This window comes from Shewanella sp. KT0246 (assembly GCF_019654955.1).
Classification (GTDB): Bacteria; Pseudomonadota; Gammaproteobacteria; order Enterobacterales; family Shewanellaceae; genus Shewanella; species Shewanella goraebulensis.
Genome location: NZ_BPEV01000002.1, coordinates 173,015 through 224,468, shown reverse-complemented (window position 1 = coordinate 224,468; position 51,454 = coordinate 173,015). Strand labels below are relative to the sequence as shown.

Annotated in this window: 46 protein-coding genes and 2 riboswitches (1 of these 48 only partly in view); of the genes, 28 read left to right on the top strand and 18 right to left on the bottom strand. The window is 41.6% G+C overall.

All coding sequences use genetic code 11. The annotated features are described in order from the left end of the window. Positions 1-741: 741 nt before the first annotated feature. Both K5Q58_RS02030 and K5Q58_RS02025 read left to right on the top strand, forming a co-directional pair. Positions 742-1,449: a hypothetical protein gene (locus K5Q58_RS02030; RefSeq protein ID WP_220752046.1), complete on the top strand. Its 708-nt coding sequence runs from the start codon at positions 742-744 to the stop codon at positions 1,447-1,449. Next, positions 1,433-2,131, top strand: coding sequence for a hypothetical protein (locus K5Q58_RS02025; RefSeq protein ID WP_220752043.1), 699 nt, complete (start codon positions 1,433-1,435; stop codon positions 2,129-2,131). The genes K5Q58_RS02030 and K5Q58_RS02025 overlap by 17 nt, the downstream gene beginning before the upstream one ends. Positions 2,132-2,228: 97 nt before the next feature. On the opposite strand, the gene K5Q58_RS02020 is transcribed toward K5Q58_RS02025, so the two are convergent. After that, positions 2,229-3,125, bottom strand: coding sequence for an ABC transporter substrate-binding protein (locus K5Q58_RS02020; protein WP_220752041.1), 897 nt, complete (start codon positions 3,123-3,125; stop codon positions 2,229-2,231). A 233-nt stretch (positions 3,126-3,358) separates the two neighbouring features. Between K5Q58_RS02020 and K5Q58_RS02015 the strand changes: the two genes are divergently transcribed. From K5Q58_RS02015 to K5Q58_RS02000, 4 genes are all read left to right on the top strand, one after another. Further along, positions 3,359-4,252, top strand: coding sequence for an ABC transporter ATP-binding protein (locus tag K5Q58_RS02015; protein WP_220752040.1), 894 nt, complete (start codon positions 3,359-3,361; stop codon positions 4,250-4,252). Further along, positions 4,249-5,232 (top strand): ABC transporter permease, encoded by a 984-nt coding sequence (locus tag K5Q58_RS02010; protein WP_220752038.1) that lies wholly within the window; start codon positions 4,249-4,251, stop codon positions 5,230-5,232. Before K5Q58_RS02015 ends, K5Q58_RS02010 begins: the two co-directional genes overlap by 4 nt. Before the next feature lie 216 nt (positions 5,233-5,448). Further along, on the top strand, positions 5,449-6,327 hold the full coding sequence (locus K5Q58_RS02005; RefSeq protein WP_259651204.1) for a DmsE family decaheme c-type cytochrome: 879 nt from the start codon (positions 5,449-5,451) through the stop codon (positions 6,325-6,327). A 12-nt stretch (positions 6,328-6,339) separates the two neighbouring features. Further along, positions 6,340-8,349 (top strand): MtrB/PioB family decaheme-associated outer membrane protein, encoded by a 2,010-nt coding sequence (locus K5Q58_RS02000; protein ID WP_220752034.1) that lies wholly within the window; start codon positions 6,340-6,342, stop codon positions 8,347-8,349. Between the two features lie 348 nt (positions 8,350-8,697). Here K5Q58_RS02000 and K5Q58_RS01995 read toward each other — a convergent pair whose 3' ends face one another. The 11 genes from K5Q58_RS01995 to K5Q58_RS01945 all read right to left on the bottom strand — a co-directional run bounded on the left by K5Q58_RS01995 (position 8,698) and on the right by K5Q58_RS01945 (position 19,384). Beyond that, positions 8,698-9,690, bottom strand: a complete 993-nt coding sequence (locus tag K5Q58_RS01995) for a TIM barrel protein (RefSeq protein ID WP_220752032.1) — start codon at positions 9,688-9,690, stop codon at positions 8,698-8,700. Between the two features lie 7 nt (positions 9,691-9,697). Beyond that, entirely contained in the window at positions 9,698-10,282 is a 585-nt protein-coding gene (cobO, locus tag K5Q58_RS01990; RefSeq protein ID WP_220752030.1) for a cob(I)yrinic acid a,c-diamide adenosyltransferase, read from the bottom strand. 69 nt (positions 10,283-10,351) lie between these two features. Beyond that, a complete protein-coding gene (locus K5Q58_RS01985; protein WP_220752028.1) occupies positions 10,352-11,428 on the bottom strand; it encodes a hypothetical protein in 1,077 nt (358 codons plus the stop codon). 39 nt (positions 11,429-11,467) lie between these two features. After that, positions 11,468-12,115 carry a histidine phosphatase family protein gene (locus K5Q58_RS01980; RefSeq protein WP_220752026.1) on the bottom strand — a complete coding sequence of 216 codons (648 nt, stop codon included), beginning with the start codon at positions 12,113-12,115 and terminating at the stop codon, positions 11,468-11,470. Next, entirely contained in the window at positions 12,112-12,633 is a 522-nt protein-coding gene (locus tag K5Q58_RS01975; RefSeq protein ID WP_220752024.1) for a bifunctional adenosylcobinamide kinase/adenosylcobinamide-phosphate guanylyltransferase, read from the bottom strand. Before K5Q58_RS01975 ends, K5Q58_RS01980 begins: the two co-directional genes overlap by 4 nt. Next, positions 12,626-13,507 (bottom strand): cobalamin-binding protein, encoded by an 882-nt coding sequence (locus tag K5Q58_RS01970; RefSeq protein WP_259651199.1) that lies wholly within the window; start codon positions 13,505-13,507, stop codon positions 12,626-12,628. The genes K5Q58_RS01975 and K5Q58_RS01970 overlap by 8 nt, the downstream gene beginning before the upstream one ends. Positions 13,508-13,509: 2 nt before the next feature. Continuing rightward, complete coding sequence (cobU, locus tag K5Q58_RS01965) at positions 13,510-14,049, bottom strand: bifunctional adenosylcobinamide kinase/adenosylcobinamide-phosphate guanylyltransferase (RefSeq protein ID WP_220752022.1); 540 nt, start codon at positions 14,047-14,049, stop codon at positions 13,510-13,512. Further along, positions 14,046-15,059 carry an iron ABC transporter permease gene (locus tag K5Q58_RS01960; RefSeq protein WP_220752020.1) on the bottom strand — a complete coding sequence of 338 codons (1,014 nt, stop codon included), beginning with the start codon at positions 15,057-15,059 and terminating at the stop codon, positions 14,046-14,048. The genes cobU and K5Q58_RS01960 overlap by 4 nt, the downstream gene beginning before the upstream one ends. Then, the gene (locus K5Q58_RS01955) at positions 15,046-15,864 is read right to left on the bottom strand and encodes an ABC transporter ATP-binding protein (protein ID WP_220752018.1); all 819 of its coding nucleotides are present in this window, start codon (positions 15,862-15,864) and stop codon (positions 15,046-15,048) included. Before K5Q58_RS01955 ends, K5Q58_RS01960 begins: the two co-directional genes overlap by 14 nt. A gap of 51 nt (positions 15,865-15,915) precedes the next feature. Then, positions 15,916-17,733 carry a TonB-dependent receptor domain-containing protein gene (locus K5Q58_RS01950; protein WP_220752016.1) on the bottom strand — a complete coding sequence of 606 codons (1,818 nt, stop codon included), beginning with the start codon at positions 17,731-17,733 and terminating at the stop codon, positions 15,916-15,918. Positions 17,734-17,850: 117 nt separating this feature from the next. After that, a riboswitch (cobalamin riboswitch) is annotated at positions 17,851-18,026 on the bottom strand. 629 nt (positions 18,027-18,655) lie between these two features. Continuing rightward, positions 18,656-19,384: a helix-turn-helix transcriptional regulator gene (locus K5Q58_RS01945; RefSeq protein ID WP_220752014.1), complete on the bottom strand. Its 729-nt coding sequence runs from the start codon at positions 19,382-19,384 to the stop codon at positions 18,656-18,658. A 220-nt stretch (positions 19,385-19,604) separates the two neighbouring features. Here K5Q58_RS01945 and K5Q58_RS01940 point away from each other — a divergent pair, with 220 nt between their 5' ends. After that, positions 19,605-21,698, top strand: coding sequence for a hypothetical protein (locus K5Q58_RS01940; protein ID WP_220752012.1), 2,094 nt, complete (start codon positions 19,605-19,607; stop codon positions 21,696-21,698). 238 nt (positions 21,699-21,936) lie between these two features. Here the strand turns inward: K5Q58_RS01940 and cobS are convergent, their stop codons facing one another. The 3 genes from cobS to K5Q58_RS01925 are packed head-to-tail and all read right to left on the bottom strand — an operon-like array spanning position 21,937 to position 25,534. After that, on the bottom strand, positions 21,937-22,713 hold the full coding sequence (gene cobS / locus K5Q58_RS01935) for an adenosylcobinamide-GDP ribazoletransferase (protein ID WP_220752010.1): 777 nt from the start codon (positions 22,711-22,713) through the stop codon (positions 21,937-21,939). 2 nt (positions 22,714-22,715) lie between these two features. Continuing rightward, positions 22,716-24,071 carry a cobyrinate a,c-diamide synthase gene (locus K5Q58_RS01930; RefSeq protein WP_220752008.1) on the bottom strand — a complete coding sequence of 452 codons (1,356 nt, stop codon included), beginning with the start codon at positions 24,069-24,071 and terminating at the stop codon, positions 22,716-22,718. Between the two features lie 2 nt (positions 24,072-24,073). Further along, positions 24,074-25,534: a cobyric acid synthase gene (locus K5Q58_RS01925; RefSeq protein WP_220752006.1), complete on the bottom strand. Its 1,461-nt coding sequence runs from the start codon at positions 25,532-25,534 to the stop codon at positions 24,074-24,076. Between the two features lie 504 nt (positions 25,535-26,038). After that, positions 26,039-26,214, top strand: a riboswitch (cobalamin riboswitch). A 154-nt stretch (positions 26,215-26,368) separates the two neighbouring features. Between K5Q58_RS01925 and K5Q58_RS01920 the strand changes: the two genes are divergently transcribed. From K5Q58_RS01920 to K5Q58_RS01840, 17 genes are all read left to right on the top strand, one after another. Beyond that, a complete protein-coding gene (locus tag K5Q58_RS01920) occupies positions 26,369-27,466 on the top strand; it encodes a cobalt-precorrin-5B (C(1))-methyltransferase (RefSeq protein ID WP_220752005.1) in 1,098 nt (365 codons plus the stop codon). Positions 27,467-27,478: 12 nt separating this feature from the next. Beyond that, positions 27,479-28,123, top strand: a complete 645-nt coding sequence (locus K5Q58_RS01915) for a precorrin-8X methylmutase (protein WP_259651203.1) — start codon at positions 27,479-27,481, stop codon at positions 28,121-28,123. Beyond that, the gene (gene cbiE, locus K5Q58_RS01910) at positions 28,120-29,370 is read left to right on the top strand and encodes a precorrin-6y C5,15-methyltransferase (decarboxylating) subunit CbiE (RefSeq protein WP_220752001.1); all 1,251 of its coding nucleotides are present in this window, start codon (positions 28,120-28,122) and stop codon (positions 29,368-29,370) included. Before K5Q58_RS01915 ends, cbiE begins: the two co-directional genes overlap by 4 nt. Continuing rightward, positions 29,370-30,125 (top strand): precorrin-2 C(20)-methyltransferase, encoded by a 756-nt coding sequence (gene cobI / locus K5Q58_RS01905; protein WP_220751999.1) that lies wholly within the window; start codon positions 29,370-29,372, stop codon positions 30,123-30,125. Before cbiE ends, cobI begins: the two co-directional genes overlap by 1 nt. Then, a complete protein-coding gene (locus K5Q58_RS01900) occupies positions 30,126-31,586 on the top strand; it encodes a cobalt-precorrin 5A hydrolase (RefSeq protein ID WP_220751997.1) in 1,461 nt (486 codons plus the stop codon). It begins immediately after the preceding gene. Further along, positions 31,583-32,062 (top strand): NAD(P)-dependent oxidoreductase, encoded by a 480-nt coding sequence (locus K5Q58_RS01895; protein ID WP_220751994.1) that lies wholly within the window; start codon positions 31,583-31,585, stop codon positions 32,060-32,062. The genes K5Q58_RS01900 and K5Q58_RS01895 overlap by 4 nt, the downstream gene beginning before the upstream one ends. Then, a complete protein-coding gene (locus K5Q58_RS01890; RefSeq protein ID WP_220751993.1) occupies positions 32,059-32,871 on the top strand; it encodes a sirohydrochlorin cobaltochelatase in 813 nt (270 codons plus the stop codon). Before K5Q58_RS01895 ends, K5Q58_RS01890 begins: the two co-directional genes overlap by 4 nt. After that, positions 32,868-33,695: a precorrin-3B C(17)-methyltransferase gene (gene cobJ / locus K5Q58_RS01885; RefSeq protein ID WP_220751991.1), complete on the top strand. Its 828-nt coding sequence runs from the start codon at positions 32,868-32,870 to the stop codon at positions 33,693-33,695. The genes K5Q58_RS01890 and cobJ overlap by 4 nt, the downstream gene beginning before the upstream one ends. Then, positions 33,692-34,468 carry a precorrin-4 C(11)-methyltransferase gene (gene cobM / locus K5Q58_RS01880; protein ID WP_220751989.1) on the top strand — a complete coding sequence of 259 codons (777 nt, stop codon included), beginning with the start codon at positions 33,692-33,694 and terminating at the stop codon, positions 34,466-34,468. The genes cobJ and cobM overlap by 4 nt, the downstream gene beginning before the upstream one ends. Continuing rightward, positions 34,461-35,816: a uroporphyrinogen-III C-methyltransferase gene (gene cobA, locus K5Q58_RS01875; RefSeq protein WP_220751987.1), complete on the top strand. Its 1,356-nt coding sequence runs from the start codon at positions 34,461-34,463 to the stop codon at positions 35,814-35,816. Before cobM ends, cobA begins: the two co-directional genes overlap by 8 nt. Before the next feature lie 70 nt (positions 35,817-35,886). Further along, complete coding sequence (locus K5Q58_RS01870; protein ID WP_220751985.1) at positions 35,887-36,519, top strand: hypothetical protein; 633 nt, start codon at positions 35,887-35,889, stop codon at positions 36,517-36,519. Position 36,520: 1 nt separating this feature from the next. Further along, a complete protein-coding gene (locus tag K5Q58_RS01865; RefSeq protein WP_220751984.1) occupies positions 36,521-37,465 on the top strand; it encodes an ABC transporter substrate-binding protein in 945 nt (314 codons plus the stop codon). A 2-nt stretch (positions 37,466-37,467) separates the two neighbouring features. Next, entirely contained in the window at positions 37,468-39,399 is a 1,932-nt protein-coding gene (locus K5Q58_RS01860) for a TonB-dependent siderophore receptor (protein WP_220751982.1), read from the top strand. Positions 39,400-39,659: 260 nt separating this feature from the next. Beyond that, positions 39,660-40,577 (top strand): adenosylcobinamide-phosphate synthase CbiB, encoded by a 918-nt coding sequence (cbiB, locus tag K5Q58_RS01855; protein ID WP_220751980.1) that lies wholly within the window; start codon positions 39,660-39,662, stop codon positions 40,575-40,577. Beyond that, positions 40,574-41,665: a threonine-phosphate decarboxylase CobD gene (gene cobD / locus K5Q58_RS01850; RefSeq protein WP_220751978.1), complete on the top strand. Its 1,092-nt coding sequence runs from the start codon at positions 40,574-40,576 to the stop codon at positions 41,663-41,665. Before cbiB ends, cobD begins: the two co-directional genes overlap by 4 nt. 27 nt (positions 41,666-41,692) lie before the next feature. Then, positions 41,693-42,235: a histidine phosphatase family protein gene (locus K5Q58_RS01845; RefSeq protein ID WP_220751976.1), complete on the top strand. Its 543-nt coding sequence runs from the start codon at positions 41,693-41,695 to the stop codon at positions 42,233-42,235. A gap of 347 nt (positions 42,236-42,582) precedes the next feature. Continuing rightward, positions 42,583-43,110 carry a DUF3087 family protein gene (locus tag K5Q58_RS01840; protein WP_220751974.1) on the top strand — a complete coding sequence of 176 codons (528 nt, stop codon included), beginning with the start codon at positions 42,583-42,585 and terminating at the stop codon, positions 43,108-43,110. Positions 43,111-43,195: 85 nt separating this feature from the next. Here the strand turns inward: K5Q58_RS01840 and K5Q58_RS01835 are convergent, their stop codons facing one another. Continuing rightward, the gene (locus K5Q58_RS01835; protein ID WP_220751972.1) at positions 43,196-43,618 is read right to left on the bottom strand and encodes an organic hydroperoxide resistance protein; all 423 of its coding nucleotides are present in this window, start codon (positions 43,616-43,618) and stop codon (positions 43,196-43,198) included. Positions 43,619-44,075: 457 nt separating this feature from the next. On the opposite strand from K5Q58_RS01835, the gene K5Q58_RS01830 reads away from it, so the two are divergent. Further along, complete coding sequence (locus K5Q58_RS01830; RefSeq protein WP_220751970.1) at positions 44,076-44,729, top strand: hypothetical protein; 654 nt, start codon at positions 44,076-44,078, stop codon at positions 44,727-44,729. Positions 44,730-44,736: 7 nt separating this feature from the next. Here the strand turns inward: K5Q58_RS01830 and K5Q58_RS01825 are convergent, their stop codons facing one another. Together K5Q58_RS01825 and K5Q58_RS01820 are read right to left on the bottom strand one after the other, a co-directional pair. Further along, positions 44,737-45,570 (bottom strand): TIGR03899 family protein, encoded by an 834-nt coding sequence (locus tag K5Q58_RS01825; RefSeq protein WP_220751968.1) that lies wholly within the window; start codon positions 45,568-45,570, stop codon positions 44,737-44,739. Positions 45,571-45,603: 33 nt separating this feature from the next. Next, positions 45,604-46,800, bottom strand: coding sequence for an MFS transporter (locus tag K5Q58_RS01820; protein ID WP_220751967.1), 1,197 nt, complete (start codon positions 46,798-46,800; stop codon positions 45,604-45,606). 182 nt (positions 46,801-46,982) lie between these two features. Between K5Q58_RS01820 and K5Q58_RS01815 the strand changes: the two genes are divergently transcribed. The 3 genes from K5Q58_RS01815 to K5Q58_RS01805 all read left to right on the top strand — a co-directional run. Then, entirely contained in the window at positions 46,983-48,407 is a 1,425-nt protein-coding gene (locus K5Q58_RS01815; RefSeq protein ID WP_220751965.1) for an OprO/OprP family phosphate-selective porin, read from the top strand. An 81-nt stretch (positions 48,408-48,488) separates the two neighbouring features. Continuing rightward, positions 48,489-49,658: an imelysin family protein gene (locus K5Q58_RS01810; RefSeq protein WP_220751963.1), complete on the top strand. Its 1,170-nt coding sequence runs from the start codon at positions 48,489-48,491 to the stop codon at positions 49,656-49,658. 255 nt (positions 49,659-49,913) lie between these two features. Then, positions 49,914-51,454, top strand: the 5' portion of a protein-coding gene (locus K5Q58_RS01805; protein WP_220751961.1) for a di-heme oxidoredictase family protein. Its footprint extends 121 nt past the window's final position; only the first 1,541 of its 1,662 coding nucleotides appear in the window; its start codon is at positions 49,914-49,916; its stop codon lies off the right edge, out of view.

Here is a 51,454-nt window from a genome sequence, read left to right as displayed (position 1 = left end):
ATGCTGGTATTTTTATATTCGTAATTGCTTATTGATAAAGGCCATGTTTACAGGTAACAACTTATTATTTGTTAAAAGATGTAGCGTGTTTCTAATGTTATATCGTTTTCTTTTATGGCATTCTGATAAAAATATTTGAAAGTAAAATATTAAATAAAACAAAAGTATACCGATATTGAATAGTGAGGGTAGTTTTGTATGACTTTACGCTTTTAAGGTTGGTTTAATTCTATCATTGTACTTTTATTAGTTTTGATTTTTTAGTCTAGCTGTATATAGCTTTAGTTTTGAGTGTTTTAAATTATTGTTTTAATGGTTTATTTTTCAAAAGCTCTACCTTTTTTAGATTTGTATTCCTCCTTCTTATAGGCTTTTTTGTTCATGCTTGTGTCACGAATAATGACTTCTCTTTGCAGATTCTAAACCTAGCAAGAATAAAATGAACTTAGTCACAATAAGTAGTATGTAAATTGACATCAACATAATAAACCTACAAATTCTGTGTCTTAAAGGAATAGGTTTGTTTCATGTGTTAATTGTAGGTTTTGTTTTGCAGTTGAATATGGATAAAGCTGTTTTATTGCACTGATACCGTGACAAAAATCACAAGTGTAGATGTTAATGGAATAACTCACTACTCTCTTAAAGTGATACTGAGTAACAAAGCCTATAAGGCCTTTTTATTATGTAATATTACTTTAAGGAAGAAATATTACTTTACTGTTAACAAAGACGAAGGCGATGAACTCAATAGTAGAACCAAAATTAATTGATTTATGCGAACAATTCAATGCAAGTGAATGTTTTACTTTTTTTATTTTCAATACACCATTGATAAGTTCTAAAAGTGCCAATAAATCGGTGTGTTTACCAATTTCTAGTATTGTTAGTAGCCATGCTTTAGTTGAAGAAAAAATATCCTCACAATATATTCATGATTCAAAGTTATTGAGTGTTAAGAGTAAAGACCCACTTGATGTCGATGACATGGTAATTTCTATCAATAAAGCCTATTCATCGATGTCTGAAAGTGTTTTATCAATAGAGTTTCGACTATTAATTGCTAAAAAAATATCTATTAAATTCTTATTTTTTTCAAATGAAGGATTTAATGAAAGTTTAATTAGTAATAAAGCTTTGTTGAATGCCAAGTTATTGAATATAGCTCTTAGCTTAAATGCTGAACATAAGTTAATTACTCTTATGCTGCTTGATTCAGGTGTCATTAGCCGTAAAGTTTTTAATATTGTAAATTTGGTCGCACAAGGCACTTCAAGAGAAGATATTGCAGAGAAAATGAAGCTATCTGTAAGAGGCGTTGATTATTATATCGAAGTCAGTAAGCAGGTATTTGAGGCGAAGAGTATGCCTGAAATCGTCTATGCAGCGAGTCAGTATGGTTTGTTAACGGGTGAGTTTGCTTTGGAGTTAGATGATGAAGATCAGTAGTGTATTAAATGATTTTTCTATGCATTATGCTATTAAAGATATCATGTTTGCGTTAGATATTAAGAATCAAAATTTTTATAATAGTTTCTCGAAAGTTAAGCGTACGCCTAGCAGAGATAACATGTTATCAAGCTCGGTAAATGCGAGTAAGTATAGTATTGAAAGCCGAAAAAAATGGTCTAAATTTGATCCTAATTTACCCATTTCATTATCTTGTTCTAACCATCATTGGGATTACAGTAAATGGCCAAAACATCAGTTAAGCCCTCAAGATTCCCTGAAAAAATATGGATATACAACTAAGGTTTCAATAGAAACCAACTGCATGTTAAACCCCAATTGGGTTGGCCGCTTTTATCTGGTGACGAGTGATAATGATGAAGTATTATCGCCTGCATTTTTACAAAAAGCGCATGACGATTTAATGGACATTCACTACATGATTCTTGCGAGTAATGTCAGTTATTTAAACCCATTCATTGACTATAAAGTGATTAAACAAAGTGACATTAAAATATTGTCTATGATAGCAGAAGGGTATAACCGAGAGTCTATAGCATCAGAATGCTACCTCACTCCAAGAGGAGTCGATTATCGTATATTGCAATTAAAAAAGAAGCTGTGTGCCAACAATAGTTCCAGTTTAATTAAGTCCGCGTACCAGAACTTTTTATTAAGTTAATACCTAGTCCCAACTTAGTGATTATTAAAAGCTAGTCTTGTTGATTTTTAAAAGACTAGCTTTTATTGTTCCGTTATTTCCCCAACATTGCTACGAGTTAATTGTATGCTCGATAAATGGTTTCAGCCAGTAATCTAGCTGCTGCGGGGATGCTCGGTCCTGCTTGTTTAGTTATCGCGGAATCAATATAAAAAATCGCATCGTTTACAACCGCATTAACCTTACTTGCCTCGTGTCGACTTATAACTTCATCGAAAGTAGTGGTGCCATTACCTGCTGTTGGTCCACTGAAACTCGGTGCTTCAGCGCCAGGCCACATGGGTAGTAAGATAACATCAGGGTTTACTGTTACAACTTCCTCCCAAGTAACAGCTGGAGCGATACCTTGTCGGTCAGATAAAATAGCCTGTGCGCCCGTTAATTCAATGAGTTCTTTCATGTATGAATCACTGCCTGGAACGCATTTGTAATAGTAATTGATCTCATAATAAACATTGGGTTTCACGTCATACTTACCTTGATATTCCTGTTTAATATCAATTAATTCACTTTTTATTGAACTGATAAGTTTGTTGGCTTGGTTTTGATGGCCTATTGCATCGCCCAGTTGATTAATTTTATCGAACACTTCTTTAAGGCTGCTTTCTTCCATATGAATAACCTTAAAACCATTCTGCTCTAATTGGGCTTTCAGTTTTAATTGCAGGCCTGTTGCACTCAAGACTAAATCTGGTTCCAGCGCGGCTATTTTTTTAAGCGTTATATCTGTAAAACCACCCACTACGGCAATTTCATCACGCTCTACACGCTTTGGGATTTCATCAGGGAAACGAGCATAGCGTGTTACACCCACCAGTGAATCAATAGCACCTAGTTCGGCAACAGTATGACTCCAGTTTGGTGCTAGAGAGACTATTTTAAAATCCGCAGCAAGCGCGAATGAAGGAGTAATTAAAACGGTGCAAAGTGTAAAAATTGCAATCAATAAACGCATAGAACACCCAAACAGGTTAGTCACAGTTAGAGTTAATATCATTGGCATGATGAAGCCAAATTGCTCGCTTGCAACGTTTTTCAAACCGATATGAGCTTGAGTACACAGTTTTAACAAAGAAAGAGATTAACTGTGAAAAACCCCAGTGTTCCTAAATTGATAACTGTTGATAATGCCTATTTATTTGAATTAATAATGCGAGTAGGCCTATAGCAGGTCTTTTAGGTTTTAAGATGCCAGTGATTTTAAGTGTGCAAAAACTCAGTCATCAATATGCTGATTTGAAAGCGGTCGATAAAATAGATTTAGATATTATCGAAGGAGAGTGCTTAGGTATTTTAGGGCCAAATGGCGCTGGTAAGTCAACAACCTTAGAGATTTTGGAAGGGATAATCATACCCACAGCGGGTAAAGTGCTCTATAAAAATCACGCAATAAATAAACACTATAAACAGCAAATAGGTATTCAATTTCAATCCACCAGTTTACCAGACTACCTTACGGTAAAAGACACGCTTGAGCTATTCGCAAACTTTTATAAAAAAACGCTGCCAATCGCTCAGCTAATTGAGTTGTGTCAGCTGAGTGATATTTTACATCAAACGCATTTCACTCTGTCTGGTGGGCAAAGGCAACGGCTATTGTTAGCGCTAAGCTTAGTTAATGATCCTAGTATTTTATTTTTAGATGAGCCCACTACTGGGTTAGATCCTCAAGCTAGGGTTCACTTTTGGCAGTTAGTAGAGCAAATCAAACAGCAGGGTAAAACCATCATCTTAACCACTCACTATATGGAAGAAGCCCAACGTCTGTGTGATCGAGTTGCCATTATGGACCAAGGTAAATTCATTTGTGAGGGAACTCCTCAAGCCCTCATTCACCAACACTTTTACCAGCATATTTTGGAGCTGCCCGATACCATTGTTTCTGGGCATGTAGTGGGCTTATTACAGGCTAACGATAAAGTGAAATTCAAGAAGGTGTCTGGTAATTACCTGATTGAATACAACGATATCGAAGCAATTTTACCGCTATTGAGTGATGTAGAGAGCAAAGGCATCACCATGCGACAACCTCATTTAGAAGATTTATTTATGAAATTAACCGGAAGCGAGTTAAGAGCATGAAGGCGCTATTAGCTTTAATAACGGCAAGAAACATTGAATTTTCCCGAGACAAGTCAGCCATTGGTTGGTCATTATTTTTCCCGCTCATTATCGTTATCGCATTAGCCTTAGTGTTCGATGACGAAAACCCTGCACTATATCAACTTGGCGTTTATGGTGACGTTAGTGAATTAACCGAAGTGACCAGTATTAAGCACATTGAAATTATTAAGTATGATGACTTTGACGAAGCTGAATATAAAGTGGCAAGGCATCATATTGATGGCTTAATAAATGCTGAGGCCTATTGGATTAATGCCTCGAGCCCAAGAGGTTACATCCTTGAACAGCTTATTAATGCCAAGGCGCCTCTGTTAAAAAGAAAAGAAGTCACCGGCGAGGCTGTGCGCCATGTTGAGTGGATTCTTCCTGGGATTATAGGGATGAATATGATGTTCTCTGCGCTATATGGCGTGGGTTATGTCATTGTTCGATATAGAAGAACCGGCGTATTAAAACGTTTTCAAGTTACCCCTTTAAGTGCATGGCAATTTCTTGCGTCGCAATTAGTTTCGCGTTTGATTGCCATTGTAGGCACTGCAGTGGTGGTGTTTTTAGTTATATCCGTGCTATTTGATGTTGAAGTTAGAGGTAGTGCTTGGTTACTTTTACTCAATATGACATTAGGCAGTGCGGCGATGATCAGTATTGGATTAATGGTAGCGAGTCGCACTCGATCTGATGAGTTTTGTAATGGGGTATTGAACCTGCTGTCTTGGCCAATGATGTTTCTTTCTGGAGTCTGGTTTTCGTTAGAAGGCAGTAAGTCATGGGTAAGAAATATTGCTGATGCTTTACCACTAACGCACTTAAATGATGCCAATCGTGCCGTTATTATTGATGGCGCTGGTGTTACTGATATTGCTAACCATCTTATATTTTTATTCTTGGTCACTCTGGCCGGGCTTGCCATAGCAAGTTATCGATTCAAATGGAATTAACTCAAAGGTTTTAGTGTTTTATTTGCCTAAAAAAATGAGGTTCAAGTTAACAGTTTCCTATTTACTGTTAAAACCTACAGAGTAATTCAGGTTTTTTGTCGTTAGCCTTAATGTCAATTCGATATGCCTGATAAGCATATTGATTAAAACAAGAATTGATACTAAATAATGGCTGATGATATGAAACAATTAAAAACTATGAGCATGTTGCTCATAATGATGTCGGGATTGATGACGTGCAATCTAAGTGCTGAGCCCGTCGATGTATTAATGGAAAAATTTGAACAAGGAACTTATTCGAAAAAAGGTGCTGATGGCTGTTTAATGTGCCATAAACGTACAGAAAAAGTGATGGCTATTTTTGATGGTGTACATGGCCAAGCTAATTCAGCAGCAAGCCCAATGGCAGGTTTACAATGTGAATCTTGTCATGGACCTCAAGGTAAGCACAAAGGCAAAAATGAACCAATGATTGGTTTTGGTGATGACTCTGCCCTTACCGCCGAAATGCAAAATACCGTATGTACAGCTTGTCATAACGATACAGCTCGTAGCGCTTGGCATACTTCAACTCATGCTGACCAAGATGTTGCTTGTGTGAGCTGTCACCAAGTACATATCGCCAAAGATCCTATTACTGTTAAAAGCAAAGAAGCTGAAGTGTGCGCAGGTTGTCATACTAAAGTGAATGCAGATACCCACAAACGCAGCAGTCACCCAATCGAGAATGGTTCAATGGTCTGTTCAGACTGTCATAACCCTCATGGTTCAATGAGTGACAGTGACCTAAAAGCCTTTAACGTCAATCAAACATGTTTTGAATGTCACGCTGAAAAACGTGGTCCTTTCTTGTGGGAGCATGCACCAGTAATGGAAAATTGTGCTAATTGTCATGATGCACACGGTAGCGTGAATAAAAACCTTCTTAACTCCCGAGTTCCTATGCTGTGTAAGCAATGCCATGCCGGTGATATCCATGCATCAACACTTCCAGGTGACAACCAAAGTATTCAAACCGCAGGACAAGGTTGTTTGAACTGTCACAGTCAAATCCATGGTTCTAATAATACATCTGGCAAAGCACTGCAGTTTTAAGAGGGATATCTAATGAAATATAAATTAAGTTTAGTGACACTCGCTTTAGCTAGTATTAGTACTGGTGCAATGGCGTTTGATTTTGGTATTACCGCAGCCAAAGATGTTGAAAACCGTGCTGGCGGTTGGAAGTGCAGTAAATGTGTTTCAGACAAAACAGCAGTTGGCCAAATTGGTGTTGAACTAGGTTCAATGGATGCTGAAGATGATCATGCTGCCAATAAACTCAAGTATAAAGACGGTTCTGCTGCAGGCGTAAATGCAGATCTTGCCATCAATAATGACGGTTACAGAACCGAAGTGTTTGCTGATTCATTAGGCAGTGAGCAGGGCAGTGCCAGCGTAAAAACGGGTCGACTTGGAACTTGGGGTGTTAAAGCCAGTTTCGATGAGAAAAACCGCTACACAGCTGACAATGCTCAAAGCGTGTGGACCAGTAATAACGGTCAGTTTGTTGAAAATGATGATTTCGTCACTCAATCGCTGGCAGTAGAGCGTTCAAAGTATCAGCTTGAAGCTGAATATAAACTTGATGTTTTTTCTACCTACTTTAGATATGCCTCTGAAGACAAAAAGGGTAAGCAGCAAACCAGTATGAGTAATGGTGGGATTACTGCCATCAATCTTGCAGTACCTGTTGATACTCGAACTCAAAACATGACAGCAGGTATCAACTTTAAAGGAGATAACTGGTTCTCTGAAATTAACTACCAAGGCAGTTTGTTTGAGAATAACATCCATGAACTTTCAATGGCTGGAACGGATTTTCAAACAGCCTCTCAGGCTGCAGATAACCAAGCTCATTTTATCAGTTTGCTCGGTAATTATCGCTTAGACAGAACTTACGTTACTGGCCGCTTAATTAGCGGTAACATGAAACAAGACAGCGACTTTGTGACGTTAACTGGCGTACCTAATGAAAGTAATCAAGGTAATGTTGAGGTTGATACTCTAGATGCAAACGTTAAAGTTTCAAGTCGAGTTGCAAAAGGTGTTCGAATTAACGCATCAGTAGATTATTCTGACCGTGATAACACCTCTCAAATAGATGAATATGAACAATTCAGCTATAACAGTGTAACTGGCGAGATGGTTGAGAATAGAGTTTATGATACAACCCGAACTGCTTATAAAGTGAGTGCGAGTTATAACTTTGCTAAAGGCCAGCGTATTGAAGCAGGCTTCGATCGCATTGATACTGAGCGTTCTGATCAAGATCGCGAAAAGACTGATGACAATATCTTTTGGGCTCAGTGGCTTGCAACGGGATTCGATAAGTGGGATCTTCGAGTAAAAGCAAGTTACTCAGATAAAGGAGGTTCGTCTTTCTTATACGATGATGCAGTATCAAATGACGAAGATCAGTTGATGCGCAAGTATTATCTTGCCGATAAAGAAAGTACATCTGCTGAAATGTTTATTACTCATACACCAGTAGACAGCCTCTCTGTGAGTTTGCATGGTTACTACTCATTAGATGATTATACCAATACAGGTGTTGGACTGGTTGAGTCTAATAGTTATGGTTACGACTTAAGCTTAAGCTGGGAAGCCACAGATACACTCAGTTTTACTGCTGATGGTGGTTACCAGTGGGTTGATAATGCCCAAGCAAGTGCACGAAATGATTACTCTAATTATTGGCAAGCTGATACCAATGAAGAGTTCGGTTTTGCTGGTGTTGGTTTTGATTACTCAGGCTTGAATGATTACGGTATCAGCATTGGCGGTGATTACACTTATGCGCTTTCATTTAGTGATAGTTATACCAGTGGTAGTGATATCTTCGGACTTTATGAATCAACTAGTCATAATGCCTCTTTGTATGTCGATTACAGTATTTCAACTGAAATGACAGTAGGCCTTCGCTATGAACTTGAACGTTATGAAGATAACGATGACACAGATTTACCTGTGTACTATTACCCAGGAACAGGCCCAACAGGCCTGCAAACATTAGGTGAACTAGATCATGATTATACCGCGCATTTAGTCATGGCAACATTTAGATATCAGTTCTGATAAAGCAAATTAGTTATCTATAGGGCTATCATTCGAGTTCGGGTGATAGCCTTTTTTTGGGGGTAAGCATTTTCTATAAATAGTTACTTATCTGAAGGGGTAATTTTTGAAAATATATCTGTATGGCAGTTAACAATGTTACTAGTTTTCTCTCATTAACGATAAGTGTGGCGTTAAACTCTTTTGAGTATTTGCCATGAATAATTTCAAGAAGACCAAGGGGGAGTTTATTAATGGTATTAAAGGACTCGGCTCTAAGGCTTTAGTATTGCAACAATAAGAATATTTATAGGGTATTCAAATTTTTATTATTTTAATCGTTATTGGGGGGCGAATAATGCGTCATTTTTATGCTGCCTGACCGCTTTGTTCTGGCTCAGATATGTTCATCAACAATATTTGATGTTTGATATTATTTTGCCAATTGACTAACTCGCATTGAGATAACTCATGGACAACAAAGTCAGGGCTAATTGAGTCGATTAAATGAGATAGATTAGTTTGGACAAATGGTTGGTGCGGATCGAGTTGGTTAATATGCTTCAGTGCATGATCAAATTGCTGCCAAAATGGTGCTTTATCTGACTCATCAGGCTCCCAAGGTTCATAATTTTGACTAAGCAAACTGCTGTTCAAATGTACTGTGATGATTTCTGAGTATAAGTCTAGTTTGTGTAGCCTGTTTTCAATAAACTTTATCGCTTCTGGTTCATTACTCAGTTGTGGCTGTGTTGCCATCAAATGTCCGGTATCAAAGCATATTCCGCATTTATCATAATTAATCGCAAGTCGAAGTTCATCGTATTGATTGCGGTTATCGAGTCTAAAGCTTTTATTCCACCACATATTTTCGAGTAATAGCCAGCCATTAAAGTGGCTTTTAGCTAAAGCTTGGTTAAGTAACGTTGCACATGCTTTGATTGTGTCTTGATATTGCCATGGAAAATCCTGCGTGATGATATTATCCATATCGCAATCCATAGGGTGAAAAACCGCGTAGGGCGCCCCAAGATCTTGAGCCATATTGAGCTGGTGGACCATAGTATCTACAAGAAAATCAGCATCAGTACCGCCATAGAATTGTTCGACAGTGTTCCAATCACCAAAGATATGCATCAACCTTTTTTGATCGTTATATAATAAAGGTGTGAGAATAGGGAATGACTGTAAGTGAAACCCGCCAGTCAACGTTTTCGGTACTTGCTCATAATTAAATGAGCCATTAGGGTAGATCTCAAACCCATCTAAACTCATTCTTGTTAACCAGTTCTCAGCTTGTTGCCAGTTTTCAAATAGATGACCAGGTTTAGGAGTGACGGTTAGATTGGTTAGTTGCTTCATATTGTCTCTACCAGTCTAGTCCAATACGTGCTTTAAGCCCTTGCTGAAAAGCATGCTTTTCAGGTCTAACTTCACTGACAGTATCGGCGTAAGCTTTAAGCTCTCGATGCGCCGCACGGCCGGTGATAATAACCGACATCTCAGTGGGTCTTGCTTGTAAATATTTGAGAATATCTTCCAATTCAATAAAGCCCCAAGTCACCATATAAGTTAGCTCGTCAAGTAGCACCAGATCGAACGAGTCGTCAGATAAAAAAGCTTTAGCTTGCTGCCAAGCCATTTGCGCGGCTTGCTTATCACTTTCTTTATCTTCGCTGTTCCAACTAAAGCCTGTATTCATGGTGTGAATTGGTACGTTGAGCTGCTCAAGTAAGTTACGCTCACCACACTCAAGATTGCCCTTAACAAATTGCACCACTGCGACTTTTTGATCATGGCCTAATGCCCTAAAGGCAGTGCCAAAGCCCGCAGTGGTTTTGCCTTTGCCATTACCGGTAACAATAAGCACTTGGCCTCTTTCTTCTTGAGCTTGCTCAATCGCGCTATCGACTCTTTCTTTATGTTCGGCTTGTTTTTTCGGGTTATAGCTCATTGTTTATCTCGTTTAATGTATTTTTGCGTATCTGGGCTACTGCAACAGACTTGGTGGTAGTCATCTTGGTTAGGCCACATGATGATTTTCAAGAAATGGACGCTGATAGTCATGTACCGCTTTTTCTAAAGCCGTGATGATGCTTTGCTCGTCAATATTGAGCGCTTCACTGAGTACCAACAAACCGCCTAAGCCACAGCCTTCTACAACCAAACCATGCTCATAACACTGCAGACAGCTTAAACTTGATAGATTGAAATTGGTGTTATGGGTGATAACGGTATCTTTGCTATCAAGTTGAGCAAGTACCCGTTCACCGTCACCATTTAGAACCCAGCGAGTGGTATGAATGACCGTGGGTTGTAATTCTTTAGTCGTGTCTCGTGCTGCCATTAATGGCGCTACAAACATCATTCCGCCCGCAAAAATGGGGAGTGGTAATGCCGTTGGCCATTGCTGGCATAACTTAATGATGGCCAGTTGAATAGGGTCATGAAATAGTGGGTTAGCAAGCAAACGTTGTTCACTGAATTGCTCACCATTTTGCCGATACAGATTTTCAAGTTCACTTAATAACTGCTGTTTTATTGCTAGCTTTTTGGGATCTTTAGTACTGCCTGCCGGTGATAGGTCTAACCCAGTGAGTAAACGTAGCCATAAGGTTGAGAAGGTAGTGCCACCCACGCCGCATTCAGACAAAACACTGATACAGCCTCGTTGGGCTTGATCGATTAACGTTGGAATAAACTGTGTTTCTATTAATTCAGTAGCATCAATGTCACGGCCACCATGATGAGACTGCGTAAGCCATGTTTCAGCTTGTACTTGTGGCTGACTTACATTGAAGTTAAAACTGTGAAACTCGATGTTATACCCATGATTATCTAACAGTGTTAATAAGCCATGGCTAAGTACTGCTGGGCTGATGCCGCCGTTACTGAGCAATCCGTCATACTTGTCAGCCCCTTTGGTTGCCAAGCTATTTGTGGGTAATACCGTGGTGGCGTAACCATTAGCAATAATTTCACTGTCTCGTGTAGGGGTGAAGTGCATTAAGTTGTAGCCTGCACCCGCATCGGAGAGTTCATGCAAACCAGGCAATTGCGTTGCGGCACAATTTAAAATATTGAAGCAAATTGTTTTCATTGTTATATCTCTCCAGCGTTTACGAGCTTTTAAACGGGCTTACTTAGGGTTATGTAGGCCAGTTAATTGTGGCCATAACTTGTTGTCTTCATCGATATAAGTTTGTATTTCTAGGCGAGCAGCGTGGGCAACAACAAGGTGACTGAGGTGCGCGTTCCCAGTGGTTTGATGGCCTAATACCTTTATGTCATCAGCCAAGTCGGCTGGTGAAAAAAGCCAATGCATTAAGATGCGAATAACACCTGAATGCGTGACAATCAAAATGTGCTCACCTTGATGGTTTTGACTTATTAATTTGATTTGCGCCGTAGCACGTGTGAGCAACTCTAGGCTCGACTCCCCTTGCGGGGGCGTGATGACAAAAGGCTGCTGCCAAAACTGAGGGTAGCCACAGTGAGTGTCTTGCCATAGTTGGGATAATGGCAAACCGTCCCATAAACCAAAATCCAGCTCTTGCCAGTCAGGACAAACCTGTAATGGTTTACTTGTTTTATCAGCTAAATGATGGGCAAATTGGCTGCAACGCCGCAGCGGAGAACTGATAATGCGGTCGAACTTTATGTCTTGGCTACTAAGGTGCATTTGTTGCCAACCGCGCTCAGTGAGGCAAGGGTTGGTGCGACCTAATAAGCAGTCGTGTTGTTCTGGTTGGCCATGGCGTAAAAAGGTGAATCGAGTGTTGTTCATGAATGCGATTCCTTTGATGTTTTAACTGGAATCGCAATACGGCTTTGGCAGAAAAATACCTTGTTAGCAACATGAGAAATGGCTTGATGCATCTCACCGCTGGCGGCAACAAATTTAAGGCTCAAAGCGTCTTTCGGAATAAGGCTTTGGCCACATTCAGTGCTAACAACTACACAATGGGATTGCATTTGGGCAAGTCTTGTCGACAATTGTTTGATTTCGTCTTCAAGTGAAGATTGCGCCATAAGGTGATTGGTTAACCATAACGTTAAGCAATCAATGATGATGGTTTGGTTGGGTTTATCGATATCAGCTAAGGTTCGACTGAGGTCTAGCGGTATTTCAAGCGTTTTCCACGACGTTGGTCTTTGTGCTTTATGTAAGCGAATTCGTGGCTGCATCGATGCACTGGGTCTAGACGTAGCGATATAAATAGCGGGTTGTTGGCTAAGTGCAACTTCTTGCTCTGCAAGCCCAGATTTACCGCTACGAGCACCGCCCAAATAAAAGCTAATCATGGGCGCTCGCTTGATATTGACGAGCATTATCAATATTACGGCAAACGTTAATCATTCCCTGTAACACTCTTGGGCCTGTGCGGTGGATTAAATCGCCTTCGAGTGACTTAACTTGTTGGTTAATCACTGCAGGTAATTCTTTCCATGTCTCCCAACTAACCACTTCTTGATTACTATTACCGTGATAGATAGGTTTTAGAATGATGTCTGGCATGGTCGTGACGACCTGCTCAATACTGACTTGCGGGTAATCAGAGTGCGAACCGTAAAAGACGTTTACTCCGCCACAGCCAGCAAAAATCTCGTTCATCCATTGACTTGAGGTGGTAGTGAGTGGATTTGGCCACACTTGATAAAATACGTTTACGGGTGTTTGATGTTGAAACTCGTTACGTATTTCAGCTAATAAATGACTAAACTCTTGCGCTTGCTGATTAGCCTTATATTGATTTCCAGTGAGTTCGCCAAGTTCATTGAGCCTTTTAGGAATGTCAGTTAGCTTTTCGACGCTGGTGTCGATAACCGGAAAACCAAGATCGCTTAGACGCTCTAAAATACCCGATGACGTACTTTGGCTGTTTACAATAATGGCATCAGGATTGAGTGATAATAGCGCTTCATAGTTAACGTAATCGTAGCGGCCAATACGGCGTATTTTATTTGCAGCTTCAGGGTAGTCTGCGTATTCAACTGTGCCGATGATAGTATCGCCAGCGCCAATATCAAATAGCATTTCAACCGCATGTGGCGACAGCACCACGTAACGTTGCTCGGTTTTACTCGGAGCCATTTCGGCTGCATTTACCATGTTGCTGGTAAATAGTGTCAGTACCGCGAACACGATATGGTTAAGAAGTTTACTGAATAAAGTCATGATTATTTAGCCTCCTTTAGCACCAAAGGCAGTCCTGCAATACAAATCGCTACTTGGTCTACATATTGGCTTAACGACTGATGTAGCCAACCTGATTGATCGACAAATTCTCTTGAAAGCTCGCCTAAGGGCACAACGCCTTGGCCGACTTCATTACTAATAAGGACTAACTCAGCTGTACTTGCGTTAATGGCATCAAGCAACTGCTGTTTCATTTGGTCAAAGCTGCTGTCTTTTTGATTAGCTGCAAACATCAGAGTATTGGATAACCAGAGCGTTAAGCAGTCCACCAGAATTAGGTTCCCCTTGGTGCTGTATTGGGTTATTGCCTCAGCAAGCTGCAGGTGTGTTTCAACGGTTTGCCAATGCTTAGGTCTATTTTGTTGATGATGGGCAATCCTTTGCTTCATTGAGCTGTCATCATGTTGCGCAGTTGCGATAACGATAACGTCACCTTGGGTTTGCTGTTGCCATTGCTTAGCGTATTGCTGAGCCATTTTGCTTTTGCCTGAGCGAGCGCCGCCAATAATCAGTTGTTTCATCGAGTGGCCTTTTGCTGACGTTTAATAAGCAATGAAATGAAGAATGCGCTACCCATCATGGCTGTCATCACGCCAACGGGTAGCTCTTGGCTAGGTAGAATGACTCTTGACAAGATATCTACTGACACCATCAAAATGGCGCCCATCATGGCGGTGACGATTAAGCCTGCAGGATGCGCTGCGCCAAGAAGTATTCTGGATATGTGCGGCACCATTAAGCCGACAAAACCAATGCCGCCACAGGTAGCAACTAATGATGAAGTGATAAGCGCAGTTAGCATTAACATCCCAAGCCTGAGGGGGAGGACCGCAACACCTTGAGTGTGGGCGCTTTCATTACCGACCATCAGTGCATGAAGAGGGCGCTGGAATCTAAAAATGATGATGCTACCCAAAAATACGATAAGACTTGGGTAAAATAGCGATGACCAAGTGGCATTGGCAAAGCTGCCTAAAGACCAAAATAGCACAGCTTGAATAGCCTGCTGATCGCTGAAATACAATATGAGATTGGCAATCGAAGACAATAAAAATGAAATCGCTACCCCTGATAACACTAAGGTTTCGACTTGCCCATCACGGGACATGATCATGACCATCCCGACGGCTATAAGTGATCCTAAAAATGCACAAATCGGTAAAGGTAAAAATGCGATACCACCAGTAATAGCAAGGATTGCGCCTAATGCAGCGCCTGAGCTAATACCGAATAAGTATGGGTCTGCCAACGGGTTACGGGTAACACATTGCAGTACCGAACCTGAAATGGCCAATCCCGCGCCGCACACCATGGCCATAATGGCTCTTGGCATTCTAAGTTCAATAATAATGCGATCGGAAATAGCGAGTGAACCCGTTGCTGGTGTGTCGAAATTTATCGCACGTAAAATGGCGCCAATGACATTTTCAAATTCAATATTGGCACTGCCGATAATGATGGCCAAAATAGGGCTGAAAAATACCAGTGGCGTTAATACCAATAGTAAGGTGTTAGCATTAAACAGCCGCATATAATGCCTCTGAGTAATGGTACGTTACACGTGGTTTTTCATTAGTCGGGTGTTGGTCAATATGAGCATTTACACCATAAATATGGCGTATATTATCTTCAGACATAACAGCGTTAGGAGGTCCATTTTTAACTAAGCAGCCGTCTTTTAGAAACAACAACTGGTCGCAAAAAGCGCTCGCAAGATTGAGATCATGAATGGTGGCTATTACAGTAATATTCAGAGATTTGATCAGTGTCAGCACTTCAAGTTGATATCGAATATCGAGATGGTTTGTGGGTTCATCTAAGAGTAAAATTTCAGGTTTTTGCAGCAATGCTCTACCGATGAGTAGGCGTTGTTTTTCCCCACCAGAAAGGTGTTCGAAAAAGAGTTCACCTTTATCCGCTAAATTAACTTGTTCAAGCACATCATCAATGAGTTGTTGCTCACTTTTATGATCAATGCTTTGCCACCAATGGTGTTGGCTTACTAACCCTGTTGCTAGTAATTGGCGGGCGGTCATAGAAAATCCCGCTGGTGGATGTTGCAGCACGACAGCAACTTTAGATGAGAACTGCCTACGGGAAATCTGGGTAATATCGGTGCCGTCTAAACACACACGACCTTGAGTCGGTTTTAGGTACTTGTAAATACAGCGTAGTAATGTGGACTTACCCACGCCATTGGGGCCTAAAATACCCACAACCTCACCTTTTTTGACGGTAAAGCTAAGCTGCTTTAATACCGTTTTATCTGCACAACTCCAGCTTAAGTCGCTGACTGATAAGTGAGGTATAGAATCTTTTTTTAGCATTTTCAACATCTCACTTAGACACCCTGTTACGGGTGCCTAAGATTCTTCAGTAAGGGAAGGTTAGAAAGCTTGGTAGCTTAGACTAAGGAAGTATTCAGCCCCTGAATTGTTGTAGTTGTTGACCGATGAAAACTCCTCGTCGAAGACGTTGTTCGCTTTCAGACGAACTTGCCATTTTTCAGCAAATAAGTAGCCGAGGCTGACATCAAGAGTATCGTAGGCGTCAAGGTAAGCACCGTAGCCTGAGTAGCGCTCACTTTGATGATGGTAATTCACCATCACATCAAAGTTTTGCCACTGGTAACCGATACTGTAGTCAAACTCATGTTCACTGCGGCCAACCAATTCTTCACCTGTTGTTTCATCAGATGTGTCTAAATAGGTGTACGACATTTTATGATCGAGTTGAGCAATGCGGGCATTGAGCGATAGTTCAGCGCCTTTAATTTTGGCTTCATTAATGTTCGCTGGCATCCACATCCCAGTTTCGTTAGGTGCCCATGCGATTAAATTATCAATTTCATTCTGGAAAACACTGATATAAGCCTGAACTGCTTTGCTGTTGTAGTTTAGGGTAAGCTCATTATTAGTTGATGTTTCAGATACTAAATCTGGATTACCAGAACCTGGCCAATATAGGTCATTAAAAGTGGGGGCTCTGAAACCTGTGCCAGTACTTGCAGTTAGGCGCCAGCTCTCTGAAAATTGATAGGCTGCACTTAAGTTGTAAGAGGTTTCATTATCAATATTTTCGACATCATCGTAACGAATAGCCCCCTCGAACAAGAAGTTACTCCAGTTATATTGTGCTAATGCATAAACGCCAATTACATTGCGTTCATCGTTTTCATAGTCGCCAGTGACTGACTCGTTATACCAATCGGCTCCGCCGATTAAGGTTAATGATTCAGTGGCTAGGTATTGGTTTGTCCAGCTGATTTGATCTCGAGTGGTTTCGTAATCTGATTTAGGCACATCAGGGTTATCACCGCGGAAGTTGGTATTTGAATCCTGTGATTGCCCTAAATTGAATTTACTGGTGTAGCGTTCGCCAGTGTATTGTGTTCCAAGGTTCCACAAGTAGTTATCAAAGTCACTTTCATCAGAGCTGCCCATGCCATATGTGTCATCGTACTGGTTATTACCAGTGTCATATTGCATGTTCCAATTTACTTGCCATTGCTCTGATACGTTTTGCGAACCAATTACATTAATACCGATGCGGTCATAACCATCATCATCGGCCTCTTCAGGGGTGCCATTATAGACATCATAGCCATCAGAGCTTTCGCTACTAACAGAAATAGTACTACTACCGTCACCGTGCTTAATGCCGCCACCTAAGCTACCACGCACGTAGTTATTACTACCTGCTTCAGCACTGGCATACCATTCCCCACCGTCAAGTTTGCGGGTGAAAATTTGAATTACGCCACCGATAGCATCGCTTCCCCAAACGGAGGCGCGTGGACCTTTTACAACTTCGATGCGTTCAATATTTTGCGGTGAAATAGCGCCAAAATTGATAGAACCTAATGTGGCTGAACCAATTCTTAATCCATCAACTAAAACCAGAGTATGACCAGAACTTGTACCGCGAATACTCACGGTTGCATTTTGGCCTGCGCCACCATTTCGAGTCACACTTAAGCCGGGTAATTGCTCTAATACGTCGACAACCGATTTAGGGCTAAGTGAATCAATTTCTTCTCGTTCAATGGTGTTAATAACAGTGAGTTGCTTTTCTGCTGAACTATCAAAACGGGTGCCAGTTACGACGATCGTTTCATTCATTGGTACTGCAGGAGCGGCAGCTTGCACAGAATATGCTTGAAGTAATGCTAATGTAATAACGGATAAACGCAGTTTAAAACTCATGGTCTTACCTTAGTTTTTTGAGTTTGAAATTTGCGGGAATAGAATGGACACTTTTGTAGCCCATGAATAGAAAAGATTAATTTGCGCATCTAATTCTATGTCTCAAGAAACCCGCTTGAGTACATCTCACAATTAGGTCGGTCTCCTGGCTAACAGCGTCTAGAAATACACCTTCCCAACATCAAAATGTCAGTGGCTTTATTTGTATTTCGCTCTGATTACAGTTGCAGGTACAGCCGTGGAATCTCACCACGTTCCCAATAAGTATTTACACCTAATTGCATTGATAGGGTTACTACAGAATTTTATTTAGTTTCTATAATGGCCATCGATGATGGGGGAAATATAGTCGTTTGCAGTTTTATGGTCTGTGCAAATGATCACATAGTATTTTTTAGTGGTGAAAGTGTGTGATTTTTCACAGTAGTTTTTAAAGGGAAATTTAAAAGGTAAAAAAGTAGTATAAAATTGATACTAATGGAACTGTATAAAATGAGTGTTATTTGAAACTAAATTAAAATACTGTAATTTTTAACATATTAATCTGATTTATATGCCGCTATTATTTAATCGAAAGTGAATAGTTAAGTTGACTGTGTTAGTTAACTAATCTTCATGACTTAAGATAATGGAATATCATGCTACATGTTTTTTGTTGGGTTCTTTTTACGTTAATAATAAAGTGAGTATTAACGTAATTTTATGCTCCGTTTTAAATTTGGTTGTTACTCGACCGGTTTAAAATACCAGTAAATGCTTCATCAACATTTACTATCCCCCTGCATTATGGGGCTAGAGATATCTAGCCCCATTTTTTTATCCTTTTATTTATTGTGGCGTAAGTTTTTGCGTGGGTTTATATATGTTTCGATTGGTATATAAAGCTGCTGAATGAGTTAGGTGACTTTTGATTAAGAGTGAGTTATTCAATCAACATTGTTCTGTGGGCTATATGAATTAAGTGCGATGTGTTCTTAGCTTCAAGTAAGAGCTTGGCTTTTTCTATATGGTAATCAACCCCTCTTGCAGACATATAATGGATATCAGACAGCTTACTGCGGGAGCACCCTTGCGATAAATGTTGAATGATTGAAATGGTTGATGGTTTTAGAATTTGATAATCTTCAAAGGGACTTATCAATAATCTTGAATACGCTATTTGGGCTCCTAATGATTCTATTTCAGTAATGAAATCATTGATTAATTCTAATCGCTGTATATCTGTTAGATGGCAGTCACCCTCATAAAAAAAGCTGATACCACCTGTTAAATAATCAAAGTTATGCAGGTTAAATGACACCGATATTTGTTTACTGTAACTAAACTCTTTTAATAAATTTTGTTTGATCTGTTGTTGTTTTAGTTTTTTTTCTAACAACCAAATATGGTGGTCTTTATTAAGTGATTTCACTAAGTCGGGGTCGAGTTTAGTCATGCTACTTCGACTTCTACAAAAAAGAAGTTCTAGTTTTGCTGAGCTAAATATTAATGACTTTCTTGATTTGAATGAGTTTAACCAATTATTCCCAAGCCAGTTTTCGGGTTCTTTGAAATCAAAGAAAAATGCATAGTCAACGGCACCAATATGTGCTGCTAGTTGATTTATTTTATATTTGAAATAATTAAGTTTATTGCACTGTTCAGAGTTCAAAGGCTATTCTCTTATTTATTGCCTGCCAATTATTATGACTATAAAGTAGCAATTTACTTTTATTAATAAAAAATTGAAAACTCTATTAAGGAAGTGTAAAAGTTGCGATATATACCACAAAATGGTTAGTTGTATAATTTTTTGTGTGGTTTTGTGAAGTAATGTTTTTCAAGTCAACTTTTATCATGATGCTGTTAATAATAATAGCAAGGATAATGATATGAGAATGAAACATTCACTTTTGGCATTAGCGCTTTCGGCGTTACTCATTACCGGTTGCGGTAGTGACAGTGACAGTGACTCGACACCGACAGAAACGGAACCGACTCCTACCCCTACCAAACCAGCAACGGGAACAGGCGCATTTGATTATGCAAGTGTGTGGGGGCCAGACATTGACTGGCAGCTAGAAAATCCTTTTTACGCCTACATTGATGAAGTGGTTCGTGAGGATATGCTGCGTCAGTTTCAAGGTTCTGGGATCCCAGAAAATGGCTTTAAGGTTGATCCAAGCGATTTACGTGAGCGCAAAATGGCATCCTTAGCTGCTGGAGATGGTAAATACATCGAAAATGCTGCCTACAATGATAATCAAATTACTTTTGCCGATGTATTGCTGTACTTAAGCGATACAATTAGTGGCTTTACCGTCGAATACAATTTTGATGAACAACTAAATGCTTATCAGTGGAAAGTCACTTGGGACGCGAATGGTGATGGTGAAAACGAGTATGAAAGCGATCCTGACTGGTACGCGACCTACATGATTGACTTTGCCGAGTTCCGTCGAGAGAAGTTCTATGATGCTCAAGGTGAAGCGCTTTACCTTCGTCTAGAAGACGTACTTGTTGAAAATAACTCAGGGGTTTTATTTAAGTCATTTAGCCCAGGTATGACAGAGCGACGTGAGCAAGTTCAGTTAGATCAAGCCGAGCGCCGCCGTAATTCTTCGCCGTCTTATTATTCTGAAGACACTGACGTCATTATTGTTCCTTCAGTTATGCTGATCCCTATCGAAGAATTTGGCGTTGCCGGTGGTACACCTGTGTTCCTCAAAAATGTCGAAGCTCGCTCTCATAATCTGCGACCTGATATTTACAAGGAAGACCAAGCTATCACTATGGCAGACGTAATGCTCAGTATTAATGAGCAGGAACTTGCACAGGTAGGTTATTCATTCTGGGGGACTCTAGAGTCAGGCGTAGAGCTGAATCACTTTGTGATTAATGAAATAAACGGTAAACGCAAAGGTGGCGCCCATGGTTATGTTATTAACACGGGTGTGTCTTATGCAATGAATGACTTCGCAGCTAAATATTTAGTTCCGGGTGTTGTTGGTCATGTTGAAATTTCTGAATCTTATTGCGACCACAATGGCACCAGTAACTACTTAGACCCAAGCGATACCTCAACTGACTACCCAGATGGCTTAATTGATGCTGAGCCTTTAGCAGCAAATAATGAGCTGCACTGTAACCCTGAGACAACTGACGTTGATGATTGGTTTGTCGATCAAGAGTTCCATCTGTTCAGTGATGTTTGGTTGATGAACAACCCTGGTGACACAGTTACCGTGGTTAACTTCCATATGTACGACTACTACCCACCTGCTGAATCTAAACGTGTGGCTGGAGATGGTAAATGGCCTGAATATGATGCCCGCAATGCCAAGTTTGCATTGAATGACAGCCATTTCGGTTGGGGTATTGCTAACTGTGGCAACTGTCACTCACTGAGTGGTATTCACTCTGAAGGCGATATTGGAGCAGATTTAGGTGTGAATCCTAAGCTGGTCGATATTTACGATACAGGCAAAATCACCTCTCATCCTGTGAATGATGCGTCTGAGTTGGTGATTGCACCTTACCAATGTGCTGAATGTCATGGTTCTAACGGTGCACCAAGTGGCCACGGTGAATTTGCGCGTTGTTATTGGTGTCATGCTGAAGACTTTGTGCCTGAAAACCATGGTTCTGTCTCAACTTACGTAACTCGTGCAGATGTGTATGGCAGTGATGCAGACAAACTGGGCGGTAATAACCCTGCATTATATAATCGCGCATACGATTCAATTGCAGTAAACAGTGCAGATGTAGAAGGAATGGAAGAGTTAACTCAAGAAGTCCAAGGTTGGGATAACCAAGAGAGCACTACCTTTGACATGCTTCCTCCAAATGAAAACGTCAATTGGGAAGGCTACTGGGGAATGTATCCAGATGATATGAAAATCCGTACCAACAATGATTGGATGACAGATCCAACATACCCAGATCCTTATGCGTGTGTGACGTGTCACTATGAAAAAGAAGGTTAATCAACCTAAGTTGAAAGACTGGTAAAACAACGAAAAAGCCACCTATTTTATAGGTGGCTTTTTTTATCATTGATATTACTGATTGAGTCAATGGCGTAGAAAAGATATGGGGCCGATAAAGTGAGTAAGAAGTGATAAACCAACAGATGTTGTATTGGGGGATTCTCATTTAACATGTTGTTCCTTTAACACGTTAAATGAGTATTTATGTCACAAAAAGCTGAAAGGTAGGGGGAAGTTAAATTAATACCAAGTGAAACAAACTTGAGAAAGCCATATAAGTCATAACTTCAATTACTTGTTGAGTTGCTCCTAATGTGTCACCAGTATATCCGCCGATATTATTTTTCATAATACGGACCATATAAGCAAAAGATAGCGCCCAAATGACTGCCAGTGCAACTGTCAGCTCAACTGGCAAGAAAATTAATGGCGCTAAACCAAAGAGTGTTAGTAATAAAACGGTTGTTTTATTCATCGAAGCGGATTTCTGTGGCGTCTTATTTTCTCCAATACGTACATAGAATAAAAAAACTGGGATTAATCCACTCAGGCCGCGACTAGCAGCATGAGCTGTGATGATGGCGAGAATGGCTAACTCCATAGAAAGTGATTTCAGCGCCATGAGTTTTATCGTAAAACTGGCAATCAACGCGAGTACCCCATAAGCGCCAATTTGGCTGTCTTTCATAATCGCGAGTTTGCGTTCTTTATCCCAACCGCCACCAAAACCATCTGCAAGATCGGCAAGTCCGTCCTCGTGAAAAGCACCTGTAAAGCGGATGAGAAGGACTAAAGTCACTACAGCCGTCAGCTCAGTAGGTAAAAATTGTGATAGAGCAGAGTATATTCCTGCGCCTACCAAACCGATTAATAGTCCAACCAATCCGAACCATCGACTAGCAGCAGCAACTATTTTTTCATTGTAATCAATACTTTTAGGCACTGGGCATCGAGTTAAAAAGCTAACCGCAGCCAATATTTCATTAATGGTTTGTTTGAGCGGATTATTCACGTTTACGTATTCTCATTAAGTGTTGTTGAATAGTCGCTTGGTTTGATCTCACCTTTAAATACTGCGGCAATAAAGCTTGGGTTACTTGGCCAGTACCAATGAGTATAGGACGCTAAGGTTTTACTGATTAAATAAACAGGCTCAATGGCCCTTACCTTGCCTTGTTGGCTGGCGATAAAAATGCTGGTTTCATTTGTATCTAGGGTAGAGTAATGAAAGGTATGACCGGTTAGTGGTGTAGGGGCGATATTCGCACTCACCATGCCAATTCCTTTGAGTTTTTTATGCAATGTGCCTTTACCTTGCATGGCGCCGACAAATTGCGCTTTGTTGCCGTGGGCGTCTTGAAACTGTTCTAGCAAGTACAGCATGCCGCCACATTCCGCTAATGTCGGTTTAGCTGATGTTATGTGCTGACGTATCGCGCTTAGCATAGGTTGGTTATTACTGAGCTCTGATTGATAGCTTTCAGGATAACCACCGGGTAAATACAAGGCGTCTACCTCTGGCAGTTTGCTGTCAGTGATGGGTGAGAAGTCACTAATTGTCGCGCCCATTTTTGTTAATAGTTCAACATTATCATGGTAGATAAATGAAAATGCAGCGTCTTTGGCAATACCTACACGCACACCTTTAAGCAAGGGCGCGACGCTCGGGTTGGTCTGATAGCTAAACTCTATAGGCTCAGGTAAAGGCAGTTCACAGGTTTTACTTAGCAGCTTTGCCGCCGTGTTTAACATAGAGTCCAAACTGGTTAATTCATGGGCTTGAGTTAAGCCAAGGTGTTGCTCTGGTAAGGCAATTTCAGCGTTTTTAGGCAGTGAACCGCAAAAAGCAATTCCTTTAGGTAAGCTGTCTTGTAATAACTTGGCATGACCAAGACTGCCAACTTCATTAGCAACCACTCCGAATAATTGAGTGTCAGCTTGATAATTTGCCAACCCATAAGCGATAGCGCCAAAGGTTTGTGCCATTCCCGAAGCTGGAATAACAGCCATTAACGGCACATTAAGTTGACGGGCTAATTCAGCGCTGTGGTGCTTGCCATCATACATGCCCATCACGCCTTCAATTAAAATTAGGTCGGCTTGTTTAGCGGCTTGATAAAGATGACGTTGGCAAGCTTCAAGCCCCATCATGCCGATATCTAGCTGGTAGGCTTTATTACCAGAGGCGACCTCATGAAACATAGGGTCGATGTAATCAGGCCCAGTTTTGAATACCCTGACATTAAGGCCTTTATTGCGCCAATACCTTGCCATTGCAGCTACAACGGTGGTTTTCCCGCTGCCACTGCTTGGAGCTGTGATGAAAAGTGCAGGGCAATAGGCTGATTTTGCTTGAGAAGATATTGCCATCGTTATGCTTTCCATCCCGGAACGTCTGCAAATAAGCTATCGAGATCTAATGACTGTTCTAATGAATCAGCCAAGCGATTGATGTTGTCTTCTTTAAGCTGGGTCATGTCTTGGGCGGTATCTTTTTCATATCCAGCCCATTTTAAGAGTGCATTACAGGCTTCTGGTGAATCAAATAAGCCGTGCAAATAAGTCCCAATGACTTGATTACAACTGCCAAGCGCGCCTTCAGCTTGTTGATTGAGCATGACTGGTTGGACACTTTTTACCTCACTAACCCCCGCATGAATTTCGTAACCAGTAATTGGAACTGTCATACCATCTAAATTCAATAGACCAGAAACATGTTCAAGCGTTTTATGCGCTGTGAGTTTGGTGGTGATATCTAAGTAGCCTAATCCATCACTTTCCCCCGGAGCGCCCTCAATGCCTAAAGGGTCTGCGATGGTGTTACCTAGCATTTGATAGCCGCCACAAATACCAATAACTTTGCCGCCAAAACGTAAGTGCTTTGCAATTTGCTTATCCCAACCTTGTGCTTTTAGCGCCGCAAGATCGCTTCTAACACTTTTAGAGCCTGGTAAGATAATTAAGTCTGCAGCAGGCAGAGGTTCACCGGGCCTTACAAAGCAAAGGTCGACACCACGATTAAGCCTAAGCGCATCAAAATCGGTATGGTTGCTGATCCTTGGTAGTCCTGGAACGACAATTTTAAAGCTGGTTTCATCATCAACTTGTTGTTGATTGATGGCATCTTCAGCTTCAAGGTATAAACCGTGTAAGTAAGGAACCACCCCAATGACAGGGACGCCGGTTTTTTCTGTTAACCAAGTTAAGCCACTTTCAAGCAGAGTGATGTCGCCACGAAAGCGATTAATGATGAATCCTTTAACGAGTTTCTTTTCATCGGCTGATAATAAATCAAAGGTGCCATACAAGTGGGCAAACACACCACCACGGTCGATATCAGCCACGATAACAACAGGTGTTTGAGCTGCAAGTGCAAAGCCCATATTGGCAATATCATGCTCTCTTAAGTTAATTTCAGCTGGGCTGCCAGCCCCTTCGATAATACGTACATCTGCTTTTTCACCTAAACGCTCAAAGCTTTCTAGGACCATGTTTAATAATTGGGGCTTAAACGCGTGATAAGAAACGGCATCCATATCTTCAATTGCTTTACCACGAATAATGACTTGTGCGCCTGTATCGGTATTAGGTTTAAGCAGAACTGGGTTCATGTCGTTGCTAGGCTCTAAAAAACAAGCTTGGGCTTGCACCGCTTGTGCGCGACCTATTTCACCGCCTTCTTTAGTGACAGCACTATTTAACGCCATATTCTGAGGTTTGAATGGCGCTACTCGAATATTTTTCCTCGCGAGTACTCTACAAAGCCCAGCGGCTAAGACGCTTTTTCCTGCATCGCTCGTTGTGCCTTGCACCATTAAACTTGATTTAGTCATTTTTGGCGTCCTGAAATTCAATATTGATGATTTGTTGCCTATTCGGATGTGATTTTATTGGTAGATATCATTTAAAAACTGTCAATATTACTTGTTTCATAAAGGCAATTTTTAATGGTTTTTACACGTTCAAAAAGGCAAAGGTGATGGGAATATAGTGATTTGCTTAAGGTTCAACTGAGTATCAGATCACAAGATAGTTGTTAGGCGTGAAAGTCTGTGATTTTTCACAGTCTTTATTTGCAAGAAAAGTAATTTTGCACAAAAGGATTGATTTTAATTAAGTGAAGATTCTTTTGAGAAATTATCTCTATGAAAAAAATGAGCTTTATTGATAAATTTTTCCGAATGTAGGGCCTAATATTGAGTCATGGCAGTGTGAATTTACATAAAACATTAAACAGGGGATATTATTTAACCTTAGTGAGGCATTTGTCACACAATCGTTTCATATCGAAAAAAACTGTAATTTTTCACATATTCTGCCATCAACTTAATCGTTTAATCTAATTCCAGTTTCATGGAGCACTAAATGCTTAAAGGGGAACCAGATGCAATTTCTGGACTGTACCCGCAACTGTAACTGGTAAGTAAACTCGTTAACCACTGGCTTTTAAGCTGGGAAGGTGAGTGGATCACAGCCAGAAGTCAGGATACCCGCCATGACAATGCTAATTACAGATTGAGCGGGAACTCTCAATGTCTGATGCTCCTTTGTAGGCGTCATTCCCATTTCCATTCCCGTTCAATATCTTTACAGCGATTTAGGCAAAAGATTATGACGGTTCAAACATTATCCCCTGCCATGACAAAGCAACTATTGGTTGGCTTGTAGTGACGGTAACGGCAATAAAAAAAAGCAAAAGCAAACGCGACTTAAGAACCGGATTTACTACTGGGGCATGCGCGACAGCAGCTGCTTTATCTGCAATAAAAACGCTGATGGGTGAACATCTCTCACAGAGCGTTGAGGTTACGTTACCTAGCGGAAAACAAGCTAAATTTGTGCTTAAACAATGCGAATTGGGTATGGCATCGGTTATTAAAGATGCTGGTGATGATCCTGATTGTACTCATGGCGCTGAAATTGGTGCGACTGTCGAAATTACTCAGTCTTGTGGCATTGAGTTTGTTGCTGGTGAAGGGGTAGCAACTGTGACCAAAGCAGGTTTAGAGCTTGGTATTGGTGAACCTGCGATTAACCCTGTCCCCAGAAAGATGATCCGCGAACATCTATTACCACTTTTACATCAGCATCATTATAAAGGCGCTAAGGTAACTATTTGGGTCACCGACGGCGAAACTATTGCTCAAAAGACCATTGGTCGCCGTTTAGGCTTGGTGGGTGGTATTTCAATATTGGGTACCCGAGGTACGGTTTATCCCTACTCAACGTCAGCTTATGCCGCATCTGTTCGTCAAAGTGTAGAAGTGGCTGTTGCTGCAGGTTATTGCGAAATGGTGCTTACAACCGGCAGCAGAACAGAACGGTCTGCGATGGTGGCTAGGCCCAATTGGAGCGAAACACAATTTGCGCAAGCTGGCGACTTCTTTGGTGTAGGTATTCGTGCAGCAGCCCGCTATGGCATTAAAAAAATCACCTTAGTCACCATGATTGGCAAGCTTTGCAAGTTAGCTGGTGGCACCACGATGACCCATGTTACTGGTCGCGCTATTCAATTTAAGTTATTAGCTCAGGAAGTTGCAGCTTTAGGCGGGAGTGCGGCGCTGTGTCAAGCCGTTCTCGAAGCGAATACGGGGCGTCACTTATTCACGCTGTTACCTGAAGCCTTACATGGGCAATTCTTTACTCGTTTATGCCAGATGGCAGCGCATCATTGTTACGAATATAGCCATAGCAAGGTGATTGTTGAAGTTCAGCTTATTGACTTTGACGGCTCACTGTTGGCTACAGCCTGTCATGGAGAATAAATCTTGGAACAAATGAAACAGTTAACACAGCAAGGGCAACAGATTGAGCATGACTCATTTGCCCAAATTGATATCGAAATAGATAGAGATCATGGTGGTCATGATTTTAATAATTTGGAATGGCCGGTGATCCGTCGGGTTATCCATACCAGTGGCGATTTTGAGTTTGCCACCCTATTTAGTTTTAGCGAAGAAGCGGCTCAAAAAGGAATCGACGCTATCCGCAATGGTGCCAATATTGTCACTGACGTCAATATGATTGTCACAGGGCTAAGTGATCGCCGCATGGCCACATTCGGTAATCAGGCTCATTGTCTTATTAGTGAGCCAAAGGTGATTGATGCTGCTATTGCCAGTGGTAAAACCCGCGCGATAGAAGCGGCTCATCAAGCGGCTACAGCTGGGTTACTTGATGGTGCAATCATTGGTATCGGTAATGCACCAACAGCTTTGTTTGAGTTTATTAGAATGGCTCAAGCTGGTGAAATTAATCCTGCATTGATCATAGGTTTACCCGTTGGTTTTGTGCGTGCAGATGAATCAAAGCAAGCACTAATGCAAAGTGGTCTTGAACATATTAGTTGCCATGGCCGAAAAGGTGGCAGTACTTTGGTTGTTGCTGCATTACATGCCCTCATGGTTGAGGCGGCCAAATGATCGGAAAGTTAAATTTGATCGGCGTTGGCGCTGACGGTTGCACTAGCTTAACGAGTCGGGCAATGAATGCGATTGCTGAGTCTGAAGTTTTAGCTGGCACGACTGAGCAACTGGCGTTTTTCCCACAATTTTCTGGTGACAAGGTTAAGCTCACTTTGCCGTTAGATGCATGGCTAACTGATTTAACAGCTAAAGCGCAGCAGCAATTTGTTACCGTGCTGGCAAGTGGCGATCCGTTATTTTTTGGCATTGGGCAAACGTTAGCCAAGCAGACTGATGCTTGCGACGTTGAAATTATTCCTAATCTGAGCTGCGTTCAATTAGCTTGCGCTCGATTGGCTTTGCCTTATACCCAGATGGACATGTTCTCACTTCATGGAAAAGTGAATGCTCAGCAGGTGCCTGGACTGGTGGCTAGGCTGCAAGACTCTAATTTAGTAGCAGTGTTAACTGACAGCGTGAACAGTCCTGTGGCAATTGCAAAGCACCTTGTTGAGTTTAATGAATTAGGTTGGCGCATTGCAGTTTGTGAAGACCTAGGCGGTTGTGATGAACGCGTGACTTGTTATACCTCAACTGAATTAGCGCAGTGTGAAGTTGAGTCATTTTCTAATAGAAATATTGTCATTTTACAGCGCGAGAACCAAGCAAAATGGCAAGGTTGTAAAGGCCATCGTCCTGATGATGAGTACCTGAAAACCATCCCCAGAAATGGCTTAATTACTAAAGCGCCTGTGCGCGCTGTAGCGGTTGCAAATCTATGTTTGCAGTCAGATTCTGTGGTATGGGATGTTGGCGCAGGCTCTGGTTCAGTAGCCATTGAGTCAGCAAAGATTGCTAATCGAGCAAGCACATTTGCTATTGAATGCTCAGCAGATTGTTGGCCACAAATTGAAGCTAATCGTTTACTGCATAAAGTCGATAACCTCACGTTAGTTAAAGCCAAAGCGCCGCAAGGCTTAGCTGATTTACCTGCCCCTGATGCGATTTTTTGTGGTGGTTCTCGAGGTCAACTTGAACAACTATTCCCACTATTTTGGCAAGCCTTAAAGTCAGGTGGCAGGATGGTTTTTAGTGCGGTGACATTGGAAACCTTGACTGAGTTATCTCTGCTGTCAAAGCAACATCAATTAACCCCAAATATCATTCTTATTCAGAGTGCTCATGAGCGACCTATAGGGCCTTATATGAGCTATCAAGCGAACAACCCCATCCATTTATTTATCTTTGAAAAACCGGAAGTGTAATGAAAAAAGTAGGCAAATTATACGCGATTGGCGTAGGTCCAGGCGCAAGCGATTTGATGACGTTACGTGCAGCAAAGCTATTACGTGAAACTGATGTAGTTGCGGTACCTGAAAAAACTGCAGGCCAGCAAGACTCTTTTGCATGGGCGATTGCAACGGGGGCCGTTACGCCTGAAGAAATTCAAGGTGAGACGCTGTTTTTGCATTTTCCGATGAGCCGCGATGTCAGCATCACCGTGCCAGCTTGGCAGAGAGCTGCAACAGCCATTATCACTCGCTTGAAACAGGGCTTGGATGTGGCTTTTATTACCGAAGGCGATCCGTCAGTGTTTAGTACTTGGGCTTATCTGCAAGAAGAGTTAGCTGAGAGTTTGCCCGATGTTGAAGTTGAAATTGTTCCAGGGGTGTCGTCAATCACAGCTGTTCCTGCTGCAACGGGAGTACCACTTGCTGATGGTGAAGAACGTTTTTGTGTCGTACCCGCCACTTACGGCATTGACATGTTGCCAAGCCTAATTGAGGAGTTTGACACCATTATTTTAATCAAAGCTGGCCGTATAGTAGAGCCTTTGATTGCGCTTTTAGAACCAATGGGATTACTGCATTGTGCTCGTTATGTGTCTTATGCCAGTGGTGATAATCAAGAGGTATATGAGGACTTACGCGACGTACCAAAAGAGCATCGTTACTTTGCCATGATCCAGCTTTCTATTCGTGGCCGTAAAGGTCGTTTACGTCATGGGAAGGTGGCGTAAATGTTTCTGGCTATCCATGCCATAACCCAGCAAGGTGGCTTGTTAGCTGATAAGTTACTGGTTGTGATGCCCGAGGCGCAAGGTTTTGCTTTATACCCTAATGATGCCAGCAAAGCCTGCCAAATTGAGGGAGCATTTAAAGCGCATTTTGCTCGTCAATTCGCTGACTTTTCAGTGCATTTATGTATTTGCTCAATTGGCATTATGACCCGTGTACTGGCGGAACTGGCGACAAATAAGCGTCAAGATCCAGCCGTAATATGTATGGATGAGCAAGGGCAATTTGTTGTGCCTGTATTAAGTGGCCATCGCGGCGGTGCTAATAAATGGGCGCTACGGATAGCTGAAGCCATTGGCGCTCAAGCGGTAATTACTACAGCCAGTGATGCCAGTGGTTCACTATCAGTGGATTTGCTGGGGGCAGCTTATGGCTGGCAGCTGGAGCCAAGTTGTGAAACTGATATCACAGCGGTGAGTGCAGCAGTGGTTAATCGACGTCCGGTTTGTATTGAACAACACAGTGGTCATCGACGCTGGTGGCCACACCAAATGCCTTGGCCGACAAACTGGACTCACTTAACTGGCGAGTCTACAGCAGACAGCCATGAAGCGAGAATTGTAATCAGCCATAAAGCCGACTTAGCCGCATTTTCGGGCCCAACGGTTATCTGGCGGCCCTCTGTGTTAGAGATTGGTATTGGTTGCGATCGCAACACGCCTCAGGAAGTGATAGCACAGGCGCTAAGTGCATTTTGCCTGCAGCATGACTTATCGCCATTGGCAATTCGTAGCCTTAACAGTATTCAACTTAAAGCAAATGAGGTTGGCTTAATTGCTTTTGCCAAGCAACTGGCTGTGCCATTTAAGTGCTTTAGTGCCAAGCAACTGGCCGATGTTGAAGGTATAGAGAATCCATCGGCCACCGTTGAGCGCTGTATCGGGGTTAAGTCTGTCGCTGAAGCGGCGTGTTTATACGCTAGCAACAGTAAAAAGTTATTAGCAGCTAAGTTTAAATTTAAAGCCCAGGGATTCAACGTCACCTTAGCGGCTTGTTTAACTGAGCCTGTTAACGCAGAAATTGAGCGCAAACCCAAAGCTATGAAGGATTATGCCTATCACTTAATTTTATGTGGTGGGCGCCATTGTGATGATGGTGGTATTAAAACGTTTGCCAGTCAGTTACGTCGCTTATCAGCAACAGAGCTACCAAATGAACAACGCCTTAAACTCACCCGTAGTCAGTGTGTTGGCGGGTGTCGTACAGGGTATCGCGCAGTGCTATATCGTCACGATCAGCAAGTTGACCCTAACCATGGCGTTTGGCTCCAAAATTTAGAAAACATGCCTTTTGACACGTGGCGAACCCTGTTTCAAGCATTGCTTAAGAAGCAGCCTTGGTCAGATATTTTACCGTCGCAGTTTATTGCACAAATTTCCTGTAAAAGTGGGCAAGCCTCATGATGCCAATAACCTTAACTAAACCGCAGCGAATATTAATTATCGGCGGTGGACGCGCGGCAGAAATAAAAGCTAAAACCGCGCTGCGTTATGACCAGCAAGTTACGCTGCTAGCACCAGAATTTAGTGCTGAATGTGTAGAGTTAAATTGCGCCCGTATTGAGGCGGACTTTTATCAATGTAACCCTAAGAAGTGGATAGGCTTTGACCTGTTCTACATTGCATTGCCTTGGCCAAGTGATTTAACGCAGCAGCTATTTATTTGCCAAGTAAGCTCTCGGTTAATCGAACTTGGGAAATTGGTCTGTGTCAGCTGTCAGCCTCGCCTTGGCAATATGGTTAATCCATGCAGCCGTAGTGTTGGCGACAGTATCATCGCAGTGTCAGGTCCGGGAAACGATCCAAAGCAAACTCGCTTACATACATTGATGCTTTCTCAAACTCTTTCAAAATTTCAACAAGGTCAGTCAATTCAATGAAAAGACAACGTCATTATCAACAAGGGCGGGCATTAGTGCTTTGCTGTTTTGGCTCTGTAGTAGACCAAGCTCGCTTTGATGCGTTATTAGCGCTTGCTCAAGAGCGTTATGGGGACTGTGAAGTCCGCTTAGCGGTGAGCTCTCGTATGGTACTAAACCGTTTAAACGAACGTGAACTACAAACATTGCCACAACAATTGGCCAGTCTTGATCGCGAAGGCTATCGCCAAGTTGTGGTTGCGTCTTGTTACCTCTATCCAACAGAGGAACATCAGCAGCTTAAGCAAACCGTTGAAAGCTTTAAACAATTTAGCTTATCTCGCTTTAGTTATACCCCCGCATTATTGCAAAGCGTGAATGGAGCTAATGAGATTTTGGCTAGTTTAGCGACGCGATACCCTGCTGGCGACGGAGTGCATAATCTCTTTATTCACCATGGCGCGCCGCATTTAGATAATCCTGGGTACAGCGCAATTTGGTATAGCCAGCAGTTACTTGAGCAGCTTAGTAGTGAGCATCATTGCTGCTCATTAGAGGGCGCAAGTCCTTATGGTTTAGTCGCTCCTAAGCTAAAAACACAATTGTCCAATGCCAGCAAAATTAGGTTAATCCCACTGTTATTGGTTAGTGGTAACCATGCGGTTAACGATGTCAAAGCAATTCAAACTGATTTACAAGAAGTCGCTTCAGTCGAAATTGCAAAGCCCATTGATTCTGAGCGCTTCTGTTTACTGGATTTACCAGCGGTTACCGATGTTCTTTGGCATCAAATCAATACTGAATTTAACAAACTTGGAGCACTATCATGAGTGGAAATTTAGCCATCGTTGGCATTGGACCTGGGGATCTAAAACTGGTTACCCCGATGGCAAGAGAGGCGATAGAGCAGGCTGAGATCATTGTTGGATATAAGCCTTATATCAAACTGATTGAGTCTTTGCTTACCAAGCAAGAGATTGAAGCTAACGGCATGACCCGTGAAGTTGAACGTGCCCAAATCGCGGTTGAACATGCTTTTTCGGGTAAAAAGGTTGCGGTAATTTCTTCAGGAGATGCGGGCATTTATGCCATGGGCTCTTTGGTTTATCAAATGCTGCAAGATAAGGGCTGGGACAAAGACCATGAAACCAAGGTGACTATGGTGCCTGGTATTACCGCTGCTAATGCTTGTGCATCTTTAGTCGGTACGCCTCTTGGCCATGACGGTTGTACGATTTCGTTATCAGATTTATTAACTCCGTGGACTCTCATAGAGCAGCGCATTGATGCTGCCGCGCAGGCAGACTTTTCAATTACCTTTTATAACCCTCGTTCTCGTCGTCGAGTGAATCATATTGAAAGAGCCCAAGAGATTTTGTTGTGTTATCGCGATCCTAATACCCCAGTCGCCATTATCGACAATGCTTATCGTGGCGACGAGCAAAGCATTCAAATTAGCGATTTAGCCAACTTTACTGATTGTGAGTTTGCCATGACTGCTGCAGTGATTGTAGGTAACAGTCAGAGCTACTTATTTGACGACAAAATTATTACCCCTCGTGGATACGACAACAAATATTGTTTTGAAAGCGGTGAAGTAAAGCAAGGTCAAAAACGAGGCAAGGCATTAAATACTAAGGAGTTAATAGCATGACCGTATATTTCATTGGCGCAGGTCCAGGGGACCCAGACTTAATCACAGTTAAAGGTGCACGTTTAGTTGAAGCTTGTCCTGTTGTGCTTTACACCGGCTCGTTAGTGCCTAAAGAAGTGGTGGCACGTGCAAGAGAAGATGCATTAGTGTTGAGCTCTGAAGACATGGACTTAGATGAAATCATTGCTGTATGTGAAAACGCACATCAACAAGGTCAAGATGTTGCGCGAGTTCAAACGGGGGACTTATCGATTTACAGCTCGCTAGCTGAAACCACCCGTCGACTCGATGTATTAGGTATTGATTGGAAAGTCGTGCCTGGAGTTAGCTCTTTTCAAGCTTCAGCGGCAGCATTAGGCCAAGAGTTAACTTTACCTGAGCAATGCCAAACCATTATTTTAAGCCGTGCTAGTGGCCGCACTCCAGTACCAGAAAAAGAGAACCTTAAGTCTCTTGCTGCACATGAAGCGACGCTGTGTTTGTTCTTATCTGCATCATTAATTCGTAAAGTTGCCCGTGAACTTAAAGATGTTTATCCAGGTAATTGGCCTGTCGCGGTCGTTGAGAAGGCGTCTCATCCAGAGCAACGTATTATACGTGGCACATTGGATACCATTGTTGAGCAAGTGGAAAGCGCAGGTATTAGAGCCACAGCGATGATTATTGTCAGTAAAGTACTTAATCAAGATGAGTTTAACGATTCTAGATTATATGCCGCCGAATTTACCCATGGTTTTCGTAAGGCGCGGGTTGCGGAGGTTAGCGATGTCTAAGCCCGGGACGGTTTTTCTTGTTGGCGCAGGACCGGGCGATCCCGGCTTGCTCACTCAACGAGCCGTTGAGCTAATGCAGTACTGTGACGTGGTGTGTTACGACCTTCTTGTTGGGCCAGCCATTTTATCGCAAATTCCTGCAGATAAAGTGTTATTACCTGTGGGGTATCGAGGTTACTGCGGCACTAGTATCGAATACGGCATGCACCCTGAAGTCGTTGAACAAGCATTAGCGGGAAAAAACGTGCTGAGATTAAAAGCAGGTGATCCGTTCATATTTGGTCGAGCGACGGAAGAGTGTCGTTGCCTGACTCACCATGGCATTGGCTATCAAGTGGTCCCCGGAATTAGCGCTTCCTTAGGCGCTGCCGCTTATGCTGGCTTTCCATTAACCAGTAATGGGATGGCTTCTGATGTGACATTTGCCAGTGGTCATCAAAGCTCAAAAACCTTGTTGAACTGGGCTGCACTTGGCCAAAGCTCTGGCACCTTGGTGTTGTACATGGGGGCAAAAAAGTTGAGTGCTCACGCTGAGTTGTTGATGTCTCAAGGCAAAGATGCTGACATTCCTGTTGCTGTCATTTCTGCGGCTACGGGGGCGAATCAACGCCTGCTTCGTTCATCTCTTGGAGAAGTCGGCAGTCAAATTATCGCGTTTGATAATGGCGACCCTATGTTAGTCGTTATTGGCGATGTTGTGTCTTTAGCGCCAGAGCTTAATTGGCGTAATCAATTGCCACTCAGTGGCTATCAAATTTTATCATGTTGTAACAATCTTGACTTGGTGAACGCCATGAAAATGGCTGGCGCGATTGTGGTTGAACCCTTCGTTAAGCAAAAGCATCCCTTAAGCAAGCAAGATTGGCATCGAGTTAATGATGCTCAAGCATTACACCTTATTGGTGCTAATGCGGTGGAAAGTTTATTGCACTCGAGTATTGCGCATCGCCTTGATGTACGTCAGTGGCATTGGCATATCAGCGCAGATAATGAAGCCGCCGCAAGCTTAGCAAATTTAGGTGTGATTACAGCTCCGCGAGCTAATGATGCGCTGGTGCTTTGTGACAATCCTACGGCCATCAGCATTAAGCTTGACGGTGTGGTTAATACAAGTACCTCAAGTTATCAATTGCCTGAACACTGTACGCCTAATGCTAGGTTGGCGATTTTAGATGATATTAATGCATTTAAATGTCTGCAAGCCTCAGCTTGTCGTCCTGAACTAGTGCTTAGCTACAATCGTGATTTGATTCACTTTGCTCAGCAGCAGGGTTATCCGGCGAGATTGTTACTCAAAACTGATACGCCAGCGTCTATTGGCGCCCACTTGTTGGAACTCGCAGCATGATAAGGCTGAACATCTAACTTAACGTGGCTGATTTCAAGTCGCCATATATATTAAAAATGAGGTTTTGCTGATGAACTCAATTCTCGGCACGGCTGACTATTACCTAATTTTGGCTAATAGCAGCAATTTATCACGGGAACAACTGACAGCAATTTTAGTTGCACAGCCGCAAATAGGTTATTTGGTCGTTGATAAAAGTGAGCTTAATGAGGTGATTGAAGCTTCAGCAAAATCGAATGGTTGGGAACTTTTAGCGGTGGATGCTAAGTGGCAATACAAGATGCGTCGCTACTTAAATGAAACGGGTTTTACTCCTAGTGAATATCAAGCCAAGTTAATGGCGATATTCGTTTCAAGTGATATTCAAGCACCTTGGCCAGTTGAGCGCATGAGTTTTGAAAATACTGAAGTGATGATTGTGTCATTTCACAAAAAGAAAAAACAGCCAAAACCAACCAAAAAATTGATTCTTTGCCATCAGCAACCATGTAGTTGCAGTACCTCACACGAACAACACAGTGAGCGAATTATCAAGCTAGCCAAACAAAACCATGTTCAAGTGATTAAAAGTAATTGTTTGGGGTATTGCTCTGCCATGGCAAGTGCATTGTGTGTTGAGGCTGGGAAGGCAGGAGTATATACCACTGATATTTATCTTAAATCCAATGAGCAACTACAACAGTATTTTCAAGGAGCTCATTAGCATGAAGGTTAAGGTTTTTACATTGGTACCTGTAAGCCTGCTGTTAGCTGTAAGTTTATTGTTAGCTGAACAAGCGAATGCGACGCCTTGCTATGTTCCAGTTATCCCTTCGAATAAGCTTGAAAATGTCATCAGCATTAACCAATTTGCAACCGAGAATATGTTACGCCTTGGCTTGCATGAAAAGTTAATTGCCACAGCCTATCCCGACGATGAAGTCGATCCTTCTCTTGTGCATTTATTGGAGGGGATCCCGCAATTATCTGAAAAGTGGCCAACTCACGAGCAGCTAATGCTATTGCAGCCAGATTTGCTGTATTTAGGGTTTCCTGCAGGATTTCAAATCGGCAGCATGGGCTCGCAAGAGCAATGGCAAGATTGGGGCGTATCGACATTGGTTAGCGCCTCTTATTGCCCGCTAAAAAATCGTCAACTGCAATGGGATGATATTTGGCAAGATACCTTTGAATTGGCTCGACTATTTGAGGTTACCTCACGAGCTAAGCAACTTAAAACACTGGCAACGGCGCAGTTACCGAGTACCACCTCAACGCAAAGCTGGCGGGTATTGCATTTCGACGGCGGTGGTGAAACGGCCAGAGTTTCAGGCGGTTTTGGCGCCGTAGATTTAATGATACGTCTGGCTGGAGCACAAAATGTAGCTTCAGAAATGCAACAGCGCTGGGGCACTTGGAATTGGGAAACCGTGGTTTATGCCAATCCTGAGGTGATCAGTATTGCCGCTTCAAACTTTAGTGACCCCAACAAACTCATCGACTATTTGACTAGTCACCCCCTTTTAAAGCACATCGATGCGGTAAAGCATCAACGATTTGTGGTGATGCCGTTTAGTGACACTGTGGCATCCCCTCGTCTTATTAATGGCATTAGTCATTTAAATCAACAATTAGTGAAGTTTTCACAATCAAGCAATCAGGGATCGTAAGCATGAAGTTTACCCAAATTAGTATCGCAATTGGCGCCTTATTCGTTTTGCCACAATTATCAGCAGAATCGATGGAAGTGCTCAATATTATTGGCGTACAAGAGCAAGCTCAAGCATTCGAACAAGAAAAAGTCGGCGTTGAGTTAGTTGTGATTGATCGCGATATGATTGAATTAGCAGGCACATCCGATCTTAATGCGATATTAAAACAAAGCGTACCAGGATTAACCGTTTTAGCTAAAAACGGCCGTTATGATTATGCTACGTATTCACTGCAAGGCAGTCGCTCAAAGGATATTTTATGGTTGATTGATGGAAACCGTATTAACAACCGTTTGTTCGGTGGTGGTTACTTAGATACGATCAGCACGGCCATGATTGAACGCATCGAAGTGCTCAAAGCAGGTCAATCTGTAATGTATGGTACATCTGCTTTAGCTGGGGTGATTAATATTGTTACTCGCAGCTATAAAGGCACAAATGAAGGTCAATTAAATGCGGGCATTGATACCATGGGTAGCACCCAGTTTAATGGCTATGTATCGACAAAAATTGCTGACACAGAAGTGACGGTTTTCGGCGCTAACGACCAATCTGATGGTTATCAGCCATATAATGATGAAGATATACATTGGACCACAACCGATACTGAACGCGGCTATGATGTGCAAAACCTAGGTGTGAAACTGGCACAAACCTTTGGTGACACTCGTGTGCAATTGATGGCGCAATATAACTTAGCTGATTTAGATTACTTACGTCCTTATCATAACGTGCAAACCCAGAATAAGCGCGAGCAAACATTAGTGACCCTGCAAGCTGAGCATGGCATCAATGATGATCATCAAGTGGAGTTTAAAGGCTATTACCATAAATGGGATACAGATTATTTCCGTTTATATCAATATGAAGATGGCAGCATTGATTTAGTTAATAAAGATGATCCTTGGGGATTTGAAGATTACGGTGCCAAAATGACTATGCACTCAAGTTTTGGGGAGCATAAGGTTAATTATGGTGTCGAGCAACAGCAGTATTCTGGTGAAGATGCCGTAATGAACTTTAAGTCAAATACAGAGCGTGTAACTGATGTGTTCGGCCAATATTTACCTCATATTGCTGCGTTACCAGATACGAAATTGTCCATAGGTGGTCGCTATACCAGTGTGCATGATGGCGAGTCAGGTACAGCGCTGGAATTAAGTGGACGTCATTTATTGAGTGACGCGTGGTCAATAAACTTAGCCGCAGGTACCTCGTTTAGCCTGCCTTCAGCTGAGCAACTGTATGCCAGCGATGATGACTCTGCTTACGGTAATCGTGACTTAAAGCCTGAAACTGGCACCAATATTAATGTGGGCGTTGAGTACAGTCATGATAAAGATCAAGTTGCTGTAAACTTGTTCTGGCGTGAAATATCTGACTTGATTGGTATTGAACAAGTCGATGGCGGCCAATACCAATATATTAACTTAAATGATGATGTGACGACTCAAGGTATCGACATTCTTTGGACTAGCTTGATTGCTCAAGACTGGACACTATCAACAGGGCTGACTTATAGCGACATTGAAGACAGTGATGGTCAGGAAGCACTAATGAATGTGCCAGATTTAGCGGCAAATGTTCGAGTTGATTATCAACCGCAAATGAGTAATTGGATGTTATGGATGTCGACTAACTATGTTGGAACGATGACCAGTTATGATGAAGAGTACGGTGAATATACGCTGGTGGACCTCGGTGCAAGTTATAAATTTGGCGATTCATTAGCACAAACAATCAATTTAAAAATTGAGAATGCGTTTGACGATGATGCACAAACAGGCTTGTTTAATCCCGGAAGCACGGCTCCAGAGAACTTTTATGATGGTCCTATTGCGACTTTAGGCACTCCTAGAAATGTGCAATTAACCTATTCATATAACTTTTAGCACTGTTTTCGTTAATTGAGTTCTTATCTATGCATGCTGTGTCTTTGCAAGTTAGATATAGCATGGATAGTAAATATTATTAATAGTTGGCGACTATCACATCGAGTTTTTATCAGTGGGATTGCTCTCATTTTACTATAACCAGAAGATCTTCTGTGAGAATTGACAGTGAATCACTTGATAGCTGCAATATAGAATTGAAGAATGCCATAAAATATAAAACGTCATTTTGCCTTTGAGTATGGGGCTGCAGGAGTGATATGTATCTCGAGTTTTTCTATATCGCCGGTGTAATTAGCGTAGCGTTAATTGCTGATAAGGCTTTTGGTGAAGTTAACCGTTTTCATCCGTTAGTAGGTTTAGGAAAGTATGTTAATTGGGTCAAAAAAACATGCTGGAAAGCGTCAAAAGTTCGCGGGTTATTGGCGTTAATTGTTGCCTTTTTACCGTTAATCCCACTGTTATTGATTCCACGTTACTTTTTACTTGATGCGATCATATTGTATTTTGTGATCGGTGCTAGAAGTTTGTCTGAGCATGGTAATGCAGTAGGTGATGCGTTAATTGAAACAGACTTACCGCTGGCAAGAGAAAGGGTAAGCATGATAGTCAGCAGAAAAACCGCTAATTTAACCGAGCAAGAAGTGGTGAATGCCACTTTAGAGTCTGTGTTAGAAAATGGTAATGATGCGTTATTTGGTGCTTTATTTTGGTTTGCCGTTGCGGGTATTCCTGGGGCGATTATTTATCGATTTGCCAATACCCTAGATGCGATGTGGGGTTACAAAAATAACACCTTTAAAGAGTTTGGCTGGGCTGCGGCGAAGTTTGATGACTTATTGAATTATATTCCTGCCAGGATTTGCGCGATATTTTATGCAATGGGAGGTCAGTTTTCTTTGGCTATACAGAGTTGGAAAAAACAAGCACACAAATGCGCTAGTCCAAATGGCGGTGTGGTGATGTCGGCAGGGGCTGGTAGCTTGAATATTCAAATGGGCGGCGCTGCTGAATATGAAGGTTACAAGTGTGATAAACCCATTTTAGGGACCGGAAAACCTGCGACTGCACAGGATATTCACCGAGCATGTCGGCTTGTTTGGCTAAGCGGTATTTATTGGGTGTTATTTTTACTTTTGATAGGGCTGATGATGGGAACGTTGGAGCATCTTAAATGACGTTATTACACCATGGCGGCAAACTTAATAGAATTGCCAGCAAATATAGCATTCCAAAGTCAGAGTGGGTTGATTTATCTACAGGGGTCAGTCCGTGGACATACCCGATACCTGAAATCCCTTTGTCAGTTTGGAACAGGTTACCTGAAGAGGATGGACTAGAAGAGTCTGCTGCTCATTATTATGGTGGTATTAGCCCCTTAGCTGTTGCAGGCTCTCAAGCGGCAATTCAGTTACTTCCTGATGTGATAAGCCATATAAGAGGGCAAAAAGGCCGTATATTATTACCAAATATCGGCTATAAAGAGCATGAAAAATCATGGAGAGATTGTGGCTGGGAGTTAGATTTCTATGAAAGCCGCACCATTGATAGTCAAACGGGTAAACCGATTTCTGATCCTTTCCCATCTTCCAAGCAAGTAGAGCAGTGTGATGTGTTATTGGTTATCAATCCGAATAATCCCTCCTCTATCGAAGTGCCAGTCGCGTTGCTAAAAAAGTGGCGTGCAATAGTGTCTGCAAAACAGGGGTATTTAATTATCGATGAGGCATTTATGGATGTCGATAATGCCAAATCAATCGATAAACACAATATGGATAACTTGGTTGTGTTGCGCTCAATCGGCAAGTTTTTTGGTTTAGCTGGAATACGAGTAGGGTTTGTTTTTGCGCCTGAAAGAGTGAAACAAATCTTGCAAAACAAGCTAGGGCCTTGGACGGTTAATGGCCCTGCGAGATATATTTGTAAAAAAGCATTTTCGGATATTGATTGGCAGCAAAAGCAGATAACACGCTTAGAACAAGCCAGCCTGCGAATGCGGCAATTGCTCACAAGCCTCAATGTCCCAGTTACTGGAACAGCATTATTTCAATGTGCTTATTTTAACAATGCCCAACAATGGTTTGATTTGTTATGTCAGCACGGTGTGCTGGTGAGATTAACGGATGAAGGTGATGCTTTACGATTCGGCTTACCTAAAAACGAACTGCAATGGTCGAAGTTAATATATGTTCTCAATAGCATTCAGGCTGATATGTCTCAAAGCAATGAATCGTTTTCAACTCCCGTATTTGAACCCGCCATCTAGTGTCATTAACCGAAAGTAGTGTTTAGTATGAAAGTATTTTTTTGTCGCCATGGAGAAACTGAGTGGAATGTACAAGGCAGGTTGCAAGGGCATTTAGACAGTGCACTGAGTGAAACTGGAGTTCAGCAAGCCTGCAAACTTGGAATTGAATTACTTTCTGTTGGAGCCGAGCTCATTATTAGCAGCGATTTAGGCCGTGCAGAAGCAACTGCGCAATGGGCTAATAAGCAATTAAACTTACCCATTCAAATGTCTAGCCTGTTAAGAGAGCGCAGTTTTGGGGTGTTGGAGGGGATTTTAAGGTGTGAATCTAATCCACTTTGGCAAGCTTATGATAGACGATTTCACGGGGATGATATGGACATTGAAGGGGCTGAGACGACTTTGAATGCCTTGGATAGAATTAAGCTTTTTCTAGAACATATCACTGAGCTAGGATTAGAAAGTGTGATTGTTATATGTCACGGAGAGTGGTTGAGAATATTACAAAACTACTTAAATGGCGCCACTCCTTGGTCTGAGAGTTATTCTGTTCCAGCAAACTGTGGCATCGTAAAGGTGAGTATATAGTTGAGGTGGATATATAGTGTATAGATGATTTCATCTCACTGTTATTGAGTAAATGATTACTCAGGCTGTTTAACCTAATGAGCTAAAAGTTTGCTCTTTAGCCTGTATTTATAACCTCTAGGTTGCGAGTTCGATTCTTGCTACCCTTGCCAAATTCAGAAGAGACGAGCAATAGCTCGGTTTTTGTATCCATAAATTAGGGGTGCCTTAAATTGTCCGCTATATGGTTGAACTGTTGTGATTTTTTATAGAGTTAAATGGAGTCATCGATAGTTAAAAATCAAAACTATATTTAGCTTTGCTTAGAAGAGTGTAAAATACTGTGACTTTCTTTAATAAGGTGCAGTATGCAATTTATCTCAATCGACAAGCCACAATATCGTAAACGACTTAACGTATTGCTAATTAGTTTGGTGGCCAGTTTAACCATACTCTCACTCGCTTTTGGTGGCCTTCTTATTGAATTTTTTGGCAGTGATACAGTTATTAAAGGTGAGTCCACTGGCCATTTTCATCTTAACCTCATCGGTGTCTTTTTAGCTGTTGTAAGCTGCAGTTTAGTGATGAATGCGATTAAAACTAAGCCGTACATGAAAGAGATTTATTGGGTTTGGCAAGTTAAACAATTGCAAAACCGTATTTATCGTAAGTTAAACAAAGTGATTGCTGCAGCGAGTGAGAATGACGTTAAAGCATTAACGATTCTACTTTATTACTACCACAGCCAGAAAAAGATATATGAGTTAGACAACAATACGTTGACGATGGGGAAAGTAGACAGTGATATCAGTAGAACTGAAACGCAAATTGCCAGTTTAAATCTAGTGATTACCCTTGATGACTTTTCCAGTTCTTTAATTGACGAAATACAGTGAGATAACTCAATTAAAAAGCCGTTTATCAGTTAATTGATAAACGGTTTTTTTGTATCATTTTTATATAAAAAGTAATGATGTATTTTTATAATACAACTAGCTCAACACGAATATTACCGCGAGTTGCATTTGAGTATGGGCAAACTTGATGTGCTTTTTCTACCAGAGCTTCAACTTCTGTTTTAGACATACCAGGTAGAGTGATCCGCAATTCAACATCAATTGCAAAGCCAACTCCAGCGGTGTTCCCCCCAATTCCTACTGTCGCTTCAACTGAAAGATCAGAGCTTAGTATTTTCTTATCTTGTCCTGCAACAAACTTCATAGCACCAATAAAACAAGCTGAATATCCTGCAGCAAACAATTGTTCTGGGTTGGTACCTTCACCACCTGCGCCGCCAAGCTCTTTTGGGGTACTTAAATTAACTGAAAGCTTGTTGTCTGACGATACTGATTTACCATCACGTCCGCCTGTTGTAGTTGCTGTAGCTGAATAAATGATATCCATTGAAAACTCCTAATCGTCATTAATATGAATTGAAAATGAGTGACTCAATAAGAAATCGCACTTTATTCACTCAATGATGAATACAATACGCCTAAATTAAGTTGTGCGCAATTTAATTTAATTTGATTTGATAAATTGTTTTTCTTAATCAATAAAAACAGTTGCTTATGTAAGGAATGGTTAAGTACTCAAAAATGAACAAAAAGACGGAGTAAATCGTACAATAACTTATCCATTTGGGCGGTCTTATTAAAGTTTCAATCATCGGTTTGAAACTTTTTTATAAAAATGTGGTCGTATATTGAACAGTACAAGGAATGGCTTATAGCGATAAAATCTAGAAAGTAGTTCTTTTTATTAGAGTTTTAAATTGTTTAGTGCAGGGCGAAATTGTACACGTTAAATCCGCGTGTTACAATTGTTGCGAAATATAACAATTGAGTATCAAGGGTAGAGAATGAATACCAACTTAACAAAAGAAGAGTTAGCTTGTTTTAGCGAATTATTCGCTAAGAAGCCTTCTGCTGTTAAGTCTTCGCCGGAGAGCAGCTCGGAAACAGTTTCAGTGACGACTGAAATACCGTCGACTTTGGCTAGTCTACTCGGTAAGACCCAGTTAACCTTACTTGCTGAAATCAGTCACTACCGTTTGTGGTTTCCATTAAATATAGCCATGGATGAACTTGGCCAATTTACGCCTAAGTTAGGTATTCCTGAGGTGGTTGATACCCGTGGAGCTGAGCGCAGTTGGCGAATGAAAGAATTAGATGATGTCAGAATTATTGATTTCGATACCAATCTTGCAATTGAAGTTTTATCGCTTTCAAGTACTGGTTTAACTCTTTATGCACCAAACATTTCTGCTAATAATCATTCGCGACGAGCCAAGTTGATTTTAACCAAAGAGATAAACTTTGAGATTGAATATCAAATTGTACGGTCTGAAAATGGTGTGATAGCCGCTACGATTGTAGTCAGCGATGAGTCTCGAGAAACCCTAAGGCAGTTTTTATTTTCTATGCATAAAGCCCAGCATTCATATTTATATGAACATGAAATGAATGCTAACGATACAAATGCAAGTAACGTGCTGAAATTAAAGTCGGATTAAAACCAATCTAACCTATCAAAAAATCAGCTTTTAAAATTTGCGTTAACGCCCGAGAAAACTCCTTATCTGCTTTTGCTTGAACCAATAAACATAGCTCATCCCCGACTGGAGTAAAACGGTAATAACTGAATAATAAGCTATTACTTTTAGGGGTTAGTTTAATTTGAGAATCAGTCATACTCAGTAAAATTGAAGCATTTTTATCCAATAATCCAGTTTCAAATTCACTGCTATGTAAAATACCCGCATCCATTAACGTCAATATGCTTGAGTATGGGAGCCCGAATTTTGAAAGGCCGACATTAACGTTGGAGGTTTTTCTAAAATATTGCTGTAACCCACCCTGAATACGGTAACCATTTAACAGTTTATATCGGGTTTCGGAATTGAGTTTTACAGACATACCTAATGCTTTTTCAAGTACTTGTGCTTCCCGTTGGGTTAGCTGTTTTAAAATGGCTAATGTTCTGAGGCTAAACTTACCTGGTTTTACAATTTCACTAGCGAGAATCCGTGCCCATAAGTCCTGCATTCTGCGGGAACTGATTTGTTCAGCCATTTGAAAAAACTGGTAACTCCAATCTGGATCAAGGTCTTCTCCAGTGACGTCAGAAGGGGTGTAATTTAAGGCTAACGAAAAAATAGTTTCCAAATTAAGCTGATGTAAAATTTGGCTTTTTTGTAATCTAAACTGCGCGCGTTCGCCAATAGAGGCTTGAGAGGGTCGATAATCATCTTCACTGGCTAACCCGAGCATTTTGCCCAAAAGTAGTGCTTTTTTTCGGGCAGACATACTGGTATTGGCAGTATTTTCTGTTTGATTAGGATGGTTATCTGTCATTGTTATTCTCTTAGGCTTAACGCATTGTCCACATTACATCGTATCACTATTTATTTTAGCTGATTTACCCCAGTTTGTTTCGTGCCCAGGTTCAGGTTTTGAGGGGATATTTAACGAAAGCACTAATGAACATAAGGCAAATAGCACACCTATCATAAATACCCATTGGGGAGAGCTTAACCACAAGAGACCCAGTAGAGCAGGAATGATGACTGCGGCAATATGATTGATGGTAAAGCTGACTGACATGCTTGCGGCAATATCTTTCGGGTCAGCAATTTTCTGAAAATAGGTCTTCATAGCAATGGCCATTGCAAACAGTAAATGGTCAATAACGTAAAGAGCTGCAGCGACTTCAGCGTGTTCAACCACCGCGTAACTGGCAAAGACAATGATTAATCCTACGTACTCAATCACTAGGGCATTTCGCTCGCCAATACGGCCAATAAAGCGACCAATCGCAGGCGCAAAAAACAAGTTAACCACATAGTTAATTAAGAATAGGGCAGTGATTTCCGAAACTGAATAGCCAAATTTTTCGACCATCATGAAACCTGCGAACACCATAAAAATCTGTCGTCTAGCGCCAGACAAAAACGTTAAAGCATAGTAAAGCCAGTAACGCTTTCTGAAGATAAGCTTTTTGTGTTGCGGTTCAGCGATTTCAAACCTGGGGTAGTAGACGGCCATAATCAATACAGCGACTAATCCTAACGAGCCAATAATGGCGTACATCCAAACATAGTCGAGTTTAAGCCAGCTCATGATAAGCCAGATACTGCCATAGCCCATCAGTGCAGCAGCTGATCGCCATGCTAAGGCTTTACCTAAAAATCCTGCGGTATCCTTTTTATCTACCCACTGTAAAGTCAGCGATTGATTGATGGTTTCGAAGTAATGAAATCCAATCGACATCAATACTGTTGTTAAATATAACCCCAAAACACTGGGAAAAAAACCTGTTATAGCAATGCCGATAGATAAAACGGCCAATGAGATTAAGGCAAAGGATTGCTCACGTATAAGGAGTAATACAAATATTGCTGTGAATGCTAAAAAGCCTGGTACTTCACGCAAGCTTTGCAGCATACCTATTTCAGCACCACTAAAAGCCGCTCTTTCAATCACAAAATTATTCAGTAGCGCCTGCCATACCGCAAAAACCATCGACATAACGAAAGTCATCCACAATAAAAGCTGCTGAGGATTTTTGCTGGAACTAACTGACATAAGGCACTTTTCCTGATTTTAACTCAATAGACATATGGTTACATAAATTGCATTTATACGCTAAGTGTAAATTAAATGTAAATGAGGTTGTAAAAATAAATGTAAATTTTAATGCAAATGATTATTATTTGATATAATGTGTCGCCGTATTAACAAAGCGCGCAATTATGGTGGAGAATGAGATGAGCAAAAAGTTAACGCTGTTGGCAGTATCTATAGCGAGTGTGATTGGTTTGGGTGCGACGAATACAGCATATGCAGCTGTTTCTGCAGATGATTTAGCAAAAGCAATTGCTAAGCAAGAAGCTGAAATCGCATCATTAAAAGAGCAATTACAACAACTAGCTCAGCAGCAGTCTCTTCAACATGACTCTCAAAAACAGATTGAAGTTGCTCAACATGAACAACAAGTCGCAGTTAAAGAAGTGACAGAAACTGTTACGGCTTCACAGGATCGTTTAAGTAAGTTCTCATTCAAATCATACGGGAGCGCGAACTACACCAGTGATGAATATTTCGATAATGTACAAGACACTTCGCCAGAAAGAAGAAGTCGTTTCGATTTAGAGCGCATTGTTACCGAGTTTGGCTACCAGTTCACAGATGAGTGGAGCATGGAAGTTGAGATTGAGTATGAGCATGGCGGAACGGGCGCAGCTCTAGAATACGATGGCTTTGATGAATTTGGTGAGTTTGAATCTGAAATAGAAGCTGGCGGCGAAGTTGTTGTCGAAAAAGCGGAAATTAGATATCGCCCTAGTGAAGCCTTTGGCGTTAAGTTCGGTAATATTCACTTGCCAATCGGCCTAACGAGCACGTTACACAAACCAAACCAATATCTCACTGTACTCCGTCACAAAAGTGAAGCAGCCATGATTCCGGCTGTGTGGAACGAGAATGGTATTGGTGTTTACGGTGAAATCTCTGATTTTCATTATCAAGCCCAGATTGTCAGCGGCTTAAACTCTGAATACTTTCGAACTTATGATTGGGTTGCATCAGGACATCAAACCCGGTTTGAGCATGTTAACGCTGACGACTTAGCGTTTGCTGGGCGTATCGATTACGGCAACTTTAAAACTGGTAGTGCTATTGGCGTGTCTTACTATTACGGCAATACCTCAGGCAATCGTAACAAAAGCAACAAGCTAAATGTTGACGGAACGCTGAGCATAGTGACAGCTGCAGCTGCATTTGTTGAGGGGCCTTGGGTGCTACGTGGTCAATACATGTATGGCACCTTAAGTGACTCTGATGCAATTACATTAGCGAATAAAACCACTCCAGGTTTACAGCCAGGTAACTTCGCGCAATTGGGCTCTAAATCGCAATCTTTCTTTGTTGAAGCAGGCTTTAAGCTTGATGACTACTTAGATATTCCTATGACTGTATTTGCCAATATAGATTATTCAAATCCACTAATGGAAGTGGAAAGTGGTACTGCGACTAAGCGTTATGAAAATACGTGGAGCAGTATCGGAGTTAACTACTTCCCAATTCCTGAAATTGTCATTAAAGCAGAAGGCGGACTACAGCAAGTCGCAGTTGCCAGCATTCCTGACACTAACTTCTTTGCTTTAGGCGTGGGTTATCAATTCTCGCTGTAATGGTTGACAGCGAATTATCTAATTTTGAAATGAAAGTGCTGAATTAAATCAGCAAATAATATCGATTAAATGGAGTTTTACATGAATTTTAAGTATACAGCGATAGCATTAACGTTAGTGGGTACCTTAGCAGCTTGTGGTGGTTCAGGTTCTGATTCTGATGATTCGAACACAGTTGATCCGGTAGTACCTGAAACAGGCTTTACTTTCGCTGCAACTGAAATGATAACTAACTTAACTGACGATGTGATTGTTGCCGGTTACGCTGATTTAGCCGCTCAAGGTGATGCATTATTACTGGCAACCCAAAAGCTATTAAATTCAACTTCGCAAGCTGATTTAGTTGCCGCACAAGAAGCGTGGAAAGATGCACGTAAACCTTGGGAACAAGGTGAGTCGCACATTTTTGGCCCTGTTGATTCATTAAGTATTGATCCGCATTTAGATAGCTGGCCGCTAAATACTACGGACCTACAAACTCAGTTAGACAGCAACACAGGCTTTGATGCTGAAACCATTAAAAGCTGGAATGATGACGTGCAAGGTTTCCACACCATCGAATATTTACTATTTGGTGACGGCGTAGCTGATAACACTAAATTAATTACTGAGTTAACCACTGCTGAGCGAGAATACGTCATCGCTCTTGCAGAAGTTTTCCGTGACTATGCGGTTCAACTTGATGATGCATGGCAAGTTTCTCATAACCCACAAGATACTAATGCATTGCCATATGCTGATTTATTAAAAACACCTGGCAGTGATAACAACACTATTTACTCATCAGAACTTGCTGTAATTGAAGAATTAATCAATGGCATGATAGGAATTGTAGATGAAGTGGGTAACGGTAAAATTGCTGATCCTTTCGGTGATTCACTTGCAAACGCTGACACTTCAAAAGTGGAGTCACAATACTCTTGGAACTCGTTGACTGATTTTGCTGACAACATTCAAGGTGTGCGCAATGTATACCATGGTGAGTTTACTGGTAGTGCAGACAAGCAAGGTATTATCGATTTCGTAGCAGCTGCTGACAGCACACTTTCAGTACGTATTTCTAGCGAAATTGATGATGCTATCTTGAAAATTCAAGCTATTGCAGGCAGCGACGATATGCCATTTCGTCAAGCTATTCTTGATGAAGCGGGTCGTACTCGTGTTGAAACAGCTGTAACAGCACTTACTACTTTACAAACCTCATTAGAGTCAGATGTTATCCCACTTTTATCTGAGTGGAACGCTCAGTAAATCGGGTTAGATAACAGTAGCTCTACCATCACACTTAGGTGAGGTAGAGCTATTTATTGACATTGATGAAGCCCGCCATAAAGAGCAAGGCAAATCAATTTAGCTATTTACTATTTTTAGCTGTAACGCTAATTCGGCAGTAATTCTAAGTCGTCAGTAATACTAAGTCGCCAGTAATTCTAAGTCGGCAGTAATGCTGAAACGACGGTAATACTGATATTAGCAACGCTGATTGTGATACAAGAGTGTAAAGAGATGAACAAGAATCCTAAAAGCGTAAAGCCTTCTAAATCCCATCGTTATCATAAAAACGTAGTGCTGACATCCGTTGTGAGTGCCTTACTTTTATCAGCTTGTGGCGGCAGTGGTGATGATGAAACGCCAACCATAACAGAGCCTCCAGTTGTTATTTATCCTGATTTTACCGATATTACTGCCAGTGGCGGTGATACCACAACCTATGATGCAGGCAATTCTGGTCATGGCTTCTCAACGCCTTCCCCCAATTTAACGGACGCTGATTTAGCATTGCACCTTGAAGGTGATGCCAATTTTGAAATCTCGTTTACTACCGCGCCTAATATTGAGCACCCTGAATTGGATGGCTTAGGCCCAGTATTTAATAATGCAGATTGTAATTCTTGTCATCAGCGTGATGGTCGTAACTCAACACCATTTTTAGCAGCTGATGCAACACGAGTTAAGTTAGGCTCTGATGCGGGGATCTTCTTGCGGATCAGTAAAGCAGCAGAAGAGTGTGTCACACCGACTGTTGACAATAACTATTGTGCGCCCATTGCCGTACCAGATTTTGGCGGCCAGTTATTCCATCGTGGTGTACTTAAAGCTCGTGCAGATTGGCAAGATAATGCTTTTGGTGGTCAAGCCGATGTATATCTTTCCTATGAGCGCAATACTGTCACCTATGCAGATGGCACCAGTGTTGAGCTGAAAAAGCCGATTTTTGAAGTCGAAAACCCATATGATGCACCAGGTGAAACTAAGCAAAGTGCTAATGTCACCTCTAACTTACTGCAAGATGATGTGTTAATGGGTTGGCGTAATGGCATGCCAGTATTTGGTTTAGGTTTACTTGAAGCTATCCCAGAAGCGGACATCTTGGCATTAGCCGATGCCGATGATGCAAATGGTGACGAGATTTCAGGTCGTCCGAACTGGGTGTTTGATGCCATTAAGGCGCGTAACGGTGATGAAACCCCAGTATCACTTGGCCGTTTTGGGTGGAAAGCGAATACGCCAAGTGTCAGAGTGCAATCTTTAGGTGCACTTAGAGGTGATATTGGTATTACAAACCCGTTATTTCCTGATGAAAGTGTTGTTGGCACCAGCTTGCATGACTCTTACTTAACCCGTACTGGTTTTGTTGATACCGGTAGTGACGAAAATGGAGAGCCTGAAGCTGATCAGGCTTTTAGTGATGCGGTGGTGTTTTATGCCGAAACTTTAGCCGTGCCAGCAAGACGTAATGTCGATGATAGTGATGTACGTGAAGGTGCGCGCTTATTTGCTCAAGTTAATTGTACTGGCTGTCATACTCCAAGCTTTACTACTAAAACTGTAGGTGATATTGGTGGTATTGAGATAATTGATTCACTCAAGGGGCAAGTTATATATCCATTCACCGATATGCTATTGCATGACATGGGGGATGACTTAGCCGATGGTCGCCCTGACTTTTTAGCGAATGGTAATGAGTGGCGTACTCGTCCTTTATGGGGATTAGGCTTAACGCAAACAGTTAATCCGCAAGCAGGTTTTTTACATGATGGCCGCGC

Excerpts from the sequence above, each read along its gene's own strand:
- K5Q58_RS01915 (WP_259651203.1), top strand. The coding sequence starts at position 27,479 with ATGAAACAGTTAACACAGCAAGGGCAACAGATTGAGCATGACTCATTT.
- cobA (WP_220751987.1), top strand. The coding sequence starts at position 34,461 with ATGTCTAAGCCCGGGACGGTTTTTCTTGTTGGCGCAGGACCGGGCGAT.
- cobI (WP_220751999.1), top strand. The coding sequence starts at position 29,370 with ATGAAAAAAGTAGGCAAATTATACGCGATTGGCGTAGGTCCAGGCGCA.
- K5Q58_RS01820 (WP_220751967.1), bottom strand. The coding sequence starts at position 46,800 with ATGTCAGTTAGTTCCAGCAAAAATCCTCAGCAGCTTTTATTGTGGATG.
- K5Q58_RS02005 (WP_259651204.1), top strand. The coding sequence starts at position 5,449 with ATGATGTCGGGATTGATGACGTGCAATCTAAGTGCTGAGCCCGTCGAT.
- cobO (WP_220752030.1), bottom strand. The coding sequence starts at position 10,282 with ATGAGCTATAACCCGAAAAAACAAGCCGAACATAAAGAAAGAGTCGAT.
- K5Q58_RS01940 (WP_220752012.1), top strand. The coding sequence starts at position 19,605 with ATGAGAATGAAACATTCACTTTTGGCATTAGCGCTTTCGGCGTTACTC.
- cbiE (WP_220752001.1), top strand. The coding sequence starts at position 28,120 with ATGATCGGAAAGTTAAATTTGATCGGCGTTGGCGCTGACGGTTGCACT.
- K5Q58_RS02025 (WP_220752043.1), top strand. The coding sequence starts at position 1,433 with ATGATGAAGATCAGTAGTGTATTAAATGATTTTTCTATGCATTATGCT.
- K5Q58_RS02030 (WP_220752046.1), top strand. The coding sequence starts at position 742 with ATGAACTCAATAGTAGAACCAAAATTAATTGATTTATGCGAACAATTC.
- K5Q58_RS02015 (WP_220752040.1), top strand. The coding sequence starts at position 3,359 with ATGCCAGTGATTTTAAGTGTGCAAAAACTCAGTCATCAATATGCTGAT.
- K5Q58_RS01895 (WP_220751994.1), top strand. The coding sequence starts at position 31,583 with ATGATGCCAATAACCTTAACTAAACCGCAGCGAATATTAATTATCGGC.
- cobJ (WP_220751991.1), top strand. The coding sequence starts at position 32,868 with ATGAGTGGAAATTTAGCCATCGTTGGCATTGGACCTGGGGATCTAAAA.
- K5Q58_RS01845 (WP_220751976.1), top strand. The coding sequence starts at position 41,693 with ATGAAAGTATTTTTTTGTCGCCATGGAGAAACTGAGTGGAATGTACAA.
- K5Q58_RS01870 (WP_220751985.1), top strand. The coding sequence starts at position 35,887 with ATGAACTCAATTCTCGGCACGGCTGACTATTACCTAATTTTGGCTAAT.
- K5Q58_RS01865 (WP_220751984.1), top strand. The coding sequence starts at position 36,521 with ATGAAGGTTAAGGTTTTTACATTGGTACCTGTAAGCCTGCTGTTAGCT.
- cobD (WP_220751978.1), top strand. The coding sequence starts at position 40,574 with ATGACGTTATTACACCATGGCGGCAAACTTAATAGAATTGCCAGCAAA.
- K5Q58_RS01815 (WP_220751965.1), top strand. The coding sequence starts at position 46,983 with ATGAGCAAAAAGTTAACGCTGTTGGCAGTATCTATAGCGAGTGTGATT.
- K5Q58_RS01890 (WP_220751993.1), top strand. The coding sequence starts at position 32,059 with ATGAAAAGACAACGTCATTATCAACAAGGGCGGGCATTAGTGCTTTGC.
- K5Q58_RS01830 (WP_220751970.1), top strand. The coding sequence starts at position 44,076 with ATGAATACCAACTTAACAAAAGAAGAGTTAGCTTGTTTTAGCGAATTA.
- K5Q58_RS01975 (WP_220752024.1), bottom strand. The coding sequence starts at position 12,633 with ATGATTAGCTTTTATTTGGGCGGTGCTCGTAGCGGTAAATCTGGGCTT.
- cobU (WP_220752022.1), bottom strand. The coding sequence starts at position 14,049 with ATGAAACAACTGATTATTGGCGGCGCTCGCTCAGGCAAAAGCAAAATG.
- K5Q58_RS01970 (WP_259651199.1), bottom strand. The coding sequence starts at position 13,507 with ATGACTTTATTCAGTAAACTTCTTAACCATATCGTGTTCGCGGTACTG.
- K5Q58_RS02020 (WP_220752041.1), bottom strand. The coding sequence starts at position 3,125 with ATGCGTTTATTGATTGCAATTTTTACACTTTGCACCGTTTTAATTACT.
- K5Q58_RS01980 (WP_220752026.1), bottom strand. The coding sequence starts at position 12,115 with ATGAACAACACTCGATTCACCTTTTTACGCCATGGCCAACCAGAACAA.
- K5Q58_RS01860 (WP_220751982.1), top strand. The coding sequence starts at position 37,468 with ATGAAGTTTACCCAAATTAGTATCGCAATTGGCGCCTTATTCGTTTTG.
- cbiB (WP_220751980.1), top strand. The coding sequence starts at position 39,660 with ATGTATCTCGAGTTTTTCTATATCGCCGGTGTAATTAGCGTAGCGTTA.
- K5Q58_RS01995 (WP_220752032.1), bottom strand. The coding sequence starts at position 9,690 with ATGAAGCAACTAACCAATCTAACCGTCACTCCTAAACCTGGTCATCTA.
- K5Q58_RS01930 (WP_220752008.1), bottom strand. The coding sequence starts at position 24,071 with ATGGCAATATCTTCTCAAGCAAAATCAGCCTATTGCCCTGCACTTTTC.
- K5Q58_RS01835 (WP_220751972.1), bottom strand. The coding sequence starts at position 43,618 with ATGGATATCATTTATTCAGCTACAGCAACTACAACAGGCGGACGTGAT.
- K5Q58_RS01985 (WP_220752028.1), bottom strand. The coding sequence starts at position 11,428 with ATGAAAACAATTTGCTTCAATATTTTAAATTGTGCCGCAACGCAATTG.
- K5Q58_RS01900 (WP_220751997.1), top strand. The coding sequence starts at position 30,126 with ATGTTTCTGGCTATCCATGCCATAACCCAGCAAGGTGGCTTGTTAGCT.
- K5Q58_RS01955 (WP_220752018.1), bottom strand. The coding sequence starts at position 15,864 with ATGTTGAAAATGCTAAAAAAAGATTCTATACCTCACTTATCAGTCAGC.
- K5Q58_RS01840 (WP_220751974.1), top strand. The coding sequence starts at position 42,583 with ATGCAATTTATCTCAATCGACAAGCCACAATATCGTAAACGACTTAAC.
- K5Q58_RS02010 (WP_220752038.1), top strand. The coding sequence starts at position 4,249 with ATGAAGGCGCTATTAGCTTTAATAACGGCAAGAAACATTGAATTTTCC.
- K5Q58_RS01810 (WP_220751963.1), top strand. The coding sequence starts at position 48,489 with ATGAATTTTAAGTATACAGCGATAGCATTAACGTTAGTGGGTACCTTA.
- K5Q58_RS02000 (WP_220752034.1), top strand. The coding sequence starts at position 6,340 with ATGAAATATAAATTAAGTTTAGTGACACTCGCTTTAGCTAGTATTAGT.
- K5Q58_RS01960 (WP_220752020.1), bottom strand. The coding sequence starts at position 15,059 with ATGCGGCTGTTTAATGCTAACACCTTACTATTGGTATTAACGCCACTG.
- cobM (WP_220751989.1), top strand. The coding sequence starts at position 33,692 with ATGACCGTATATTTCATTGGCGCAGGTCCAGGGGACCCAGACTTAATC.
- K5Q58_RS01925 (WP_220752006.1), bottom strand. The coding sequence starts at position 25,534 with ATGACTAAATCAAGTTTAATGGTGCAAGGCACAACGAGCGATGCAGGA.
- K5Q58_RS01825 (WP_220751968.1), bottom strand. The coding sequence starts at position 45,570 with ATGACAGATAACCATCCTAATCAAACAGAAAATACTGCCAATACCAGT.
- K5Q58_RS01950 (WP_220752016.1), bottom strand. The coding sequence starts at position 17,733 with ATGAGTTTTAAACTGCGTTTATCCGTTATTACATTAGCATTACTTCAA.